General features: G+C 28.4%; 58 protein-coding genes and 1 tRNA gene (2 of these 59 running past the window's edge). 6 read left to right on the top strand and 53 right to left on the bottom strand.

The features are described 5' to 3' along the window. Both SBIUS_RS01110 and SBIUS_RS01105 read right to left on the bottom strand, forming a co-directional pair. On the bottom strand, window positions 1-1,462 hold the 5' portion of the coding sequence (locus SBIUS_RS01110; RefSeq protein WP_162684663.1) for a DNA translocase FtsK. The gene continues 1,469 nt to the left of window position 1, outside the view; only the first 1,462 of its 2,931 coding nucleotides appear in the window; the start codon lies at window positions 1,460-1,462; its stop codon lies off the left edge, out of view. An 88-nt stretch (window positions 1,463-1,550) separates the two neighbouring features. Continuing rightward, window positions 1,551-3,266, bottom strand: a complete 1,716-nt coding sequence (locus tag SBIUS_RS01105; protein ID WP_162684662.1) for a ribonuclease J — start codon at window positions 3,264-3,266, stop codon at window positions 1,551-1,553. A 180-nt stretch (window positions 3,267-3,446) separates the two neighbouring features. Between SBIUS_RS01105 and SBIUS_RS01100 the strand changes: the two genes are divergently transcribed. Then, window positions 3,447-3,749, top strand: coding sequence for a rhodanese-like domain-containing protein (locus tag SBIUS_RS01100; RefSeq protein WP_162684661.1), 303 nt, complete (start codon window positions 3,447-3,449; stop codon window positions 3,747-3,749). A gap of 8 nt (window positions 3,750-3,757) precedes the next feature. On the opposite strand, the gene SBIUS_RS01095 is transcribed toward SBIUS_RS01100, so the two are convergent. Together SBIUS_RS01095 and SBIUS_RS01090 are read right to left on the bottom strand one after the other, a co-directional pair. Then, entirely contained in the window at window positions 3,758-4,117 is a 360-nt protein-coding gene (locus SBIUS_RS01095) for a hypothetical protein (protein WP_162684660.1), read from the bottom strand. Next, window positions 4,117-4,917: an NAD(+)/NADH kinase gene (locus SBIUS_RS01090; protein ID WP_162684659.1), complete on the bottom strand. Its 801-nt coding sequence runs from the start codon at window positions 4,915-4,917 to the stop codon at window positions 4,117-4,119. Before SBIUS_RS01090 ends, SBIUS_RS01095 begins: the two co-directional genes overlap by 1 nt. 97 nt (window positions 4,918-5,014) lie before the next feature. On the opposite strand from SBIUS_RS01090, the gene trpS reads away from it, so the two are divergent. Next, window positions 5,015-6,028, top strand: a complete 1,014-nt coding sequence (trpS, locus tag SBIUS_RS01085) for a tryptophan--tRNA ligase (RefSeq protein ID WP_162684658.1) — start codon at window positions 5,015-5,017, stop codon at window positions 6,026-6,028. 22 nt (window positions 6,029-6,050) lie between these two features. Here the strand turns inward: trpS and SBIUS_RS01080 are convergent, their stop codons facing one another. From SBIUS_RS01080 to SBIUS_RS00905, 36 genes are all read right to left on the bottom strand, one after another. Next, the gene (locus SBIUS_RS01080; RefSeq protein ID WP_162684657.1) at window positions 6,051-6,371 is read right to left on the bottom strand and encodes a hypothetical protein; all 321 of its coding nucleotides are present in this window, start codon (window positions 6,369-6,371) and stop codon (window positions 6,051-6,053) included. Between the two features lie 70 nt (window positions 6,372-6,441). Further along, window positions 6,442-6,807, bottom strand: coding sequence for a 50S ribosomal protein L20 (gene rplT / locus SBIUS_RS01075; protein WP_101780501.1), 366 nt, complete (start codon window positions 6,805-6,807; stop codon window positions 6,442-6,444). 18 nt (window positions 6,808-6,825) lie between these two features. Continuing rightward, window positions 6,826-7,020, bottom strand: a complete 195-nt coding sequence (gene rpmI / locus SBIUS_RS01070) for a 50S ribosomal protein L35 (RefSeq protein ID WP_101780500.1) — start codon at window positions 7,018-7,020, stop codon at window positions 6,826-6,828. A 19-nt stretch (window positions 7,021-7,039) separates the two neighbouring features. Beyond that, complete coding sequence (gene infC, locus SBIUS_RS01065) at window positions 7,040-7,570, bottom strand: translation initiation factor IF-3 (RefSeq protein WP_162684656.1); 531 nt, start codon at window positions 7,568-7,570, stop codon at window positions 7,040-7,042. A gap of 189 nt (window positions 7,571-7,759) precedes the next feature. Beyond that, window positions 7,760-8,437 carry a hypothetical protein gene (locus SBIUS_RS01060; protein ID WP_162684655.1) on the bottom strand — a complete coding sequence of 226 codons (678 nt, stop codon included), beginning with the start codon at window positions 8,435-8,437 and terminating at the stop codon, window positions 7,760-7,762. A gap of 6 nt (window positions 8,438-8,443) precedes the next feature. Continuing rightward, window positions 8,444-8,653: a hypothetical protein gene (locus tag SBIUS_RS01055; protein ID WP_162684654.1), complete on the bottom strand. Its 210-nt coding sequence runs from the start codon at window positions 8,651-8,653 to the stop codon at window positions 8,444-8,446. Between the two features lie 52 nt (window positions 8,654-8,705). Further along, complete coding sequence (locus SBIUS_RS01050; RefSeq protein ID WP_162684653.1) at window positions 8,706-10,559, bottom strand: PTS transporter subunit EIIC; 1,854 nt, start codon at window positions 10,557-10,559, stop codon at window positions 8,706-8,708. A gap of 133 nt (window positions 10,560-10,692) precedes the next feature. Beyond that, the gene (locus SBIUS_RS01045; RefSeq protein WP_162684652.1) at window positions 10,693-10,959 is read right to left on the bottom strand and encodes a hypothetical protein; all 267 of its coding nucleotides are present in this window, start codon (window positions 10,957-10,959) and stop codon (window positions 10,693-10,695) included. Window positions 10,960-10,961: 2 nt separating this feature from the next. Beyond that, window positions 10,962-12,065 (bottom strand): DUF871 domain-containing protein, encoded by a 1,104-nt coding sequence (locus SBIUS_RS01040; protein WP_162684651.1) that lies wholly within the window; start codon window positions 12,063-12,065, stop codon window positions 10,962-10,964. Window positions 12,066-12,124: 59 nt separating this feature from the next. Further along, entirely contained in the window at window positions 12,125-12,424 is a 300-nt protein-coding gene (locus tag SBIUS_RS01035) for a PTS sugar transporter subunit IIB (RefSeq protein WP_162684650.1), read from the bottom strand. Window positions 12,425-12,448: 24 nt separating this feature from the next. Then, a complete protein-coding gene (locus SBIUS_RS01030; RefSeq protein ID WP_162684649.1) occupies window positions 12,449-14,656 on the bottom strand; it encodes a PTS transporter subunit EIIC in 2,208 nt (735 codons plus the stop codon). Then, window positions 14,656-15,732 (bottom strand): hypothetical protein, encoded by a 1,077-nt coding sequence (locus SBIUS_RS01025; protein WP_162684648.1) that lies wholly within the window; start codon window positions 15,730-15,732, stop codon window positions 14,656-14,658. Before SBIUS_RS01025 ends, SBIUS_RS01030 begins: the two co-directional genes overlap by 1 nt. A gap of 75 nt (window positions 15,733-15,807) precedes the next feature. Beyond that, window positions 15,808-16,767, bottom strand: a complete 960-nt coding sequence (locus tag SBIUS_RS01020) for an ROK family protein (protein WP_162684647.1) — start codon at window positions 16,765-16,767, stop codon at window positions 15,808-15,810. Between the two features lie 26 nt (window positions 16,768-16,793). Continuing rightward, entirely contained in the window at window positions 16,794-17,111 is a 318-nt protein-coding gene (locus SBIUS_RS01015) for a PTS lactose/cellobiose transporter subunit IIA (protein WP_162684646.1), read from the bottom strand. 9 nt (window positions 17,112-17,120) lie between these two features. Next, entirely contained in the window at window positions 17,121-18,929 is a 1,809-nt protein-coding gene (locus SBIUS_RS01010; protein ID WP_162684645.1) for an ABC transporter ATP-binding protein, read from the bottom strand. A gap of 49 nt (window positions 18,930-18,978) precedes the next feature. Next, a complete protein-coding gene (locus SBIUS_RS01005) occupies window positions 18,979-20,517 on the bottom strand; it encodes a YfcC family protein (RefSeq protein ID WP_162684644.1) in 1,539 nt (512 codons plus the stop codon). Window positions 20,518-20,774: 257 nt separating this feature from the next. Then, window positions 20,775-21,869: a formate/nitrite transporter family protein gene (locus SBIUS_RS01000; RefSeq protein ID WP_162684643.1), complete on the bottom strand. Its 1,095-nt coding sequence runs from the start codon at window positions 21,867-21,869 to the stop codon at window positions 20,775-20,777. Window positions 21,870-21,888: 19 nt separating this feature from the next. Then, window positions 21,889-23,832, bottom strand: a complete 1,944-nt coding sequence (gene thrS, locus SBIUS_RS00995; protein ID WP_162684642.1) for a threonine--tRNA ligase — start codon at window positions 23,830-23,832, stop codon at window positions 21,889-21,891. A 114-nt stretch (window positions 23,833-23,946) separates the two neighbouring features. Continuing rightward, window positions 23,947-25,383 (bottom strand): pyruvate kinase, encoded by a 1,437-nt coding sequence (pyk, locus tag SBIUS_RS00990; RefSeq protein ID WP_162684641.1) that lies wholly within the window; start codon window positions 25,381-25,383, stop codon window positions 23,947-23,949. A 102-nt stretch (window positions 25,384-25,485) separates the two neighbouring features. Then, the gene (gene pyk / locus SBIUS_RS00985) at window positions 25,486-26,940 is read right to left on the bottom strand and encodes a pyruvate kinase (RefSeq protein WP_162684640.1); all 1,455 of its coding nucleotides are present in this window, start codon (window positions 26,938-26,940) and stop codon (window positions 25,486-25,488) included. A 21-nt stretch (window positions 26,941-26,961) separates the two neighbouring features. After that, on the bottom strand, window positions 26,962-27,930 hold the full coding sequence (gene pfkA, locus SBIUS_RS00980) for a 6-phosphofructokinase (protein ID WP_162684639.1): 969 nt from the start codon (window positions 27,928-27,930) through the stop codon (window positions 26,962-26,964). Window positions 27,931-28,004: 74 nt separating this feature from the next. Next, a complete protein-coding gene (gene hpt / locus SBIUS_RS00975; RefSeq protein ID WP_162684638.1) occupies window positions 28,005-28,574 on the bottom strand; it encodes a hypoxanthine phosphoribosyltransferase in 570 nt (189 codons plus the stop codon). Window positions 28,575-28,609: 35 nt separating this feature from the next. Further along, entirely contained in the window at window positions 28,610-29,032 is a 423-nt protein-coding gene (ruvX, locus tag SBIUS_RS00970; RefSeq protein ID WP_162684637.1) for a Holliday junction resolvase RuvX, read from the bottom strand. Further along, window positions 29,025-29,909 (bottom strand): phosphatase PAP2 family protein, encoded by an 885-nt coding sequence (locus SBIUS_RS00965; RefSeq protein ID WP_162684636.1) that lies wholly within the window; start codon window positions 29,907-29,909, stop codon window positions 29,025-29,027. The genes ruvX and SBIUS_RS00965 overlap by 8 nt, the downstream gene beginning before the upstream one ends. A 69-nt stretch (window positions 29,910-29,978) precedes the next feature. Next, window positions 29,979-31,331: a phosphopyruvate hydratase gene (eno, locus tag SBIUS_RS00960; protein ID WP_162684635.1), complete on the bottom strand. Its 1,353-nt coding sequence runs from the start codon at window positions 31,329-31,331 to the stop codon at window positions 29,979-29,981. A 115-nt stretch (window positions 31,332-31,446) separates the two neighbouring features. Further along, window positions 31,447-33,273, bottom strand: a complete 1,827-nt coding sequence (gene typA, locus SBIUS_RS00955) for a translational GTPase TypA (protein ID WP_162685264.1) — start codon at window positions 33,271-33,273, stop codon at window positions 31,447-31,449. Between the two features lie 114 nt (window positions 33,274-33,387). After that, window positions 33,388-33,837, bottom strand: coding sequence for a hypothetical protein (locus SBIUS_RS00950; protein WP_162684634.1), 450 nt, complete (start codon window positions 33,835-33,837; stop codon window positions 33,388-33,390). A 16-nt stretch (window positions 33,838-33,853) separates the two neighbouring features. Further along, window positions 33,854-34,672, bottom strand: a complete 819-nt coding sequence (locus SBIUS_RS00945) for a hypothetical protein (RefSeq protein WP_162684633.1) — start codon at window positions 34,670-34,672, stop codon at window positions 33,854-33,856. Further along, window positions 34,672-35,367, bottom strand: coding sequence for a hypothetical protein (locus tag SBIUS_RS00940; protein WP_162684632.1), 696 nt, complete (start codon window positions 35,365-35,367; stop codon window positions 34,672-34,674). The genes SBIUS_RS00945 and SBIUS_RS00940 overlap by 1 nt, the downstream gene beginning before the upstream one ends. A 17-nt stretch (window positions 35,368-35,384) precedes the next feature. Further along, window positions 35,385-36,365: a DnaJ domain-containing protein gene (locus tag SBIUS_RS04400; RefSeq protein ID WP_203352886.1), complete on the bottom strand. Its 981-nt coding sequence runs from the start codon at window positions 36,363-36,365 to the stop codon at window positions 35,385-35,387. Between the two features lie 30 nt (window positions 36,366-36,395). After that, window positions 36,396-37,064, bottom strand: a complete 669-nt coding sequence (locus tag SBIUS_RS00930) for a M48 family metallopeptidase (RefSeq protein WP_162684631.1) — start codon at window positions 37,062-37,064, stop codon at window positions 36,396-36,398. Then, window positions 37,065-37,931 (bottom strand): hypothetical protein, encoded by an 867-nt coding sequence (locus SBIUS_RS00925; RefSeq protein ID WP_162684630.1) that lies wholly within the window; start codon window positions 37,929-37,931, stop codon window positions 37,065-37,067. Window positions 37,932-37,994: 63 nt separating this feature from the next. Beyond that, window positions 37,995-38,942, bottom strand: coding sequence for a hypothetical protein (locus SBIUS_RS00920; protein WP_162684629.1), 948 nt, complete (start codon window positions 38,940-38,942; stop codon window positions 37,995-37,997). Window positions 38,943-39,010: 68 nt separating this feature from the next. Beyond that, window positions 39,011-39,436, bottom strand: coding sequence for a GNAT family N-acetyltransferase (locus SBIUS_RS00915; protein WP_162684628.1), 426 nt, complete (start codon window positions 39,434-39,436; stop codon window positions 39,011-39,013). Window position 39,437: 1 nt separating this feature from the next. Then, the gene (gene lepA / locus SBIUS_RS00910; protein WP_162684627.1) at window positions 39,438-41,240 is read right to left on the bottom strand and encodes a translation elongation factor 4; all 1,803 of its coding nucleotides are present in this window, start codon (window positions 41,238-41,240) and stop codon (window positions 39,438-39,440) included. Window positions 41,241-41,324: 84 nt separating this feature from the next. Then, window positions 41,325-41,852, bottom strand: coding sequence for a DUF402 domain-containing protein (locus tag SBIUS_RS00905; RefSeq protein ID WP_162684626.1), 528 nt, complete (start codon window positions 41,850-41,852; stop codon window positions 41,325-41,327). Window positions 41,853-42,073: 221 nt separating this feature from the next. Between SBIUS_RS00905 and SBIUS_RS00900 the strand changes: the two genes are divergently transcribed. After that, the gene (locus SBIUS_RS00900; RefSeq protein ID WP_162684625.1) at window positions 42,074-43,165 is read left to right on the top strand and encodes a Fic family protein; all 1,092 of its coding nucleotides are present in this window, start codon (window positions 42,074-42,076) and stop codon (window positions 43,163-43,165) included. Window positions 43,166-43,191: 26 nt separating this feature from the next. Here SBIUS_RS00900 and proS read toward each other — a convergent pair whose 3' ends face one another. The 8 genes from proS to tsaE all read right to left on the bottom strand — a co-directional run bounded on the left by proS (window position 43,192) and on the right by tsaE (window position 49,409). Next, window positions 43,192-44,616, bottom strand: coding sequence for a proline--tRNA ligase (gene proS / locus SBIUS_RS00895; protein ID WP_162684624.1), 1,425 nt, complete (start codon window positions 44,614-44,616; stop codon window positions 43,192-43,194). A 3-nt stretch (window positions 44,617-44,619) separates the two neighbouring features. Beyond that, window positions 44,620-45,204: a hypothetical protein gene (locus SBIUS_RS00890; protein ID WP_162684623.1), complete on the bottom strand. Its 585-nt coding sequence runs from the start codon at window positions 45,202-45,204 to the stop codon at window positions 44,620-44,622. A gap of 105 nt (window positions 45,205-45,309) precedes the next feature. Then, window positions 45,310-45,400 (bottom strand) — tRNA-Ser (locus SBIUS_RS00885). Between the two features lie 110 nt (window positions 45,401-45,510). Then, entirely contained in the window at window positions 45,511-47,526 is a 2,016-nt protein-coding gene (locus SBIUS_RS00880; protein ID WP_370456489.1) for a PTS transporter subunit EIIC, read from the bottom strand. Window positions 47,527-47,616: 90 nt separating this feature from the next. Further along, complete coding sequence (locus SBIUS_RS00875) at window positions 47,617-47,850, bottom strand: hypothetical protein (RefSeq protein ID WP_162684621.1); 234 nt, start codon at window positions 47,848-47,850, stop codon at window positions 47,617-47,619. Between the two features lie 85 nt (window positions 47,851-47,935). Further along, complete coding sequence (locus SBIUS_RS00870) at window positions 47,936-48,409, bottom strand: hypothetical protein (RefSeq protein ID WP_162684620.1); 474 nt, start codon at window positions 48,407-48,409, stop codon at window positions 47,936-47,938. A gap of 15 nt (window positions 48,410-48,424) precedes the next feature. After that, window positions 48,425-48,991, bottom strand: coding sequence for a tRNA (adenosine(37)-N6)-threonylcarbamoyltransferase complex dimerization subunit type 1 TsaB (tsaB, locus tag SBIUS_RS00865; RefSeq protein WP_162684619.1), 567 nt, complete (start codon window positions 48,989-48,991; stop codon window positions 48,425-48,427). A 1-nt stretch (window position 48,992) separates the two neighbouring features. After that, a complete protein-coding gene (gene tsaE, locus SBIUS_RS00860; RefSeq protein WP_162684618.1) occupies window positions 48,993-49,409 on the bottom strand; it encodes a tRNA (adenosine(37)-N6)-threonylcarbamoyltransferase complex ATPase subunit type 1 TsaE in 417 nt (138 codons plus the stop codon). Between the two features lie 67 nt (window positions 49,410-49,476). Between tsaE and SBIUS_RS00855 the strand changes: the two genes are divergently transcribed. Both SBIUS_RS00855 and SBIUS_RS00850 read left to right on the top strand, forming a co-directional pair. Continuing rightward, window positions 49,477-50,457 carry an NAD(P)/FAD-dependent oxidoreductase gene (locus tag SBIUS_RS00855; protein WP_162684617.1) on the top strand — a complete coding sequence of 327 codons (981 nt, stop codon included), beginning with the start codon at window positions 49,477-49,479 and terminating at the stop codon, window positions 50,455-50,457. 64 nt (window positions 50,458-50,521) lie between these two features. Further along, window positions 50,522-51,727: a hypothetical protein gene (locus tag SBIUS_RS00850; RefSeq protein WP_162684616.1), complete on the top strand. Its 1,206-nt coding sequence runs from the start codon at window positions 50,522-50,524 to the stop codon at window positions 51,725-51,727. A gap of 11 nt (window positions 51,728-51,738) precedes the next feature. Here SBIUS_RS00850 and gpmI read toward each other — a convergent pair whose 3' ends face one another. From gpmI to SBIUS_RS00825, 5 genes are all read right to left on the bottom strand, one after another. Next, on the bottom strand, window positions 51,739-53,325 hold the full coding sequence (gene gpmI, locus SBIUS_RS00845; protein ID WP_162684615.1) for a 2,3-bisphosphoglycerate-independent phosphoglycerate mutase: 1,587 nt from the start codon (window positions 53,323-53,325) through the stop codon (window positions 51,739-51,741). 2 nt (window positions 53,326-53,327) lie between these two features. Then, window positions 53,328-54,146 (bottom strand): Cof-type HAD-IIB family hydrolase, encoded by an 819-nt coding sequence (locus SBIUS_RS00840; RefSeq protein ID WP_162684614.1) that lies wholly within the window; start codon window positions 54,144-54,146, stop codon window positions 53,328-53,330. 10 nt (window positions 54,147-54,156) lie between these two features. Continuing rightward, the gene (gene tpiA / locus SBIUS_RS00835) at window positions 54,157-54,906 is read right to left on the bottom strand and encodes a triose-phosphate isomerase (protein ID WP_162684613.1); all 750 of its coding nucleotides are present in this window, start codon (window positions 54,904-54,906) and stop codon (window positions 54,157-54,159) included. Window positions 54,907-54,996: 90 nt separating this feature from the next. Continuing rightward, entirely contained in the window at window positions 54,997-55,722 is a 726-nt protein-coding gene (gene nagB / locus SBIUS_RS00830; protein ID WP_162684612.1) for a glucosamine-6-phosphate deaminase, read from the bottom strand. Between the two features lie 27 nt (window positions 55,723-55,749). Beyond that, window positions 55,750-56,472, bottom strand: a complete 723-nt coding sequence (locus tag SBIUS_RS00825; RefSeq protein WP_162684611.1) for a hypothetical protein — start codon at window positions 56,470-56,472, stop codon at window positions 55,750-55,752. A gap of 113 nt (window positions 56,473-56,585) precedes the next feature. On the opposite strand from SBIUS_RS00825, the gene SBIUS_RS00820 reads away from it, so the two are divergent. Then, window positions 56,586-57,671 carry the 5' portion of an FAD-dependent oxidoreductase gene (locus SBIUS_RS00820; protein WP_162684610.1) on the top strand. It continues 273 nt past the right edge of the window, so only the first 1,086 of its 1,359 coding nucleotides appear in the window; it begins with the start codon at window positions 56,586-56,588; its stop codon lies off the right edge, out of view.

Here is a 57,671-nt window from a genome sequence, read left to right as displayed (position 1 = left end):
GTTTACCATTATTTCTTGATTGATATCCACTTGAAGAATATAAAATATTTCTTGCAAGATTTTCTTGCATCGGAGAAGTGTAATCATTAAATTCTTCAAACTGTTTTTTAACTTGTTCTTTTTCTTTTTTAGTTTCATTAATGAAGTAATCCAAAGTGATTTGACCTTCTGGTGTTTCTTCGACTTTTTCTTTTTTTGTTTTTGATTTAACTAGTTCTTGAGTTTTACCATTAGCACCGAAAGGAGTTATATTTGTTTCTTTTGCCAATTGTTCCCTTGCTTGTTCTGTAGAAACTTGACCATATTTTGATTCAATAGGCATTGGGAAATCAAAGTCATAATCTTTTTCTCTTCTAGAAGTATAAACAGGTTCTTCTCTGACAAAAGATTCAGCTCTATATTTTGCCTCTTCCCTTACTTTATCTAAATTAAAATCTGTTATTTTCTTTAGTCCTTGTTCTTGATGATTCATGAACTCATTTTTGTAGTCTTGATTTGGATTATAGTTTTCTAGATTTATGTTTGAGAAGTCATCATTATAAAAATCAGTATTAACTTCTTCATAAATATTTCTATCACTGTTTCTGTTATAACTTGGCAATTCAATAGTGATATCAGATTCTTTCATAGATGCTAAAATATTTCTTTCCTCGAAACCGTCATCATCATCTAAATTAATAAGACTAAATATTCCTCTGTTATTTCTTTGCTTTTTAACTTTTGGGCTATAACTTGAATTTTTATTATTTTTTAAAGAAAGTATTCTTAGTCTTTTACCTGTTCTTTTTGATTTGGGTTTTAAAAAGAAGAAGGCATCTCCTGTAAATATTCATATCATATCTAAAACGAAAAAGAATAAAGCTATTACTAACCCAAAGTATATTGATGTATATGCAGAAAAACCGGCTAAAATTGTTCCAATTAATCCACCACCAGCTCATAAATTAAAGTATGTTTCTGGATTTGCAACTCATATTGTTCCACTATTTTCTCCTCAAAGAGATTTTTGAGTTCAATTTTCAAAATAAGAAGATATTGAATCTTTTAGTATTGTAGATGATCAAATAGCATTAACTTTAAAATCTTCTGTTTTAACATTATAAGCAACTATAAAAAGAATTGAAGATATTATTCAACACATTGAAATTCATGTAATAATTACCATTGCTAAAAATCTTTTTTTAGGTTTAAATTTTATTCCAAAATAAATAGCAAAATCCACCATAAAAAATAATAGATATAAAAAGTACTTAAATCACCCAAAAGGCAAATTAAAAAATACGTCATCAATAAATTGACCAACGATTGTAATTCTTCCTAATGACATTAAGTTTATAAAGAATAGAAGTAAAGCTCCAACTATTCATGAAACTGAATCTGCTCTTCTTTCTTTTTTTTGAAGAGTAAATGCTCTTGTACGGTCATTGTCATCTTGATTATTTAGCCCATTAAAATTATTCATGATTCCACCTTTGTATATTGCCCTTACCATATGATTTTAATATATTTTAAAGATTTTTTTTAATCAATTAAAAAAAACTCAAAATTTATTATGAGTTTCTTGATCTATTATTTTTCGGTTCAAAGAATGTACCGTCAATTTCATTAATTATTACCAATACAATTGGTTGTTTTCCTGTTTCTTGTTTTAGAGTAGTTCTAATTCTTGAAACAATTTCTTTCTTAATTGCATTTAAGTCGTAAGCGTTAGGATTTGTTTTTGCTTCATTTTTATATTTTTCTAAAATATCAATGATTTGTTTTTGCATTAATTTAAAAATAGGATTTTCTTCAGTAATGTAAATAACTCCACGCATTTGAATATCTATTAATGAAATTAAATCTTTTGTTTTATTGTTAACATTGGCACCAATTATTACAGCACCATCAGTTGCAAGTTGTTTTCTTTCATTTAAAACAACCGCCCCAATATCACCAACACCAATACCATCTACATAAACATCAGCTGTTTTTATAGAATCTGATGCAATTATTAATTTACCTTCTTCAGATATTTTTAATATCTGACCATTATTAATTAATTGAATATTTTTCTTTTCTACACCAGCTTCAATTGCTGCTCTTTCAGCATTTAAGAAGTCTTTATATAGACCTTTTATAGGTATGAATGATTTGGGTTTCATTATTATTGTCATTAATTTAATATCTTCATAACTCGCTCTCATTGATCAAATGTTTTTATCACTCAATGAAACTAATTTAGCATTAGTTCTTGCAAGTTCATCCAATATTTCAGCATGTCTTTTTTCAACTCCAGCTGCTGGTGGAGTTGCAAGAATTATTGTATCGTTTTCTGTAAATTCAACTTTATCATCATTTCCTGCAGCTATTTTAGCAAGTCTTGTGTATAAAAGATCCCCTGCTCCAGTTAACAATAATATTCCATCTTCTGATTTCATGAAATCTTCAATTGAAATAACATCTTTTTCAGAAATTTGTAAACTTTCTTGTATAACTTTTGATTCAACAACTTTAGTGATTGTTTTTCCATAAACAGCTATTTTCCTATCATTTGCTTTGGCTTGCTTGATTATTTCAAATAACTTAAATACATCTTCTTCGAACATCCCTAAAATTAAACGTCTTTTTTTATCTTTCATTGGAGCTGCTATGAATTTTTCAATTCTATGATTTGGAACAGTATATCCAATTCTTGAAGCATATTCTGCATCACTTATAAATGCAAGAACTCCTTTTTTAGCAATTTCATTTAAGTGGTTCATATCTGTTGAAAAATATGATTGTTCATTTCCATCAATTATGTAATCTCCAGCATAAACAATTACACCATCTTCTGTATGCATTGCAAAACCAAATGATTCTGGAAATGCAGCAGTTGTTCTAAAAGCTTCAATTTTTACATCACCAAATGAAACTATATCTTTATCATTTATTATTTTGAAGTTATTTTCTCTATTTTTTATTCTATATTTCATGTTTCTGTATTTTAAGATTGTTGTTGTTAATTCATTACAATAAACTGGAACATCAATTTCTCTTAAAATATAACTAATTGCCCCTGAGTTGTTTGAACTTGGGTTTGAAAGGAAAATACCTTTAATTTTTTTAGCATTAGCTTTTAAGTATTCAAAGTTAGGAATAATAACATCAATTCCTAAAACACTTCTTTCAGGAAATTTAATTCCTGCATCAAAAATATATAAGTCATCATTTACACTAATAACAAAAATATTTTTTCCTCTTTCGTCTTGACCACCTAGGGCCATAAATTTAATATCTGCCATATTTTTTCTCCATTTCTTTAGTTTTTATTATTTGTTTAGTTTTTAAAATAAAACGTCAACCAGATTTAAATACTCTCTAATTATAAGTTATTTATGTTTAAAGTAAAGTTTTTGAATAAAAAAAGATTGTTTTATTCACAAATAAGAGATTAAAATATTTGTGAAAGAAGGTGTGATGTGATGTTTATTTCAGTTGAAGAATATGCTTTGGACAAGGATAAGTATTTTACTTTGGATGTTAGAACAAGAACAGAGTTTAAAACTTTACCCCATTTTAGTTGAGCTGTAAATATTCATATAGATCAATTTTTAGATGACTTCAAAAAATACCTAGAGGAATATAACCCAAGCAACAAACCAATAGTAACAGTATGCAATGCTGGTAATCGAAGCGGACAAGTAGCTAGTTTTTTAAGACAACTTGGTTATGATGCAAGAACTCTTCAGGGAGGAATTTATAACTATAATAAAAAAATAAGATAATCATTATCTTATTTTTTTAAATCATTTTCTAACCTTTTCATAAATAACTTTATGGAGAATTCTTTAGAAGTTAAACCAACTTCATTTCCTTCTATTTCAGCTTTTATTTTTAAGTTTTTCAAATTTTCTATATTAACAAGTTGTGAAGAAAGAACTAAAATTCTATTTTCCTTTATAGAGTCAACATTTTCTATTGTTCCAATTTCTATCAATATTTTGTTATAAATTGTCGAACTTCTTTCAATACTGTCAATTCCATATTTATCTTTTTTATTTTTTATAATTTTTGTTATAGAAAAATATGCAAACAGAGAGATAAAACAAACCGTAAAAGCTATTGCCAAAAGAATATAAACTATTGTATTCACTATTTTATAACTTCCTTGTCTTTAACAAAAATATCTCTCAATATTTCAATTTTACTTGCAGCTTTATGATCGGTTACAACCTTTATTTTGTTTTTTGAAGATTTTATCTCTATTTCTAAGTCTTCAACAGGATACTCAACTGTATCTATTATCATTATTTCATTTGACTTTTTTTCAAACTTTAATTTTAATACATGATTTTCATCTAATATTAAAGGAGCATTTAAAGTTCTAAATTTGTTTGTACTTACAGGAACAAGTTCTTGGAGTTGGAATATTCTACTGTCTTTAGACAATATGATAGCTCCTCCAGCTGATTTCATATAACCACTACTTCCATTAGAAGTAGAAACAACTAGTCCTGTTCCGTGAAATTTTTCTAAAAATTCATCATTTATATAAATTTCTACATATAGTGGATTTTTTTCATTTAATATTTTTACTTCATTTGTAACTATTAAGTTTTTTTGACTACTTTTTATTTCTAATAACTCAAAATCATTTAACTTATAGCTTTTATTTTCAATTGATTCAATAGTATCATCAATGTTTTCTACCCTATTTTTGTTTGTGTAAAAACCAATTCCTCCAGATTTAAATGGGACAAACTCAATATTTGTTATATTTTCTTTATATGTTGATACTGCCTTTAAAAAAGTTCCATCTCCACCAAAAATAAATACATAACTAGGGTTAATTTCATCATACTTTCAACCCCTGACTTCAAGTTTTTCTTTTAAACTAGAAACTACTTCTTGTGTTGTTTCATAATCATTTTTAATTATGCTAAATGAAAACATTTATTCCACCTCTAAACTATAATTAATTTTACTTATTTTTAAAAGAAAAATATATAAAGATTGTATAATATTAAATGTAAATCAAGGAGTAATAAGTATGGATAAAAAAAGAATGTTATCAGCAATAACAACAACAGGTCAAATGACATTAGGTAACTATATTGGAGCTATGAAAAACTTTGTAGAACTTCAAGAAGAGTTTGATATGTATGTTTTTGTTGCAAACCTTCACGGAATAACAACACCAATTGAAAAAGAAACACTTAGAAAAAATATTAAAAATATGGTAACTCTATATTTTGCTTGTGGAATGGACCCTGAAAAATCAACAGTTTTTGTACAAAGTGATGTTTTAGAGCACGCTCAACTAGCTTGAATACTTACTTGTAATACAACTATTGGGGAATTACAAAGAATGACTCAATTTAAGGATAAATCAACAAAAGTCAAATCAGAAAATGGAACAGAATTTATTCCAACAGGTTTATTAACTTATCCTGTTTTAATGGCTGCAGATATTTTGTTATATGATCCAGAATTTGTTCCTGTTGGAAAAGATCAAAAACAACATATTGAATTAGCTAGAAATATTGCAGAAAGAATGAACAATAAATTTGGAGAAATGTTTACAATACCTGGAGATTACACTCCAAAAGTTGGTTCAAAAATAATGGACTTACAAGATCCATCTAAGAAAATGTCTAAATCAGCTGCTAACCCAAAAAGTTTTATAGCTCTTTTAGATGATATTGAAGATGTTAAAAAGAAAATAAAAGCTGCTGTTACCGATTCAGAGAACTTAATAAAATATGATCCAGAAAATAAACCTGGTGTAAGTAATCTATTAACAATATATTCAGCACTTAAAAATATTACTATTGAAGAAACAGAAAAATTCTTTGAAGGTAAGGATTATGGATTCTTAAAAGAAAATGTAAGTGAAGTGGTTGTTGAATTATTAGAAAAAATTCAAACTAAATTTAAAGAACTAAGTAATTCTGATTTAGTAGATGAGTGATTAGAAAAAGGAGCCGAAAAAGCTCGTAAAATAGCTAGAAAAAAACTTACAAAAGTACAAAATTTAACTGGAGTTAACTATAAAAGAAAATAAAAGAGGTTTTAAACCTCTTTTTTTATTCTGAAGCACTTCACTGTGATGATTTTATCTTTTTTACAATTTTAGAGCAGTCATCTTTGTGTCTCAATTCTCTACAACCAGGATGTATAGCTATCATATTTGAAGAATCTAAATTAAAATGTTTTAGATCAATAAATTCACAAATTCAAGCTAAATCTCCCTTTTCAAAATTCTCTTTAATCATATAGAATTTGCAAATGAAACACATTCTAAATGATTCTGGTTCTTTGTTAATTAATATTGGCGAATTTTCTCAAGCAGCCAATAAGTCATCTTTTGAGAATTCTATTTCGTTATTATCTAAAATTTTAGCCATGTTTTATACCTCATATAAATATAGAAAGATTTTAACATAAATAAAAAAATGAGCTTGTCGCTCATTTGTATTATTTTTTAGAATCTAAAGCTTTTTTAGATGAAGCTACTATTGCTTCAAATTGTTTTGGTTCGTGAATTGCTAATTCAGATAACATTTTTCTGTTAATATCAATTCCTGCAATTTTTAAACCATTCATGAATTTAGAATAACTTAATCCTAATGGTCTAACTGCTGCGTTTATACGAATAATTCATAATTTTCTAAAGTCACGTTTTTTAAGTTTACGTCCAACAAAAGCATAAGCCATAGAACGTACAACTTGTTCATGAGCCTTTTTATAGTTTGCTTTTTTTGTTCCGTAGTAACCTTTTGCTCTTTTAATTCAACGTTTTCTTCTTGCTCTAGTTACTTTACCAAATTTTACTCTTGCCATATTGTTCTACCTCCTATTTTAGTTTTGTAATAATCCTTTTAGACGTTTCATATCTCCAGCTGAGACGAAAGTTGCTTTTTTAAGATGTCTTTTTTGTTTTGTTGATTTATTTTGTGCTAAGTGAGATCTATAAGCTTTACCTCTTTTTAACTTACCTGCACCATTTTTCTTAACTCTTTTTGCTAAAGAGCTTTTTGTCTTCATTTTTGGCATAAATTCTCTCCTCCTATAATTAACCTTTTTTTGGCACTACATACATATCTAAGAATCTTGTATTTAGTTTGGCTTCTTTTTCGATTTTTGCAACATCTTCAATTTTTGTAAAAAATCTATCTAATGTTTCTTTTCCAAATTCTTGGAAAGTTATTTCTCTACCCTTGAATTTTAATGATACTTTAACTCTATCTCCAGCTTCTAAGAATTCTCTTGCTTTTCTAGCTTTAGTGTCCATATCATGTTCACCAATACCGACAGTTAAACGAATTTCTTTGTTTTCTACTTTAACTTGATTTTTCTTATTTTCTTTTTGTTTACGTTTTTGTTCATATTTAAACTTACCGTAGTCCAAGATTTTAGCAATAGCTGTAGCATTATCTTGCATACCCACTTGAAGTAGATCTAAACCTGCTTCTTCTGCTAATTTTAAAGCTTCAAATTTGTTAAGTGGTCCATTTTTAGTACCATCATCATTGATAATTAAAACTTGTTTAGCTCTAATTTCTCTGTTTACAAAATCTGTTTTTATATTTTTATTGTCTGCCATTTTTCCTCCAAAATAAAAAGTGTGCCGTTAAAAGATCAGGAGCACACTTAAAATTTATTTATTTTATATACGAATAATAAATAAGTTTTTACCGTTTCTTTACAAATTACGGTGAGCTGTGCGCTTCTTTCTTTAAACCTTAATTATTATATTATATATTTTTTAAAAAAATCACTTTTTTTTAATTAATTATCTAAACTTTTTCAAATCAGATATGTTAGGATTTTCTCTTTCAACGTTCCTTTGCAATTTGTTTTTTAAACAGTAATCTATGATCTCAAATTCTTTTTCAATTATTTTTTTATTTAAAGAATCTGAAGATTTTACATTATCAAATTCATATTTTAAATTTCTTATATCATTTTCTAATTTATACAGAGACAACACCTGTTTGTGTTTTTTGACTTGCTCTTCTGAACTGATTTTTTTCTCTGGTATTTTTGTAGTGCCTGGAAAATAGTCAATATCAATATGCTTACAACCAATATGATGATAGCCTTTTGATATAGCTTCACTCATGGTTATATACTGATTGTCATATTGTTCTAAAGATAAAATTTGATTTTCGAAAGGGATACAAAGATCACAACTATCTTCTTCAGGTTGTACATAAACTATTGTTTTTAATCTCAAAGCTTCTTTTTTACCAAATCAATTATAAATACCAAGCATTGGTTTATTATTTGGGTTTTCTACAGCTTTTGTTATTTTTTTGTCGATTTCAGAATCAATATATTCTTTAGGTTCATTTATTAAATCCGATTTTTCTTTAAACTTTGATCTTATTTTGTTTCAAGGAATGACAAAATAAAGGATAAGAAGAACAAAAATTATTATCAGGATTACTCATCAAGGAAATTTGTCCATAACCAATTAATTATTATGATCATTTAAATGATCATAATAATCTCTAGCCTCCTTTAAATTTATTCTTTGCTCTTTTTTACATTCAACACATATACCTTTGTAAGAATCTTTTGTCTCAAAATTTATACTTTTTGAAAAAACAAACTTTTTAAAATCTCAACAGCTCTTACAAAAAGTAAATATTCAATCTGTATCTTTTTCAAAATTAAAAGCCATATTTACCTCCAAAAAAAAAGAAATGTAAACATTTCTTTTTTTAATATTTACTTTATTTATTTAATAATTTTTTAAGTGCATTAGCAGCATGTTCAACATCAGGTCCTACAACTATTTGCAAACTTTCAGTTCCTAAACGTTTTATACCATAAGTTCCTGATGATTTAATTAGTGCATCATCTATAATGGCATTATCTTTAAGCACAAGTCTTAATCTAGTTGCGCAATTATCAATACTTACAAAGTTATCTTTACCAATAGCTTCTACTATTTTTGAAGCCATCTCATCATATCTGTCTCCTTTTTGTGAAGATTCTTTTTTTGTAGATGATTTACTTGCTGTTGATAATGTTGTTCCGTCAACATTTCTTCCTGGTGTTGCTAGATTCATTTTTTTAATTGTGAAGTAGAATACGAAGAAGTATGTTGCTCCTGCAGCTGCAGACAATACTAATATTCATAACGGATTTGCAATTGCTGTTTGAAATCCACTATTACTTGCTTGATTTGCTAATCCTCATGATTGTGCAAATGATATTGCATAGTCAATAAATCCAGCACTAAATCCGAATCCTATTTGAATTCTCATAGAAGTTGTTATTGCCATAAATAAACCTGTTAATCCTGCGTGAATACCTAATAAAACAGGTGCAATAAATACAAATGAGAATTCTAAAGGTTCAGTAATTCCTGACAAGAATGAAACACCAGCAACTCCCCCAAGGAATCCTGCCATTTCTTTTCTATTTTCTCTATCTGCTGTCATAATCATAGCTACAGCAGCCATTGGTAATCCACCCATCATAATTGGGAAGAAACCTGATTGGAATAAACCAGCTGTATTTAATCCCTTAGTAAATGCATTAATATCACCATTTACAATTATTTCTCCTGAGCCGATTGGCGCTCCAGTTATCACTTCTATTGGAGTACCTGTCACAGGCATTTGGAATCAGAAGAATGTATTCATAATTTGGTGTAAACCAAATGGTAATAATAGTCTGTTTAATATTGCATATACAGTAGTTCCTGGAATAGCAACTGCAGGATTTGTTGGATCAGCAACTGCTGTTCCGAATTTAATTAATCCTAATTGTATTCAAGGTCATACTATTGCAAATGCAAAAGCCGTTGGTATAGCTGCAGCTAAGGCAACCATAGGGACAAATCTTCTACCCCCAAAAAATGATAATGCAGGAGGCAATTTAATATCTTTTAATCTATTGTAGAAGTATGCTGACATACATCCTGCAACTATTCCTCCTAAAACCCCTATATTTAAAACATAAGTAGCTCCAGTAATATATGTAGCTCCATCTACCAACCCTGGAACAGCAGAAGCTCCTTGTTTATACTGTGATTTTGTAACAACATAAAGTAACTGGGACCATAATCCACTTCCGCCTTGACTTCAGTGAGTTGTGTTATTTATTGGGTCAACCCAAGATACCGCTTCTTGTTTTTGAGTCAAAACATTCCCATAAATCATACTTGGAAGAGTTCCTTCACTTGTTAATGCAGCAAGCGATAAATAAAATATCACAGCTACCAAGGCGACTTCTCCTCGATGATCTTTCGCTAAACCAAAAGCACAACCTATCGCAAATAATAAGGCAAGATTATCAAATGGTATAGCACCGGGTTTTTGAATTATTAAAGATATTCAATATCCTACTTGATTTGTAATTTCACCAGCAGAATCTGTTGAAAATTGAATACCCAGAGCTCCAAACCTATTTAAAATAGCAGCAAACGGTAACACAGCGATTGGAAACTGTAGAGTTTTTCCAAGCTCTTGAAGCATTGTTAAAAATTTACTTCAACTACTGCTACCATTGTCCGAACTTTTCATTCTTTTTGTCTTTAACTTTTTTTCATTAGTTAAATGTACGCTTTTATCGTTCATTTTGTTTTCCTTTTCTTTCCTCTCATTTGTATTTTAATATAAAAAAAAAAAAAAAAAAAAAAAAAAGCATTTTTTTTCCATAAATTTTTTTATTTTTTGGAAAAAAATTACAATTTATAATGATTAAAAATATTTATCCTATGATTTCACCAAGACAAATTCCTAAAAAAATCAAAGCCATTAAATAGCCCACCATAGCTAATGTGAAAATTCCGTAATACTGTCAAAACCTGAAAATTTTAAACTTTGTTGTTGTAACTTTAAAAGAATCCTTTTCAAGTTTCTTTCTTCTTTTAAAATTAATAAAAAATATTGTAGAGCATACCCCTAAAATAAGTCCTAAAATACCAAATGAAAATAAAGTTCAAAAAGTTCCATTACTCAATCCTGTCAATAACATAATTATTCCTCGATTCCGAATCTAAAGTGACTTCAAGGACCAATAAATTCTATTAGTCTTTTTTCACTTTCTTTTATAGTACCAATTCAATTATATTTTTGTTGTTTGTCTTCAAAATTATCTTTCATAATAATGTGGCATTCACCTTTATATTTAATATCATTATTATTTATTATTACAACATCACCCTTATTATAAGTTTTCTTTGTATTTTTTGGCTCTATTGATGAGTTTTTAAATTCTACTCTTGAGAATGTAGATCTAACAAAATATTCTGTAATATCCCCTCTTCTGAAGTGATCAAATTTTAAAATACCCTTTTCATCTTCACTTAATTCATACATTGGTTTAACATTTAAAGTTATTTCATATCTATCAATACTTGCTAATTCTTCTAATTCTTCTTTTGTTGCATAAGCATTTCCAATCAAAACTAAATTAATCTCATTTGTGTAGAAAAGAATTTTTGCTTGTTCTGAAATAGAAAGATTTCTTTGTTCTTCAAGTGTTGGCAATTCCTTTCAACCAGTAGCTGTTGTCATTTCACCAAAATGGCTTCCAACAAAAGCAGCAGTTGATAAGTTATGCTTTAAATATTTTTTATTTGCTTCTTTGAAGTAATCAAACGGAAGCGCTGTATATTCTAATGGATAAAAATTATGACATCCACTAAGTCTTTCTTTGATTGGTTTAAAATCCATAACATTATCAATTAAACTGTCATTATTTGACATGTTAAGTTGAATATCTACTCCATATTTATTATGTGTAATAGAAGATATTTCAAATGGTAAACTTGGAGAATCTAATCTCAAACAATCTATTCCATAATCATTACATTTTGAAACATCATTAACACTTATTCCAATTAATTCCATTGATTTATATTCAACATCTAAAATTGTGTAGAAACCGATTTGTTTTGCATATTTAATAGTTTTTAAAACCATTTCTGCTTTTTGTTTTTCGTTTTCTGATCCTACAAAATGTAAAACACTTGTAAAAACTACTTCATACCCTAATTTTTTTGCTAAATCCAAATATTCTTTGTCTTTTTCAAAAGTTGATTGTTCAGGATATATTGATATACCTAATTGTCTTTTCATAAAGTTACCTCACTAATATAATTTTAACAATAAAAAAATCACTTTTTAAAGTGATTTTTTTATTTACAGTTTGCCAATGCAAATTCTAAAACTTTTTCTCCACTTGCTTTTGCATAATCTTCTTTATCTATTACAAAAACAGGTGTATCAAAGTAAGTTTTAATTTCATCTAACTCATATGCAACTTGCGGCCCTAGAAGAACTATGTCTCATGTTTTACCATTTAGTTTTGCTTCATTTACAGAAACAGCTTTTATTTCAACATTGATATCTTCTTCAAAAGCATAGTTTTGCATATTTTTAACAAGTATTGATGTGCTCATTCCAGCATTGCAAGCTAAAAGTACTTTCTTGTTCATTGTTTTTTCCCCTCCCAAAGCGAATTAAACGTTATTTAAATTTACACTATTTAAATTACTTTCTAATTTTACAATATTTTCTTCATTTTGATTTTTATTTTTAGCAAATTTGTTTAATAAATCACGTTGTTCTAATTTATTTGCTAACATTACGAATGGTGAGTATACTGATATTAATAAAACTAAGTTTACCCCAGCTATTACACCACCCATTAAACTTTTTGTCGTTAATATACCCCCAATAATCGGTGGTGTTGTTCAAGGAACAACAACACTAGAGTGAGGCATTATTCCAGTAGTTGTTGCTAGATAAGCAACAACACCTGCCAATATTGGTCCAAACACAAATGGTATGAACAATATTGGATTTAGAACAATTGGTAAACCAAATAGTAATGGTTCATTAATACAGAATATTGCCGGTATTAATGTTATTTTAGCCATTGATCTATAATCTCCACGTTTAGAGAATAAAAGAATCGCTATAATAAGTCCAATTGTTCCTCCAGTTCCACCCATAAATAAGAAGTTATTCATAAATGGATTTGTAAATACATATTGTGGTTGTATACCTTCAGCTAATGCTTGCTGATTTTGAGTTAAACCATCAAGTTGAATTGGCTCAACAATAGGTGATAATATACCACTTGCATGAATTCCCATGAATCATAAAATTTGTCAGATAAATACTATACTTATCATTCCACCAAATCCAGAAACCGCGTTAACAAGTGGTTTTTGAATCGCTACAGTAATTAGACCATTTATATCCATAAATGTGACTGTGTTTTCTCCGATTGTTATTTCTCCCACAGCAGAACCTATTCAAGAAATTCCAAAAGCAGTAACCCCGAAAACAACAGCAGTTATTGTATAAGGTATTAGAACGTTAAAAGACTTTGCAACCCCATCAGGTACTGAGTCAGGCATTTTTATTTTTAATTTTTCATTTTTTGAAAGTCTTCCAAATAAAGCTGTTGATAAAATACCTATAATCATTGCAGTAAACATTCCAGAAGTACCAAATACTCCTAAATTTCCTCAAAATGATGGATTCATTATAAGGAATGAAACAAACCCTACAACAGCAGCAGCTCATTGGTTAACTTTATAGTATGGCGCCAAGTGATAAGCAATAGCTCCAGCTAAAAGCAACCCAAAGAATGCATATGTACCATTTCAGATGTAAGAACCAATTAATTTTACTTTATCCAAAACTGCCAATTGATCGGCAGATAAGTAAAATAAGTTGAATAATCCACCATTTCCTGCTCCAAGGATAATGTTGTTAACCAATATAAACATTGCTCCAACAATTACTAGAGGCATTAATGAAAAGAACCCATTTTTTATAGCAACCATGTATTTTCAGTTTGATAATTTACCTGATGCTCAAGTTATTTTATCAACAGTTGTTTTGATGGTTACCGGGTCTGATTTCCCAGAGTTATATCTGATTTCTAATTTTTTATCATTTAACTTTTTCTTTTCAATATCTATTTTATTTTTATAAATAATCTTAAGTTCATTAACTTTAAGAGATAATTCATAAATTGTTTCATCTAACTCGTGTTCAAAAGGTTTTAATCTTCTTTTACGTTTTAGTTTTCTAAGAATATAGCCAACATTAACTAATGAGTGGTTTTCTTCTTTTCAATTAGAAATTAATTCTACATACTTTTCTCTGTATTCTTTATTAAAGTGATAAATATTTGATTTAACTTCAAGTTTTAATTCAATTAACTCAGATTTTAATCTATCAGATTCATTTTGAATATCCTCTTGTTTGATTATTCAAAGCTCTTTAACTTCTAATTTGATTTCTTTATTTCTTATTCCGATATCTTTATATTGTTGCTTAGAAGATTCTATTTTTGACTTTAAATCCTCTATTTCCATTCGCATTTTTTCAGATCTTTTAATTTTTTTTGCTTCATATTCTTCTTTTAAAGAAGAAATTGTGTCATTATAAACATCATAAATTTTGTTTATATCAGCTTTTTTATATTTAGCATTCGCTAAATCAACATCCAAAGAAGCAGTTAATTCCTTTTCTTTTTCTCTTCTAATTTTATTAAAAGTTGAAGAAATATCTTTTGCCTTTAATTTTTTAGTGTGAAGCTCATTGTTAAGATCAAATATTTCAGTTTTTAACTTCTTTCTTCTTTCTTTGTTTGCTTTAATATTATTAGAAAGCTCAAATATATCAGGGTATTTTTCAAATTTTTGCATTATCTATGACCCCCCAATTCAGTAAATCCATAATTATATAATCTAGAAACTTCATAATCATTTATTCTTGCAGCTATATGAGGTTTAGAACCGTAAATTACATCTTTTTCTGGACTTTTTCCATCAGCTAAAATAATACCTTTTATTCAATCATCATTGTTTGAAGAAGGTGTGAATCAATATCCTTCGTATTTTTTAAGGTACTCACTTGATTTTGAACCTACGTCGAAATAACTTACAACATGTTTGTCGAATTTCATTTTAGTCATCGAGTTACCCTGACTGATTACTTTTTCTTGTCTTATTATTTTAAACATAGGAACAAATCAACCATCAGTTAAATAATTGTTCATGTATTCAACTTCACTTATATATTCCTTAGTATATTTTTCACTTGGATTTTTAAGGAAAGTATCTTCAAAGTATTGTGTAAATGCTAAGTTTTTTCTTAAAACCGCAAACTGAACTGCTGTTTTTTGAAATAAAGGATTTATTATTGCATCACCGTAAAAATCTAAAATATTTTTTTGAGATTCATAATTCATAAGTTTTGATGAATTACCATAGGCATTTTTATCATCTAAAACATAGTAATAATAGTCGTTTCCATCTTCATCTTTTGGATCAAAATCAGGGACAATTGAATCAAAATAGGTACTTGCTTCTTTGAAAAGTTCTAATGAATTATCAGTAATTTTTTTTAATTCAACTTCGTTTTTTTTATTATTTATTAATTCAGAAGGTTTTAACTCTAATACATTTACATCCCTGTGTTTCACTTCAACACAAGCAGGCAATTCTGGGTTTTCAGGTTCTGGGTTTTCAGGTTCTGGGTTTGTTTCGTCAGAGTAAAATGAACCCGGTTTACAAGGATCAACTTTGTTTGGTGTTATTTGTTTATCCTTTTCTTCTTTTATATCAAAATAATCTTTTCCAGTTATTTTTTCAACATCTTTGTCAATTATTGATTGAAATTCACCAGATCAAGTTGCATTACATGAGACTACTTGTGTTGAAATCGCTATACTTGTTGTTGAAAGTGTTAATGTTCCGAATAAAGATAATAGTTTTTTCATACAGAAAGTCTCCTTATACATATTTTATAATATTTATATAAATATTTTCAAACAAAAAAAATAAATCTTTAAGATTTATTTTTTGTTTATAATGTGATCTACTCCATATTTGTAAACCCCTCAAGCTCCAACTAAGTCTTTTAATCCTGAGCTTGTTATTTTTATCTTGTCATAAAATTGTGGTAATACATATTTTTTTAAATCTTCTTTAATAATATCTAAGAAAGGTTCTCCTAAATTTGAAGGCCCTCCACCAATAACTATCATTGAAAGATCAAAGAAATGTATTAAAACAGAGATACATTTAGCTAGCGGTTCTAAATTTTCTTTGAAAACATCAACAACTTCCTTGTCTCCATTTTTAAACAAGTCCGCTACATCAATAATGTGTAGATCTTCTTTTAATCTTGAATAAACTTCACCTAAAGGTCCACTTGATTTAGAAGCAACCTCTATAAGTCTTCTTTCAATACCTGTTGCTGAAGAAACTGGGTCTAAACAACCAAGTAATCCACAACTACATTGAAATACATTTTGGAATCCTCCACCATGTCCTGGTTCACTTGGTAATCCTGTGTTATCTCCAAAAACTAATTTTCTATTGAAAATAGCTCCTCCTCCAACTCCAGTTCCAATTGTGAATAAAGCCATTGATTCTGGTTCTTTATTTAAAGAAGCACTTCATTCTCCATAAGTTGCTGCTTTTGCATCATTTAAAACTACAATGTTTTTGTTGTTAAATAATTTTTGTAATTCAATTCTTGTTGGATAGTTTGTTCAACCTAAGTTAGTTGAATAAAGAACTGTTCCTGTTTCATTATCAACAATTCCACAAACAGCTATTCCAACAAAATCTAATGCTTCCATATCGATATTGTTTTCAGCTGCAACTTTAAAAGTTTCTTTTGAAATGTTTTCTAATAAGTTTGTTTTATTTGTCGTATCAAAAACAAATGTTTTGATAACCTTTTCATGATCAAAGAATGCACACTTTGCAGAAGTTGCTCCTAAGTCAATAGTAAACGCTTTTGGCATAAATTATACCCTCCCAATTTTTTTATTTATTTATTAATAATTTTATACATTTCAATCATTTCTTTTGCTAAATCCATCATTGCTTGAGTTGTTAGCATTTGATCTTCTGCATGAATAAAAATTAATTTAATTTCCAATTTTTCTCCACCAGCTTCTCTAGAAACTATATCAAAATGTAAGTTGTGAGCTTTTGTCATTTCTGTTTCAGCTTCTTTTAATAAATCCTTTGCTTTATCAAAATCACTTTCTTTGGCAGCTCTTATCGCCATTATTGTATTTGACTTTGCAGTACCTATGCAAGAGATCATTTCCATTGATATTTCATTTCATTTAATATCGTTCATATAATACCTCTATTTCATCAAACCAATAGTGTATAGCTTTTTGAATCTTCCTTCTTTTTCTTTCAACTCATCAAAACTACCTTTTTGAGAAACTCCATCTTTGTCTAAAACAATTATTTCATCGACGTTTTTGATTGTACTTAATCTGTGTGCGATAACAACAGTGGTTCTACCCACCATTAATTTGTCTAGCTCTGATTGAATTTCTCTCTCAACGACATTATCCAACGCACTTGTTGCTTCGTCGAGAATTAGCAATTGTGGGTCTTTCAAGAAAAGACGCGCAATTACTAGACGCTGTTTTTGCCCTCCACTAAACATAAAACCACGTTCTCCTAAAATTGTATCATAACCTTTTGGTAACTTTTCTATGTAATTGTGAATTTTTGCTTTTTTTGCAGCTGCAATTGCTTCTTCATCTGTTTTATCAAAACATGGATATTTTAAGTTTTCCATAACAGTTCCATATAGTATTTGTGGCTCTTGTTCTACATAACCTACTTTATTTAGATAATCTACATGATCAATTTTTTTAATATTTTTACCATTTATAAGCAGTTCTCCTGATGTTACATCATAAAATCTTAACAATAGTTTAGCTATTGTAGATTTTCCAACCCCAGTTTCTCCGACAAATGCATAACTTTTGTTTTTTTCAAAAGTAAAGCTAACTTCTGGCAAGATTTTTTTTGTTGGAGACTCTGGATAGTTAAATGTAACTTTATCAAAAGTAATTGTTTCAATATCTCCAACTTTTTGTGGGTTATCAATAAACTCTAATAATGATTTTGAGTCATATATGTGATTTAGCCTCATAATACAGTTTGATAGCTTTGTAAGACCTCTCATCCATACAGGAAGAGTCATTAATGAATAAAGTATATTATTTGTAGCTGAAGCAAATGCAACAATTAAGTTTGTTAATTCAGCTCCATCCATAGAATTACCATATAATCCCATTGCTGAAATTATTGCAACAATGGGCAATGATCAAGCAAATGTATAAGAAAAGAATGTTAGAGAAGATTGTAATCATATTACTCTACTTAATTTCTCATCATACTTTCTATGCAGTTCTTTATTTCTCATTGTTTCTCTATCTTCTGCCGCATTTGCTTTAATAGCTCTAATATTTATTAATCTATCAGTGATGTCTGCATCAATTGATTGTTTAACATCAATTGAGATAATTATAGCTCTTCTGTAGTATACAAATAAAACTCAAACTATAACAACAAGTGTTAAAAATATTGCAAATATTATTGAAGCCATTAACGGATCTATCATATACATAAAAACCATCATTGTTGTAAAACTAACACTTGTGAAAAGAAGGTTTAATAGAAAATCATTGAATGAATCTCCAGATCCTTGACTATCATTTATAACTCTAGACATTATTAAACCAAGTTGGTTTTTTGAATAATAACTTATATCAATTTCAACAAGTTTTTTTAAAGCTTTTATACGAAGATAAATTTCAACTTTCTTTGAAAAAAGTGCTGTAAAAACATTAGTTAGATAATCAAAAACAACAATAAGCATTAAAATAGCTAGTCCAATAAATGCTCAACTGTATCATTGCATTGAAAGACCTAAAAAATTATTTCCTTTCTGTCCATCAGTTGTTAAAGATTTTGTCATTTGACTAACAACAATTGTTATTGAAGAGTACAAAATAGAGTCAATTACAGTAAATATTAAATAACCCACGAATGTTCATGGGTTATGTTTTATGGTTTCGCCAATCATTTTAAATGAATCAGAAAATTTCTTTACAGAAAAAGCCTTATCACTTTGAAATTTTTTCACTTTCATAAATTACCTCGTAAAAATAAACCCTTGTAAAGGGTTTTAATAAAATAGATTAAAAGATGTGTGCACCAGTATAATTTAAACCAGTACCAATTAAAAGTAATGAAATATTTATAAAGAATAAACATAAATGAAATTTTCATGTACCTTTAATTATTGTACCATAACTTGTTCTTCCAATTTGTGCTGCTCCAACAACAATTCCAGAAGCCGGAGAAATCATATTTGCTGTACCATTTGCATATGCAAATGCAGTAATACTACCAGAAACCATATTTGTTGCAGTAGAACCAACAGTTATTTGTTCTGCTAGAGGTCCTCAAACAGGAAATACAGCACTTGAGAATCCAGAAGTTGATGGTAATGCAAATGACATCGGAATAAATAATAAGAATGTCATTATAATAAATAAAAATGGATTCATATTATTTACATTTGATTTTTCAATACCGTCAAGCATTAATGATTGCATACCTGTTTCTTTTAGTAAAAAAGTTATTGCCCCTGCTATAGAGATAATAAATGCTACTCCCAACATATCTTTGGCACCAACCATTAAGTCTTCTATAAAAGACTCTTCGCTTTCTCAATTTAAAATTGTAACGATTAATGATCCTATCAAGAAAAATCCAGCAACCACAAACATATCACCATGACCCATACCAGGAACAAGACCTGTTAGGAAAGGGATATATTTGTTAACTCATAACCCTGCATTTTGCATTGCGTTTGTTCCAAATAAAGTATCTCAAGGAAAAAGATAAGCTATCATAATTAAAAACATTGATAAGAAGATAACACTAATTGCTATTCTTTTTTTTGTTAATGGCACTTCATTAATTTGTTCTTTTAGGAAAAATTTTTTATCTTCTTCCAAAGTTGAAAATGTATAAGAAAGTTGTGGATTTTTTTTAACACTTCTTGCATAAAACATTATTCACCCAGAAGTGAAACTTGTAACTAAAACTCATGCAACCAATCTAAATATTAATCCATCCATTGGTGGAGCATTATTTGCTGCATTTGCTGCAGTAAAAATTAAGAACGGATCAAATGTTGCTAACATTGGTCCGATTCCCCCACCAAGAAGAACAGTTATTAGAGCTGTAAATACATCAAAACCAGCAACCAACATCAAAGGAATAACAATCATATGAAACCCTAAAGCTTCTTCAGCCATTCCGTATGCTGATCCACAAAAACTTAAAAATACAACAATAATAGGTATGGCTCAAATTGTTTTATCTTTAAATTTTCAAGCTATTTTTTGAGTCAAAGCATCTAATGATTTTGACTTCATAACAATATAAATAAATGCCCCGATGGATAGTACAAATACAATTACTTCAACTTTATCTTCAAAACCTCTAAATATAGATACAAATAAATCAACGATACCAATTGCAGTTATAGCAACTCCGGGAGTCGGTTGACCCTCTTCTTTTTCTGGTGGTTTTGTATAAGTGACCCCAGCATAATGCATTATTCAAGATGCTATCATTATCATTGCCAATACAGCAAAAAGTATTGTAAATGATGTAGGAATTTTAAACTTAAACTTCCTTTTTACTTTTAAATTATTATTTTTCATTTTTCTATTCTCACATTCTAATTATTATTTTTTAATTTATATTTGTTTTTAATTATATTTTTTATTATTTGTATTATATTATTTCGTTTTAAAGATAAGTATTAATGTATTTGTTAATCAAAAAAATCAATAGGTTTTAAACTACTTACGTTTGCCCTTGCTGATTTGCTTGATAATTAATCTCATAAAATACTCCTGTACATTTATCTTTACTAATTATATATAAAAAAATAAAAAAACCATAGTAAATGGTTTTTTTATTTATCTTTTGATTGTTTTTCTTGAGCTTTTATATCAGCTTCTTTTTCTTTAATTTTATTCTTTAAATTAGCTGCTTGTGTTTCTGCTTTTTGTTTAAAACTGTAAACTTTGTTTTCAAGATATTCTAATTTTATTTTTTTAAATAAAACAGTAGCGTATTCTTTATTTATTAAATATAAAATACCTGGTAATAATAAAGCCCCACCAATTCAGTTACCAATTAATGTTGGTAAAGTACTTAAAACTATAAATAGTAAGAAATATTGGATTTCTGGGTGTAAATTTCCAGAAACTACAGTTGAATGATTAAATATTGATTCAAACAATAACATTCACATAAAGAATGAGTTTGCAGGTCCATGTTGGAATCCACCAATTGCAAAATAAGCAATCGGGAAGATCATAAGAAGTATTACTGCTGCTGTATTTTTTGTCGTACTTGCCAATGGTAGTGTTGCACAAACCATCATGTTACATAAAATACCAGAAGCAATACCAATTCCAATTGTTCCTAAAACACTTAAAATATTTGTTGTTCCACTTGCATTTAAATCGTGATTTACTAAATACATTTTATGCATAGCCATTGAAAAAACTTTGTCTAAAAAAGGTCCGTTATCTCAAAGTCCACCAGCTGCAGAAAATAATGCTACAAATATAAATGTACCTGCGAAGTTACCTAAAAGAACTCCAAAGATTCCCTTTAAGTAAAGTCTTCTACTTCCACAACCTTTAAACACAGGAATTGTACTAAATACGTGACTTGTAAATAATCCCCCACCCAAAAATGTAATCATAATGATACATCCCGGGAAAATGAATCCTAAAAGAATTGTTCCGAATTTTTCAAAATCAGTTCCACTTATAGATACCATAGCAATAATACATGCTACATATCCAAAACCAATAATAACACCACTCATAATTCCTAGTAAAATTTGTTTTACAAATGTGTAGTGAAGCTTATGAATAGCTGCTTTAAAACCACCTAAAACTCCATCAACCATGAATGAATGTTGAGCATCTAAAACGCCATAATCTTGTTCTTTAAGAAGTTTAATTTCATCTTCAATTTTGTTAGTTTTGTTCATAATTTTCTCCTAATTAAAATTAATTATATGATTTTTCTATAACTTTTTTATTAATCATTTCACAAAATTCTTTTATTGTTACAGTGATTTGTTCTTCACTACCATATTTTCTATAAGTAACTGTTTCATTTTCAGCTTCTTTTTCACCAAGAACTAATTGGTATGGAATTTTTCTTACTTGTGCATCACGAATCTTGTAACTTAATCTTTCATCTCTTAAGTCAATTTTTGACCTAATTAAGTTTGATTTAAGTTCATTTCTAATTTTTTCAGCATATTCTTTATTAGCTATATTTACAGGTATTATTTCAACTTGTTGAGGTGTACATCAAAGTGGTAAAACCCCTTTTGTTTGCTCTAAAAGAACTGAAATAAATCTTTCATATGTTCCCACAAGACCTCTGTGGATCATTATAGGTCTTTCTAAGTTTCCTTCTGCATTTATATAGTTAATATCAAATTTTTGAGGTAATAAGAAGTCTAATTGAATTGTTGAAACTGTAATTTCATGACCTAAAGCAGTTCTTGCTTGAATATCTAATTTAGGACCATAAAAGGCTGCTTCACCAATCATTTTTTCATAATTAATACCTAAGTCATCTAAAACTGACTCTAATTGTTTTTCTGCATTATTTCACATTTTGTCATCATTAAAGTATTTTTCTTTATCATGAGGATCTCTCAAAGATAATGAAAGATAATCAATTTTAATACCAAATGTATTTAAAACTTCTGTTATTAAGTTAAAACATCTTACAAATTCATCTTTAACCTGATCTGGTCTAACAAAGATATGTGAATCTGTTAACTCCATAGCCCTAACTCTTTCAAGCCCTGTTAAACTTCCGCTTGACTCATATCTATGTTGTAATGCATGTTCTGCAAATCTTAAAGGCAGATCTCTATAACTTCTTTGTTTATATTTATAAACTGAAATGTGGTGAGGACAACTCATTGGTTTTAGAACCATTTCTTCTTTTGGAAGAATCATAGGTGCAAACATATCATCACGATAATGATCTCAATGTCCTGATGTTTTATAAAGTTCACTTGTACCAATAACTGGTGTTTCAATTTGAATAAAATCATATTCAAATTCTTTTTGCATTAGATATTTTTTAATTTCTTGTTTCAAGACTGTACCATTTGGTAATCAAATCGGTAAACCTTGACCAATTAAAGGATCTAAATGATATATTTCTAAGTTTTTAGCAATATATTTATGATCACTTTCTTTAATTTCTTCAAGTTTTTTCTTTTTATCTTCTAAATCTTTTTCACTAACTCCTGTAAGTCCATGAATTTTATATACAAATTGACCTTCTTCCACTTGGAAAGCGGTGATTTCATTTAATTCAATTTTAAATAAATCTTTTGTACTATTTAAAGTTGCAAATCTTGAATAGAAAGCTATTCCATCAAGAGAAGCCATTGGGTATTTTATATATCTTTGTTTATTATTTTCTATCATTGTTTCAATATAACTTTTTTTAACTTTTAAAGAAACCATTAAATCAATGTATTCTTTTTCAGTTAGTCCTTCTTTTTCAAATCCGAAAGATAATTGTTTTTGAACTCATTCATTTGCTATTTTTTCAACTTTTTTAATATCTTCTAAAGTTAATTTTTCATCTAAATCAAAATAAACAAAAAACTCAGTTTTATCATAACCTTCACTTTCAGGATAAACACACCCTTCAGGGAAAACTTTTTTCAAAGCAAATGAAGTAAGAATTTTTGCAGTATAGTTAACAACAGAATTATAAAGACTATGTCTTTCTGTTATTAATTCCAACTTACAATCTCTATCAATTAAAGCTTTTGAAGGCAGTATTTCTTTACCATTGACTACGGCTCCAACACATTTTTTACCTAAAGAAATAGAAATTTCTTGGGCAATTTCAACTACAGTTTTTGGTCCATCAAAACTCATTGAATTTCCATCTAATAATGTTATTTTCATCTGTATTTCCACCTTTTTTATATAAATTATAAATATACCAATTAATATTATACATAAATTTATTAGTGTAAAACAAAAAAACTAAACATAAGTATGTTTAGTTTTTTTGTTTTTTTAAGCAACAGTGATTTCTTTGATATCTTCGTTTCTTACGAATAAAATTCTTTCACCTGATTTTGCTCCTCATGATTTAGCAACTTCTGAAATTGCTTTTTCATCTGTCATGAATGAATCTAAGTTATCAACTTTGTTCATGAAGATTGAGTGCATTGCTCCAAATCCAGTTCATAATTTTTCATTGTCACAAACTCCAAGAATTGTAACGTTTGGTCTGAATTTTGAAATTGTTCTTAATAATTCACCAGTTCTTGAAACAACAACTGCATATTCATAGTTTCCTGGTAAAGTTGTGTTTGCTAATTGGTTTGCTATTTCAGCTCTTTTACCTGAACTTGATTTTTTAGCTTTTTCTAATTGTTTTGTGTAGTAGTTTTTTTCATAGAATTCAACTTCTGCACGTTTGTTAATTGTTGACATTGTTTCAACAGTTATGAATGGGAAGTCCCCGTTTGCTGATTCACCACTTAACATAGTTGCATCAGCTCCTAATTCAGTTGCATAGTAAACGTCAGTTACTTCTGCTCTTGTTGGTTGTGGGTTGTCAGTCATTGATTCTAACATTTGTGTTGCAACAATAACTAATTTTCCTTGTTCTCTACATTTTCTAATTATTTGTTTTTCTCAGTATGGTACATCATAGTAAGGGATTTCTAATCCTAGATCTCCACGAGCTACCATGATTCCATCTGAAGCTGCAATAATTGAATCGATGTTGTCACATCCTACTTGTGATTCAATTTTTGAAATAATTTGAATGTGTTCTGCATTTTTTTCTTTTAAGATTGCTCTAATTTCATTTACATTATCAGCTGAGTTAACAAATGATGCTGCAATATAGTCGATATCATTTTCAATTCCAAAGTGAATATCGTTGTAATCTTTTTCTGCTAAGAATGGTAATGTAAATTCAATACCTGGTAAGTTAACTCTTTTGTTAGTTTTAACTAAGTGAGTATTGAAAGCTTTACACATAACTTTGAATTTTTCAACACTTGTTACGTGCATTGTTAGTTTTCCATCATCAACTAAAACAACATCTCCAGGTTTAACATCTTGAGACATGTCGTATGACATTTGCATTTCAGTTGCAGTACATTCTCTTGATGAGAAGTCTTCTGGGTTTGTATAAACAGTAACTTCTGTTCCTGCTTTTACTTCTTGTTTACCATCTTTCATTTTTCCGATTCTAATTTCTGGACCTTTAGTATCTAATAAAATTGAGATTGGTTTATTAATTTCTTTTCTTAATGTTTTTACTCATTCAAATCTTTCACCATGCTCTTGAAAGTCAGCATGTGAAAAGTTTAAACGAATTGTTGTCATTCCTTTATCAAATAATTCTTTGATAGCTTCTTTTGAATGAACACTTGGACCAATAGTTGTTATAACTTTGGTTCTTTTCATTTTTTCATTTGGGTTAAATTTGTTCATAGTATTCTCCTTGTTATTAACAAAAAAATTATAACATTTTATAATTAATTTTGTTTATTTCCTAGCTTTAAAATAAAATAACCACTATTATAGTGGTTATTTTTAAACAGTGAATGTTTTTATATCTTCATTTTTAACAATTAAGATCTCTTCACCTTTTTTAGCTCCTCATGATCTTGCTATTTCTGATAAAACTTCTTTATTATCAATTGTTTTATCAATATTATCAACTTTATTCATGAAGATTGAGTGCATTGCTCCAAATCCAGTTCATAATTCTTCTTTTTCACAAACACCAAGAATTGTAACGTTTGGTCTGAATTTTGAAATTGTTCTTAATAATTCACCAGTTCTTGATAAAACTATTGCAAATTCATATTTACCATTTCTTGTTATGTTTGCTAATTCATCAGCTATTTCAGCTCTTTTACCTGTACTTGAATTTCTAGCTACTTCTAAAGCTCTATCATAATATATTTTTCCATAGAAACCTAATTCAGCACGTTTATTAATTGTAGCCATAGTTTCTGTAGTTATAAATGGATAGATTCCAGCTGCTGATTCACCACTTAACATAGTTGCATCAGCTCCTAATTCAGTTGCATAGTAAACGTCAGTTACTTCTGCTCTTGTTGGTTGTGGGTTGTCAGTCATTGATTCTAACATTTGTGTTGCAACAACAACAACTTTACCAGCTTTTCTACATTTTCTTATCATTTGTTTTTCTCAGTATGGAACTTCATAGTAAGGGATTTCTAATCCTAGATCTCCACGAGCTACCATGATTCCATCTGAAGCTTCAATGATTGAATCAATATTGAAAATACCAATTTTTGATTCTATTTTTGAAATAATTTGAACATGTTCTGCATTACATTCTTTTAAAATTTGTCTAATTTCATTTACATTATCAGCTGAGTTAACAAATGATGCTGCAATATAGTCAACTTTCATTTTTGCTCCAAATTTGATATCTTCAATATCTTTTTGTGCTAAGAATGGCAATGAGAAATCTACACCAGGTAAATTAACTCTCTTGTTTGTTTTAACTGTATGTGTGTTAAATGCTTTACAGTTTACTAATCCTGGTTCAACATTTATAACATTTAATGTAAGTTTTCCATCATCCACTAAAACAGTGTCTCCAGGTTTTAAATCAATACTCATGTCATAAGAAACTGTCATTTCAGTTGCTTTACATTCACGATTTAAATATTCTTCTTGAGTAGTGTAAACTCTTACATCAGTACCTGCTTTAATTTCTTGAGCACCATCTAGAACTTTACCAATTCTAATTTCTGGTCCTTTTGTATCAAGCATAATTGAAATTGGTTTTTCTAACTCTTCTCTCAATTCTATTACTGATTTAATTTTTTCTGATTGTTCTTCTTGTTTTCCGTGTGAGAAGTTTAATCTTACAACATTCATTCCTGATTCAAATAATTTTCTAATATCATCTTTTGAATGAGTACTTGGTCCTATTGTTGTTACTATTTTAGTTCTTTTAATTTTTTTCGCTATCTTACTTGGTTCGTAAAATTCTATTTCTTTGTTCATAATTTTTTCTCCTTATTGTTACTAAACTGCTTTATTAATGTTTCTTAGTTTTTCATATTCATCAGTTTTATCTGTCTTTGGCATATTTAAAGTTGAATCAATATCTCTTGCAACTAATTGGTTGTTGCTCATTCCAATATACAATCCACCTTTACCTGCAATTAATTGTTCAACTGCAAACATACCAGCTTTAACTGCTAAATATCTATCCATACCTGTTGGTTTTCCACCTCTTTGTATGTGTCCAAGAATTGTGGCTCTTGTTTCATAACCAGATTCTTTTTCTATTTTTTTTGCTAACTCATTCACATCATAATTTTTTTCAGCTACAGCAACAATAACGCTTCGTTTGTTTTTGCTACGTAATTCTTTTACTTGATTAATAATTTGTTCTTCTGTTAAAAAACTTTCTTTTGTAGAAAATACTTCTGCACCACTTCCTGTTGCTCCGTATAATGTTAAATCACCACAACCATTCCCCATTATTTCAACTACCATACATCTATTGTGAGATTGTATTGTGTCTCTTATTTGATCTAGTGATTCTATTACAGTGTTTAGTGCTGTGTCAAAACCAATAGTATAGTCTGAAGAAACAATATCATTATCTATTGTTCCTGGAAGACCTATACAATTAATTCCCATTTTTGTAAGCTTTTCAGCTCCTTGGTAACTTCCATCTCCACCAATTACAACTAAAGCTTCTATTTCCATATTTTTTAAGTTATCTACAGCTTTTTGTCTAACTGATTCTTCTTTAAATTCTGGCAATCTTGCAGAACCAATTACTGTTCCACCTTTAGAAATAATATCTGATGCAAAATTTATATCTACTTTTTCAATTCAATTATTTATTAAACCTTTATAACCATCTCTTACGATGTAAGGTTCAATTCCTTTTGAAATAGCAGTTTTTATAACCGATGCAACAGCTGCGTTCATACCAGGAGCATCACCACCTGATGTTAAAACACCTATTTTTTTAATCATAAAACTTCCTCCATATGTATAGATTATATAACTTTTTTAAAAATCTAATTAATTAATAAAAAAATGATTTCAAATTATCATTTTCAATCATCTAATTTATCTACGTCACAAACAGCAACGTATGGAAGATTTCTTAGTCTTTCATCATAATCAAGTCCATAACCAATTACAAACTCATTTTTGATTGTAAATCCACTTCAATCTGCTTCCATGTTTACAGTTCTTCCTTGTGGTTTATCTAAAAGAGTAACTATTTTTACTTCTTTAGCACCTTTAAAAGAAAGGTAGTTTTTAACATAATCTAAAGTTATTCCAGAATCAATAATATCTTCTATTATTAATATATGTTTATCTTTAATTGATATGTTTAGATCCAAATTAATTTTTGGTTCTCCTGTGGTTTTTGTTCCACCCAGATATGATGAAACCACCATATATTCTGTTTGACACTCATGTTTAAAATACTTAATAAAATTAGCCATAAAAGGAACACACCCCTTTAAAAGACCCACCAATATAACTGTGTTGTCTTTAACTTCTTGACTTTCGTAGTACTTATCAATTTCAGCTGCAAGTTCTGCAGTTCTGGTGTCTATATCTTCTTTAGAAAATAGAATTTCTTTTACTAAAGGATGTTTTTCCATTGATACCTCCACTTATATACAAAATAATTATATACTTACTTAATTGAGTTAAGATAGGTTTCTAAAATTAATTTAGCAGCAACTTGATCTTTGTTTTCTTTTTGTTTTTTTCTACTTAAATCAGCTGATATCATAACTTGTTTCGCCATTCTTGTAGTCAATCTTTCATCAACTCTTTCAATAGATTCTTGTGAAACTACATTTTGATCTATCATAACTTTTATGAAATCTTCTACCATTTCAACTCTGTGGCCAGTTGATCCATCCATATTTCTTGGATAACCTATTATTATTTTTTCAAATCCTTCTTTTTTAAGGAAGGCATTTAGTTTGTTTACTCCATCTTCAAAATTATTTTCTTGAAATCTTATTGTTTCTTTAGGATTTGAAAAATAACCTTCACTTGTAGCTATCCCTATTGTTTTACTTCCTAAATCTAAACCTATATATTTAGCCATTATTAATTCTCCTATTTATCTTATTTACTATAATTGGTGCTAAAAAATAATAACCAGCTATTATCACCACCGAAAAAGAAACATCTGTTAAAAAATGCTTTTGCATGAGTATTCTAGAAATTGCTGTTGCTATTATTAAAAAACCAATAGTTACTAATAGTATACTTTTTAATATTCTTTCTTTTTTAGTTTTTTTAAAATCTAAAAAATAGCAAAATACAATCAGTTGTCCAGCAGACATTGTGTGACCAGAAGGAAAACTCGTGCTAGTTTTAGTTCTATTAAAATTTATTTGAAAAATATACTGAAATGAAGCATTATTTTCTATTACATCTTCTGGTCTATTTCTACCAAAAATATATTTAAATAGAATGACGTTTAATCAACTAAGAACAAGGAAAATAACAACTATATTTGATTTATAAACTAATTGATTTATCTCAACTTCATCATTTTTTAAAATAACTTTTAAGACGTAAATATTTAATATAGACAAACTAATAAAGATAGTGAAAAATGTAATCAATTTTATAGAAAGCGAATAATCAACTATTTTATCCTTTTTAATTAAAAATAAATAGACAATTAAAAATCCTGTAAATAAAAAAATAATAATAGTTTGAATTAGTATTTTAATATTAATTTTAAACTTTAGAAAAGAAGTAAATTTTAGAGAATATATAGAAAAGATTAAGAATAAGGGAGAAAATATTAAGACTTGAGCAAATGTATCGAAAAATAGTGTAAAAAATCCATTTTTAAATTTACCACTAACAGTTACTGCAATATCATAATCAAAAAGAGAGGCTAAAACAAAATAAGCCAAAATAATTGAAGCCAAAAAAATAAAAATGTAAGTTTTTCTATTTCTAAACATTTAATCACCTTTCTTGATTATAAATAAAAAACGAACCACTAATTGGTTCGATTAAAAATTATATTTTTATTATTTTGTTAAGTTGTAGAATGATTTTAGACCATCGTAAATTGCAGCTTCACCTAATTCAGCTTCAATTTCTAATAATCTGTTGTATTTTGCAATTCTATCAGATCTTGACATTGATCCAGTTTTAATTTGTCCTGTGTTTAATGCAACTGCTAAGTCAGCAATTGTTGCGTCTTCAGTTTCACCTGAACGGTGTGAAGTAACAGCTGTTCAACCAGCTTTTTGAGCCATTTGAATAGTTTCGATTGTTTCTGTTAATGTTCCGATTTGGTTTAATTTAATTAATACTGAGTTTGCAGCTTTTTTCTCAATTCCTTCTGCAGTAATTTTTGGATTTGTAACAAATAAGTCATCTCCAACGATTTGGATTTTGTGTCCCATTGTTTTAACTTGTTTTTGGAATCCATCTCAGTCTGATTCAGCTAATCCATCTTCAATTGAAATAATTGGGTATGTATCAACTAATTTATCTAAGAATGCAACCATTTCATCTGTTGTTAATGATCAATCTTTTCCTGTTAATTTTTCAATTTTTTTGAAGTGGTATTTTCCATCGATGTATAATTCTGAGTTAGCACAATCCATTGCGATCATGATTCCGTCTTTACCAGTTTTGTAACCAGCTTTTTCGATAGCTTCTACCAATAAATCTAAAGCAACTTCTACTGGAGTTTTTGCTTTAAATGCTTCAATAGTTTCTTCTGGGTATGCTCATGCAAAGTTTGGAGCAAATCCACCTTCATCACCAACAGCTGTAATATCTTTTTTATCATGTAATAAAGATTTTAAAGCTTGGAAAGTTTCTGAAGCTCATCTTAATGATTCGCTAAATGTTGGTGCTCCAACAGGCATAATCATAAATTCTTGGAAGTCGATTGCAGAATCTGCATGTTCTCCACCGTTAATTACGTTTAACATTGGAACAGGTAATCTTCTTGCGTTTGTTCCTCCGATGTATCTGTATAATGGAATTTCTAATTCACTTGCAGCAGCTTTAGCAACAGCTAAAGAAACACCTAAAATAGCGTTAGCTCCTAAGTTTTTTTTGAAATCATCACCATCTAATTTACACATAGCTGTATCGATAGCAACTTGATCAGTTACTTCCATACCAATTACTAAATCAGCGATTTTATCATTTACGTTTGAAACGGCTTTTAAAACACCTTTTCCATTGAAACGGCTTTTGTCTCCATCTCTTAATTCTAATGCTTCTCTTGATCCAGTTGAAGCTCCTGAAGGAACTTTTGCAGTTCCAAATCCACCAAATTCAGTTGTAACATCAACTTGAACTGTTGGGAATCCACGTGAGTCTAATACTTCACGCGCAACAATGTTAGTTATTTTTGACATATTAAAATTCTCCTTACCCTTCTATAATAAACCTATTTTTACTATATTAGAATCATTTTTTAATAGATATTGGTGGAACTTTTTTTAAAAAAAAATTCCCTTACGGAAATTTTTTTTAATGTGGATCGTTTCTGTGTTGTTTTCTTTCATTTTCTGAAAGTCATTTTTTTCTTAATCTAATGTCTTCTGGTGTTACTTCAACAAGTTCGTCTCACTCAATAAACTCTAAAGCTTCTTCTAAAGTGAATTTTCTTGGTGGAGTTAACTTAACTGAATCATCATTACCTGAAGATCTTGTGTTAGTTAATTTTTTACCAGTTGTTGGGTTAACATTTAAGTCATTGTCTCTTGAGTGTAATCCAACAATCATACCATCATAAACTTCAGTTTGAGGACCAACAAATAAGATTCCTCTTTCTTCTAAGTTATTTAAAGCATAAGGAAGTGTTACACCATTTGCCATAGAAACAAGTGTTCCGTTTTGTCTTCCTTCAATTTTACCTTTGTATTCTTCGTAACCAATACTTGATTTAACCATAACCCCTTCACCACGTGTATCGTTAGTGAATTCTGATTTGAATCCGATTAAACCTCTAGTTGGAATGTGGTAAGTAACTTTATCTCTTACACCATCTGAATCCATGTCTGCCATCATACCTTTTCTTAGGTTTAATTTATTAATAACTGTTCCTGAAAATTCTGTTGGAACGTCAATGATAACTTTTTCCATAGGTTCAAATTTGTTACCTTTTTCATCAACTCTAACAACAACTTCAGGTCTTGAGATTCCTAATTCAAATCCTTCTCTTCTCATTGTTTCAATTAGAACAGATAAGTGAAGTTCACCTCTACCTAAAACTTTGAAACCATCTGCAGATGAATCTGAAAGAGGTTCTACTCTAAGTCCTACGTTTACTTCTAATTCTTTATCTAGTCTTTCTTTGATGTTTCTTGTTGTAACATATTTTCCAACTCTACCAGCAAATGGTGAAGTGTTTACTAAGAAGTTCATACTCATAGTTGGTTCTTCAATAACAATTGGTGGCAATGCATCAATTTTATCTGGTTCACAAACAGTATCTCCAATTGTTAAGTCACTTATTCCTGAAATAACAACAATTTCTCCAGCTTGAGCTTCTTTTACAGCTACTCTTTTTAAACCTTCATAAATGAATAATCCAGATATTTTTCCTTTAGCAACCGATCCATCGTTTTTAGATATAGCAACTTGTTGACCTTCTTTTAAAACACCTTTGAAAAGTCTTCCGATTCCTAATCTTCCAATAAATGAATCATAAGCTAAAGAAGAAATTTGTAATTGAACTGGTTCTTGTGCTAATTCAATTGGGTAGTTTCCAACTTGTTTGATGATTGTTTCAAACAATGGAACTAAGTTATCACTTTTTTCTTCCATTGAGTATTGAACAATACCATCACGAGCTGTACCAAATAATGATGGGAATTCTATTTGTTCATCATTTGCATCAAGTTCCATAAATAATTCTAAAACTTCATCCACCACTTCTAGTGCTCTTTGGTCTTTTTTATCTATTTTATTAACTAAAAGAATTGGTCTTAAACCTAATTCTAAAGCCTTTGAAAGAACGAATCTTGTTTGTGGCATTGGTCCTTCAGCTGAGTCAACTAATAAGATAACTGTATCAACAGTTTTCATAATACGTTCAACTTCACTTGAAAAGTCAGCATGGCCTGGTGTATCAACAATGTTGATTTTGTATCCATTATATTCAATTGCACAGTTTTTTGAATAGATTGTAATTCCACGTTCTCTTTCTTGATCATTGCTGTCCATAACTTGTTCTTTAACTTCTTCATTTGCTCTAAAAACGTTTGACTGACTTAAAAAAGCATCAACTAAAGTTGATTTACCTGCGTCAACGTGAGCAATAACAGCTATATTTATTATTTTTTTATCCATGATTTTCTCCTACTTAATAATTTAATAACTTATTGATAATACCAAATATTTAATTGTTATACCAACAAATAAGTTAATTAGTTTAAATTGTTCTTTTAATTATCCTTTATAGACATTTTAAAAAATATCTATATTTTTTGCTCTTTTTATATCATCTAATATTTGAAAAATTAGTTCAAAAGCAGTTTTAATTTCTTCTGTCCCTACTGAATTATGTAAATTAATACTTTGATCTTTCAAGAACTCAAAGTTATCATTTATTTCTTTATCTAAAACTATTTCAAAAACATTAAAAACATAATATATAAACATTATGCTTGATATACTTCATAATTTTTTTTCTAAATCAACTATTAAGTTATCATTTCATTTACTAATACTCTTTTTTTGACTTTCAAATATTAGTTTCAAGTTTGTTTTTGTCAGTTCTTTATAAAGTGAAAAATCATTATTAATGATGACAATTCCCTCTTGTTTTTTTCTCAGCTTTATATAGTTTTCAAAAAGCGTAGAGAAAAAAGTTGAGTGCTCTTTACAACAAAATGGATATTTAATATGTTGTTCCATGACACTCAACTCCTTTTTAGTTTTTTAAAGTTTTGTAAAAAATCTCTTTGCTTTGATCAGAAATCATTTTTGTCTCTGACATTCTAAGTTCTTCTTCATCTATTAATGGCTTGAACTCATCTATTGTTGTATCATTAATTCTTTCTTCTTCTAAAATTATGTATTCTCTTAATAAAAGCGAAAAATACATCTTAGTTGAATGATATATTGAAAAATTATAAAGAATAACTTCTTCATCTGAACCAAACTCAAAAGAATTGTCATCATCATCTTCTAATATGTCTAATAAATCACTCATCAAATCATTTACTTTATAACTTTCTCTTAACTTAAGTCTATATTCATCAATTTCAGAAATTCTGTTGATAGTTGTTTTTATATCTTTAACTATTTGAGCATACTTTGGAGAAATTCTTAATGTATCTAATTCTTCTAAAAACGCTTTGTGATTTAAATCAAAAAACTCATTGAAAGCGTATTCGTATGTTTTTAAGTTACTTATAGTTTCTCTTTTAGATTCAATAAATAATTCTTTTGTAGATTCATATAAAAACTCATACTCATAAAAACAATCACAAATAGACATCATTCTTAATAGGCAACTAAGACTGTCTCTATCAACTTGAGGCTTTTGTTTAACTTCTATTTCATCAAATTTAAACTCGATGTACTCTCTAAATTTTTCTACATCTTTATTTTCAAATCATTGGTTTTGAATAGACTTTAAAAATTTACTATCCTCTCCAAAAATAGAGTATAAAATAAACATTTCCTTACTTATTAAATCATTTTGTATAAAACTGTACTCTTCATATTCTTTTATGTTGATACCCATTAATTTTCACCCACAATATCATTTAAAAATTCTAAATAACTAATATTTATAGCCAAAATAGCTCATAAATTTATTACCATATCATCTGCTAAATGATCAGATTTTTGAAGTAACTCTTTAAAGTATTCAAAATCTCCATCAGGTTTATTTAATATTTTCTCTTCTAATAATTTAATTTCATTTCACAATTCTTTATTCATGCAATTTTTGAAAAAATCATTTTCTTTTATTCTATTTTTTTCTAAAGTTTTTAAAATATATCCCGAAACTTCTTGTTCATCTTCAAATCTAGCTTCGTTTGAAATTCCAATTACCATTTTGATAAACTTGGCATCTTTCACTTTTTCAGCAACCCTTAATCAATAATCACTTGTAAGTGCATCAAGAGTTACAAGCAATTGTCTAAATAGGTTTATTAAAATTAAATAATCATTTACCCCTTCATTTAATTGCATAATGACAGAAACTGAGTCTGCATTTGATACTATAGATGTTGCTTGCATATAAAAGTTACTGTACTTGCTTTTTAAAAATTTAAAGAATTCTTCTCTATCTGAAAAATAAACTTCAGAAAAAGCAACTAACTTTTCACTAAACTCCTTAACAGAAGTTAATAATTTGTCTGAATCCTCAGAAAAATTTGTTATTAAATTTTGTGACGCTTCGAATAAATTATTTCAAACTTGTTTTTGCATAAATAATTTCCCCATTTCTAAACTATGTCATATTTGTCATAATATTGTTCGACAATTTCTTTAAACATATTAATTTTTTTCATTTCAATAGCAGCCGAAGGATCTGGATTTAAATCTGGATGGAACTGTTTTGCCATTTTTCTATATATTTTTTTGAACTCATCTGGTTTTGCCATTTTTGAAATACCAAAGTATGCGAAAGCATCATTAACTTCATCATTGAAAACCATAGTTTTTGTTTTCTCAAAGAAATCATCGATATCTTCGTCATCTCCTCCAAAAAAATCTGAGTATGTTGAAGAATATGTTGAAGAATTTCCTTGTCCATATTCATTTTGGAAAACAAAAGTTTCAACTGTTAAATCAACCACTTGGTCTAACATTCTTGATCAGTGATAAGTGAAATCATCTCCTAAATCAATTATTTCTTCTATCAATAAGTGATGTTTATAAGGGTCTAACTCTTTTCTATCAATCAATAGAAAAGCTTTTTCAATTATCCCATTAACAGAATCCATTGAAGTTCTTTGCATAACTTCAAAAACCCTTAATAAAGGTTTTTCATTTATATCTTTATTTGCAAAGGTATAATTAAAAACTTTTCAAAATTTTTCTGTTGTATAGTATGCGAATTTTGTTAAAGCAGCCACAATTAAAGCAGCTTCATAATTACCTAATCTTTCAGAAATGCTATTGTATGTTTCTTTAAAATAACTTGTCATTGGATAAGAATAAAAATTTTCCACAGTAGAAATAGAGTCTATTTTTCAAGTATAAGTCTCTAATTCTTCTGGAAGTTCTTGGATACTCAAAACTTCTTTTATGTCTTTATTAAAACTTGAAATTTCAGAAAGTAAAGTTTCAATGACTCAGTGATTTGCTGAGTTCATTGACCTATTTCATATAATGTTGCTTGAAATACCATCAGAGTAATCAAAAATGCTTGATTTCTTTTGGGTTTCTTTTTTCATTTTTTTAAATTCGCGTCTTCATCCCATGATTTTATTTCTCCATAGATTTATTATACTTTATAAAACATTTACTTTTAAAATTTCACTTATGTTTTTATAATTTGGCATATATTTCTCTACATGTCTTCAAAAATCCTTAGAATGGTTTTTGTGAACAAGGTGACTAAGTTCATGTATAACAACATAATCCAAAGCTTCCTTTGGAAAATGCAATAAGCGTGTATTTAATACAATTTTTGATTTTTCAGGATAACAAACCCCTCATTTACCCTTCATAGATTTGATAGTCAAATTTTTAAAGTCTAAATCCATAATTTGTTTATTTCTGTCAACAGATTCTTGAAAATAGTCTTTGTAAATGATTGCAAGTTTTTTGTACATCGCTTTGACTGTATCTTCTTCACTCTCATATAATTTAAAACTCGTTTTATTTTTAATATCGATTTCTTTTTCAAACTTAGCTGGGATTTTTTCGTTGTTTATTTTTATGAAACCATCTTTTTCAATAGAGAAAAATTTATGCTTTTCTCTATAATCTATTATTTTTTGTATTTTATGAATATTTTTGTAAATTAGTTGCTCTATTTCAAAGTCAAAAACTTGAAAAGGTGCTGAAACATATATATTTGTATCTTCCAACTTTAATCTTATAAACTTTTGATCTCTCAAAGTTAAAAAATATTCAATTTTTTGACCTTTATAGCTGAGAGTCTTTTTTTGTTTCATTTACTTCTTTCCCTTTTTTCTTTTTTGTTTTTTTGCTTCTTTGCGTTCTTTTCTTTCTTCTTCTGCTTTTTGCATAGCTTCAAATTTTAATCTTTTTTCTTCTGCTATTGTTTCATTTCTAACTCTTTTAATTTCTTTATCAACTTCATCTGGATTAAATTCTCCAAACTCTATTTTTCCTTCAATTACTTGATTTACCAAACTTCTTTGATTTGTTTCTCTAACAACAAAATCACTATAGTCTAACTTCATTTTTTTAACCATTATTGCTTCAAATATTGAAAAAATACCAAAAATTATGAAAACTATAAACACACATTGTATAGCTATCATTCAACCACTAAAAGGTCTAAATGTTAATTGCAATGAATTTCAAGCTTGTCATATAGGATCTTGATTTGGATCTGTTGGACTTGTTGCTAAACCTGATTCATAAAAAGGAATAGTAAAGTAAATTCCATAAATTATACTTATAAAAAGAACTGGTCAAAAGATATAGTTAAATGCTAAATAAGCTCTTTGAGATCAAGTTCTTTTATTAAAGAATGGTTTTACACTTGCAACCAACATTATTATTAGAGATAAAAATCACATCAACGGAGCTGCAACATTGATTGTGATATCTGTTGCTTTATGTACATTACCATCCAATAAAATAAGAGTTCAAATATAGTTGATAAGATTTCTTATCCCATCATCAAAAGCTAGGTTGAATGCTAATACAACTGGAGCTATAAGTCAAAATACAATCATAGCTATCCTAAAAATACTTAATAAAATCATAAAAAGAACAGATCCTGTTTTGAAATTTCTGAAGTTTATTTTCTTAAGTTTTTTCTTCTCAGATTTATTTTCTGTTTTTTTCATGTTTTCACCTTTCTTTCAAATAATATACAAAAAAGAATTTAAACAAAAATATGCTTAAATTCTCTAATGTTTATTTTCATCTATATCATTTCTTCTTGAAGTATATTTATAGTCTTTTCTAGATAAACTTGAAGAATGGATGCTTTCATAATCACTAGAAGAATTTGCTAGTGGATCTTGAACATTTGAACCGTATTCTCTTCTTGGAGTATAGTGTTTTGGTTCATAAGGTTCTTGTTGTACTGGTTGTTGTGGTTGTTGTGGTTGTTGATATTGTTGTGGTTGTTGAACTTGTACTGGTTGTTGTGGTTGTTGATAATGCATTTGGTCTTCAACAGAATAAGGAATTATTTTATTTTTATCTGCTTGTTCATCTTCTTTTAAAAGTTCAGACATATCCAAACCACTTAAAGCACCTGTTCTTTCAATTTCATCAATTGCTTCTTCATATGATTTGCTCAAACCACTTTTCATATTAAGAATTTTGTTTTTTAGTTCTGTAACATCTTGTGTTTGAGGAGTACTTATATTTACATTTGAATTTGAGTCTTCATTTGTTGCAAATTGGTGTCCTTGAACAGCTTGAGCTTGTTGTACATTTTGGTTTTGTTGTGCTCCTGGCTTAATTGAAATATGAATTATTGCTAAAACCAAATCAACTGTAAGAAGAGAAAATAAAGGCATAAAATATGTCATTTTGAACGCTATGTTTACACCACCAATAAATGTGTGGATTGATAAAAGTACAATAATACCAAATCCCATAACAGCGTTAACAACACCAAATACTTTTCCTGGTTTATTTTTTAAACCATTTGCTAAAAATCCTGCTCCCAAATATGCAATACCACTTATTAAAATTAACATTGCTGTTGTAGTAAACGCACTTGCTGAAAAACCGATTTTATAACCATTTACATCATTTGTAACAGTAAGTCATGGTATGACAAAAATTAGACAAATAGATATTATTGACATTATTATAAATCTTCAAACTCTTACTCTTCTCATCCCAAAACCCACCTTTATATTTAATTATATAATTTTCTAAGACAAAATTATATAAAAAATGATTAGAATTATCTAACCATTTTAAAATGTTTTATTGCACCATCATAAAAAGGTTCTGATGATATTTTAAATCCTGCTTTTTCATATAAACCAACTGCAGTTTCTTGTGCATTTAAATATATGTGCTTTGCTTCTAATTTTGAATTTGCAAATTCAACCAAATAATTTACCAACTCTAAACCCAAACCTTTATTCCTAAATTCTTTTAAAACAGCGATTCTACCTAAATATCAATCATCTTGTTTTTTTAGAATTCTTCCACAAGCAACGGGTTGATCGTTGTAAAAACCAATTACATGAAAACTAGATGAATCATATTCATCAAACTCTTCTTCTTTTGGATATTTTTGTTCTTCACAAAAAACAACTTCTCTTATTATTGATGTTTGTTCAAATACTGGGTTGTCATTTGAAAAATCTATTAAAAATTGCATATTAATCATCCAACTTAAGAACGGCAATAAATGCTTCTTGTGGAACTTCCACAGAACCAATTGCTTTCATTCTTTTCTTTCCTTCTTTTTGTTTTTCTAAAAGTTTTTTCTTACGAGAAATATCTCCCCCATAACATTTAGCCAAAACATTTTTTCTCATAGCTTTTATAGTTTCACGAGCAATAATTTTTCCACCAATTGCAGCTTGAATTGGTACTTCAAAGTTTTGTCTCGGTATTATTTCTTTTAATTTTTCAGTTAAAACTCTACCTCTACCTTGTGCAAAGTCTTTATGAACAATTATTGATAGAGCATCAACAATATCTCCATTTAATAAAATATCCATTTTTACTAATTTTGATGTTTTATAACCAATTAATTCATAGTCAAATGAAGCATATCCTTTTGACATTGATTTTAATTTATTAAAGAAATCAAAAACTATTTCATTTAAAGGCATTTCATACACAAGAGTTCTTCTAGTATCATCGATATATTCAATATCAATGTAATTACCTCTTTTATCCTGACATAAAGCCATTAAATCACCTAAATATTGATCTGGTGTCATTATTGTAACTTTTACAAAAGGTTCTTCAATAGTTTTTATTTTTTGAGGATCTGGTAAAAATGCTGGGTTATCAATTTCAATAATCTCATCGTTTGTTTGAGTAACTTTGTAAACTACTGATGGAGCTGTTGCAATTAGAGTTAAATCATATTCTCTCTCAAGTCTTTCTTGAATAACATCCATATGTAATAATCCTAAAAATCCACATCTAAATCCAAACCCAAGTGATTGAGAGCTCTCTGGTTCATAAACTAAACTTGCATCACTTAAAGATATTTTTTCTAGAGCTTCTTTTAAATCTTTGTATCTTGCAGTATCTACTGGATAAATCCCACAATAAACCATAGGGTTTAATTTTTTATATCCAGGAAGAGCTTCAGTTGCACTGTTTTCTTTTGTTGTGATTGTATCTCCAACATGAACATCTCTTACGGTTTTGATTGAAGCTGCGATTCAACCAACTTCTCCTGCTTCTAAACTATTTTTCTTAATTTCAAATGGTGTTTTAACTCCAAGTTCTGTTACCTCGTAAGTTGCACCAGATTGCATCATTTTGATAGTTTGACCAACTTTTATAGTTCCATCCATAACCCTCACTGAAACCATAACACCTCTATACTTGTCATAATAAGAGTCAAAAATTAAAGCTTTAAAAGGTTTTGAATCATCTGCTTCTAACGGACTTGGTATGAAGTTTACAATTGCTTCTAAAACATCTTCTACATTTAATCCAGTTTTTGCACTTATCATTGGTGCATTTGAACAATCAATTCCAATTACTTTTTCTATTTCTTCTTTAACTCTATCTGGTTCTGCTGCAGGTAGATCAACTTTATTGATTACTGGCACTATTTCCAAATCATTATCTAAAGCTAAATAAACGTTAGCTAAAGTTTGAGCTTCAATTCCTTGACTTGCATCAACAACAAGAAGTGCTCCTTCACAAGCAGCCAAACTTCTTGAAACTTCATATGTAAAGTCAACGTGTCCAGGAGTATCTATTAAATGAAAAATATATTCTTCTCCATCTTTTGCTTTATATTTTAATTGGACTGAGTTTAATTTAATTGTAATTCCACGTTCTCTCTCAATATCCATTGAGTCCAAAAGTTGAGCTTGCATATCTCTTTTTTCAACACTTCCAGTTAATTCTAAAATTCTGTCAGCCAAAGTAGATTTACCATGATCAATATGTGCGATTATACTAAAATTTCTAATTTTTGATTTATCCATATACAATCGTCTCCATAATTCCTTTAAATATTATAACCAATAATCTTTTGTTATTAGTAAATAAAAACTAGCTAATGCTAGTTTTTATTTTTTAGTTTTTTCATATTCTTCTCATATATTAGTTACATAATCATGATCAAAGGGTTTAACCTTATTTTTAATCATTGACTTTATTTCATCAACACTTTCTCAAACTTTATCTACAATTTCTGCAGAGTAATTTCAAGACATTCTGTTTCTGTTGAACTCTTTTAAATCTAAGATTTTGTAACTGTTATCATTAAATACTTTAAAATCTAAATCGTAATCGATATATTTTACTGTATCTTCTTCAAAAATATACGGTGAAGCCAAGTTACAATAATAATTAATTCCTCGCTCTTTAAACATACATATTATGTTATATCAGCTATTCTTAAAAAAGAATCATATAGCTGGTTCATTTGTTTTTCATTTTCTTCCATTAACTTCAGTAATTAATACTTCTTCGTTAATTAAAATTAAATAATCATCTGTTTCTTCAAAAACACTGACTTTTTCTCATGATCTATATAGTTTTCCACTATGTTTATATGCATGAACAAGAACTAAATCTCCAGTTTTTGATTTCATTCAAAAACCTCCCTTCAGCTGTCCACTAAATAATTGATACAAATAACGTTAATAGCACAAATGAATTGTGAATCCGTATACAAAATTATTATAACTTTAAAAATATAATAATTCCAAGCAATGATAAATTTAAAAACCACTTTTCATAAGGTTCATAAAAGTTTTTAGATTTTTGAGATATGATATAATCTATTATAACTACTAAGTTTATGGAGGATATTATGGCAAAAGAACTTTACAAAATCTCTGAAATAAAATTTGATCCTCATGCTTTTAAAGAAGAAGCAAATATAATTTTAGAAAAGTTTAAAGTGTATAATCAGTTTCTAAATAACTCACCTTTTGATACTCAATTTTTGAGTATGCAACTTCTAAAATATGAAGCAAGACACTCAAATATGATCGAAGGAATCGATACAAATGATATTGAGTTATTAGCTGCAAACACACCATTAAGTAAAAAAATTTCAAACTATGTTAATGCTTTAAAGTTTGCAAATGATGAATTAATTAAAAACAAAGTCTTTACAAAGGAAATGATTTTAAATATTCATAGAAATTTATTTTTAAATATGATGTCAATTGATGCAATTAATGCCAATCCTGGTGTTTGAAGAGTGAAGCAAGTGCAAATTGCCAATCATATGCCACCTCCACCAAGCAGAGTTGAAGAGTACATGGTAGAATTTATCGACTGAATTAATGACTCTAAACAATTTGAAGGTTGCTCTAATTTATTAGAATCAATTGTAAAAGCAGCAATTACACATGCTTATTTTGAAAAAATACACCCATTTACAGATGGAAATGGTAGAACAGGAAGAATACTTTTTAATATTGTATTAAATAGATATAACTTAACTACAAAACCATATTTTTATATATCAAAAGCAATTTTGCATGAGCAATTTTTATACTATCAAGCTCTAGCAAAATTAGATGATAGCAACGATTATCAAAAATGAATAAAATTCTTCTTAGATCTTTTGATTTATCAATTAGATGCAAACATTAAGACTTTTGAAAGTGCCAATGATTTATTTGTAGAAATCAAAAGAGAAATGATTTTAGATGAAGAAAGTTCTCACAGAGAAGTTAAAAGAGCGATGATGGATTATATGGTTCGTTATCCCATTTTCACTTTCTCAAGAGTTTACTTTAAAATAAAACCACAGTTTGAAAAAATAGATGATGCCACTTTTGTATCATTATTTGATGAATTAATAGCAACTTACAAAATGAGAAAAATACCAGAGTCTAAAAACTATGAATTTAGTAGAGTTGTTGATTTAATTGTTGGAAAAGATTGATAAAAAAATAGATGCTTATGCATCTATTTTTAATATGCTCTGGCAAAATATACCATTAATTCAGAGTCTTTATTACAGTTAAAACATTTTGATTTTGTTTGCTCAACACCTTCTGGAATACATCTTGAGTTAGTTGATGTTTTTTGTTTTACATCATTTTCACATTCGATTTCACCACAAAACGGAACAAGAACAAATCCTGGTGTTTTTTCAATAATAGTTTTATATTCTTCTAATGTATTTGCTTTGAAAGTCTTATTTTTTCTATTTTCTAAAGCTTTTTCATAAAGATTTTTGTCGTGTTCTACTATTTGGTTTTTTATATAAGTTTCTACTTCATCTAGTTTAACTTGTACTTTATTTCTTAAGTCTCTTCTAGAAATAGTAACAACACCTTCTTTTAGATCTCTAGGCCCAACTTCAATTCTAATTGGAACACCTTTAATTTCTGCTTCTGAAATTTTAAATCCAAATGATTTATCAGTTTTATCCAACTCTACTCTATAGTCGCTTGCCAATTTTGATTTTAAGTCATTTGAAACATTCATAACTTCATCTGAATCGTTAATTGCAATTATAGACACTTGAATTGGAGCTACTTTACTTGGTAAAACTAAACCAAAATCATCAGAGTGAGTCATAATTATTGCTCCAATCAATCTTGTTGAAATCCCTCAACTTGATGAATAGGCATTTTCTTCTTTTTGTTCTTTATTTTGGAATTTGATATTAAATGCTTTTGCAAAATTATCTCCAAAATAGTGACTTGTCCCTGATTGCAATGACTGACCATCATACATAAGAGATTCAATAGTGTATGTTTCTTGTGCTCCTGCAAACTTTTCTTTTTCTGTTTTTCTTCCGGCAATAACAGGTAGTAATAAAACTTCGTTTGCTATTCTTTTATAAACTTCCAAGATATCTAAAGTCATTTCTTTAGCTTCTTGTTTGCTTGAATGGAAAGTATGACCTTCTTGTCATAAGAATTCACTACTTCTTAAAAATGGTCTAGTAGTTTTTTCTCATCTCATTACATTAGCTCATTGATTATATTTAACAGGAAGATCTCTATAAGATTTTATTTCTCTTGATAGAAAGTCTGCAATTATAACTTCACTTGTAGGTCTAATAAATAAGTTTTCACCTAAATCTTTATTACCAACTTTTGTAACAGTTGCCAATTCTGGAGCAAATCCTTCAACATGTTCTTTTTCAGCTAAAAATAATTTTTCAGGAATTAAAAGAGGAAAATAAACATTTTGTACTTCCAATTTTTTAAATTCACTATCTGCAAACTTTTGGATTTGTTCTCATATTGCATAACCGTGAGGTTTAAAAATCATTGTTCCTTTTACTGGACCATAATCCATTAAACCAGCATTTTTAACAACATCAGTATATCATTGACTAAAATCAATATCTCTTGATGTTATTTTTTCCATTTTATTTGCCATTATTTACTTTCTCTCTTTCTTTGTATCAACATTTCCTGTTTCACCATAAAATACATCAATATCTATGTCGTTTGCTTCAACATATGTTTGAATTCTTTTTAAGTTTGACTTGTCTTTAATCATTATAAAATCAATTGCCTCTAAAGGAATTGTTTCATAAATATAAACTATATTTTTTACTTCATCAATTGCTCAATCTTCTTTAGATAATTTTGCAAGTTTTTCTGGATCTATTCCAATAACTGTAATTTTTTCAATATTAACTTTTGATTCACTAGCTCATTTTCAAAAATGTGCTCTTGTTGAACTGTCAAATTCTAATCCCACTGAATTTTCATTTTCTAAATATGTTCAAACAACATATTCTTCATCTTTTCTAAGTTTTTGGTCTTTTAAAAGTCTGATACCATGTTCTAAAATTAACAAAACATTATTAACATCAGTGTAAAAATATAAGTTACTTATTTTTTTTGATTTAATAATTCCAAGAACTTTCTTTTGACCTTCTTTATTACTGAATATCTTTTTCAAAAGTCCTTTTTTTGGTTTATTTTCACTTAAATCATTTATCATTTTGTCTTTTTTCATTGTTATCACCTCTTAGTAACTCTTATATCTATTATTTTATAGGTATTATTTTCATAATCAAATAAAAAACCAAGATTTTATAATCTTGGTTTAATTTCTTATAAATGGCGGATTGAGAGAGACTCGAACTCTCGCGCCAGTTACCCGGCCTAACACCTTAGCAGGGTGCCCTCTTCACCAACTTGAGTACCAATCCATTTACATAAATCATTATAGCAAAAAAATAGTATTTATTACTACTACATTTAGTTTTATAAATAAAATTGGCAAAATAAAAAAACATCCTAAGATGTTTTAAAAATATAATTATTTTTTAGCTTTTCTTTGCTCTCCTAAGATTTTTATCATACGAGGTTTTAAGGCTTCTTGTTCTCCACCATAAACTACTTGTACGTTGTTTCCTCTTATTAAAGCTCCGTTTGCTCCACCAAGCGATAAGATTCCTTCTTTATCAACTATCGATGAGTCTTTAACTGTTAATCTTAAACGACTGGCACAAGCGTCGATATCTTCAATGTTTGACTCACCACCTAAGAATTCAATTATTTTTCTAGCTTTTTCCATTCTAGCATCTTCTGCAACTGATTTAGAATTTTCCATTTTTGAACCATCTAAATTTTGTCCTTTTGATGCTTTATAGTCAGCTTTTGTTTTTAATTGTGCTTCACTTGATCCATCACGACCAGGAACCATTACATTTCCATATTTTACTGCAAAGTAGAATGAGAAGAAGTAGGCTGGCGCCATTACTGCTGCTACACCTAATACTGCAAAACATGATTTAGCACTCATAGCATTACTTCCAAAGAATGGAATAACTCCAAATACTATATAGTCAATAAATCCTCCTGAAACAGTCATTGAAACGTGAGTTTGGAATAAACCTGTTAACAAGAATGAAATTGATGCTAAAGGCATATGAACTCCATAGAATAATCATGGTGCTAAGAATAAGAATGTATATTCGATTGGTTCAGTAATACCTGTTAAGAAACAAGTAAATGCAGCTGAGAAATAAATTCCCATAACTGATTTTCTATTTTCTTTAGGAACATTTAACCACATGGCAAGTCCTGCCATTGGTAAACCAATTAACATAAATCCAAATTTTCCTGATTGGAATCTACCAATATTTAAACCTAAAGCTTCTAAATCTGTAAAGTTTAGAACTCCAGTGTTTGCAATAACTTTATAAGCCATTGTTTGGTCTCCCATTGCTTGTCATAAGTCTTTATAATCTGTACTTATCAAAGTTTGAATTTGTTCAAAAGTTTTAAATACACCACCTGTGTTGTGGTTAATATTTCAAATATTTTCAAACGCTTCTTTCTGAGCTTCAGTTGCACCAGCAAAAGCTTCAGCAATTGAACCTCCTGCATTAGTTCATCATAAAGGTGCATAGAAAACGTGGTGTAGTCCGAAAGGAACTAGAGAACGTTCTGCAATTTCATATATAAATGAGTCAACACCAAATGGTAATTCTCCTGAAACTCTACCAAATGCAGCTAGACCCATTCCTAAATATGGTCATAAGAACATAAACAAGAATGATAAAGGAATAACTGCAACAAAAGTAATAATTGGAACTAGTTTAGTTCCTGAAAAGAAACTTATTGCTGAAGGCAATTGTGTATCATGGAACTTGTTATAACATTTTGCAGCAATTGCTCCAACAAAGATACCTGCAAAAACTCCTGTATTCAATGAATTAACACCAATATTTGATGTTATCAAACCATTTGGTATTTTATTAATTCATAACAATGAATAATAAACTGATCCTGCAGCATCAATCAATTCTAAATTTGAATTAATTAAAACTCCATTTCCAGCTTCAGCTATACCTTTATCAGAAGCACTTACATATTTAACAATATCTTGTAAATTGAAACCATCCCAATTTATAGAACCATTAGCATTATATAATTGCTTTCAAACTTGGTTTGAAGAATCCCCTCCCAGGTTAACTAGAACTCAAACACTATCTTTATCAACAGTTTGAGTATGTAATAAGGCCGCTTGAGCACCATTCATAACCAAGAAACCAACAACAGCAGTTAAAGCAGCTATCCCAGAATCTTTAGTATATGCTAAAGCGACAGATATACAAAATAATACAGGTAAGTTTCCAAAACAAACGTCACCCATTTTATTTAAAACAGAACCAAAGTAAAAACCAAAACTTGCATCGGGTGAATTGGTAGCTATAGCTGAACCAACACCCAAGAATACACCGGCTATCGGAAGTAAAGCAATCGGTAATAAGAATGCTTTACTTAGTTTTGAAAGAGTTGGCATTATTCCATGCCCCATTCTCTTCATGTAGTTTACAAATTGATTGTTTGTCTTTTCTCCATTTTTTGAAGAAATATTTTTCATAAACTCTATTCTCTCTTTCTAGTTGAAGCAAAGTTAGAAGAGCATTGTCAGTCCAGTTATAGACATTATCAATCCAAACAAAGCCAAAAAAACAGGAAAATTTTTTTTAGTGAATTCTCAGATTGTTTGGCTTTCTTTATTTTTTGAATTTAGTATTGAATTTTCTTTTGGTGAGTTTTTTGAACGATAAATTAATCAACCAAAAATAGCCATTATTAATAACCCTAATATAATTAATGACAATCCAATTATTTGTTTTTCTTCCATAAACTTACTCCACACTTTAATTATGCTGCTTTTTTTTTTTTTTTTTGATTAAAGTGGGTGCACATATGTAAAGTTAAAATTATTTTTATTGATTGAAAATAATTTTATTACTTTTAATTTTTTTTAGTCATTGTTCATAAAGTTTTGATTGATTTTCTTTTTCTAATTGAACAAATTTTATTTGTTCAATTTTTAAGTTATTTTCTTTAATGTAATTTTTTATTATTTGTTTTTTATTATTTTTAATATCTTCAAATATATTATTTATTTCAAGATCAAAATTTTCAGTTGCAAATATATATATTGGCAAAAAGAAAGCTTTCTCATTTGAAATCTCAAAAAATAAAGCAAAAATTCCTTCTTTATTTTCAAAGGTTTCACCATAATTTATTATTTTTTTATTTTTAAAAAAACTTAACTCTTGCTTATTTAAACTTTTCTTTAATCCGAAAGCTGAACCAGCTCCCCAAAAAGCAACCGCTAATCCTAATAAAAATAAAATTATAAGTAAAACTAAAGCTCATGTTGGCAGATTACCAACTTGGTTATGATCTTTCAAAGTTTATTCTCCTTTTTAGATAAAGTGTTTTATATACAAAGGTTTAATATCTTCAACATTTTTAATTTCTTGAAAACTGTCTTTTGTTAATAAAAAACATTCTTTAAAATCAATATCTTTATAATCTTTTACTACATTAAAATCTTTAAACTGTTTTTCAAATTCTTCTAAGTAGTCTAAAGGTATTATTTGATCTTCAATTATATTTTTAGCTTCTTGATAAATACCTATATATATTTTAGATCCTTTTGCATCTAAAATACTAATTGTTTTTTTATTTGATGCTTGATAAGCAAGAGAAGATAGTAAAAATACTTTGAATTTTTCATTTACTGTTTTCAAAGTTTTAATGATTGTTATAGCCACTCTAACTCCAGTATAACTTCCAGGTCCTTTTGTTGCATATAGACTTTTAATGTCATGAATGGTTAAGTTATTTTTATTTAAAAATTTTTGAAGTTCTTCTAAAGCAATATCGCTTATTCTAATTTGGTTATCCAAAAAAAATGAATCGATTATTTTATTATCTTTTTCTAAAATAAAAATTAACTTATTATTGCTAGTATCTATAAAAAGATTCATATTAATTTATCTCCTCTACTTCAAAAACTCTTTTTGTTTCATCTATTACATCTATTGTTACTTTAATAACTTTAAAATAACTTTCATAATTTATATCTAAATTTTGACTTCACTCCACAATATTTATAGAATCAATCATTTCTTCTAAATACATTTGTGGATCTTCTTGCAAAGTTAATCTATATGCGTCTATATGATTTATTTTAAAATTTTCAAAACCATACTGATTCATTATAGTAAAAGTTGGAGAAGTGACAATTTCTTTTACTCCAAATTCTTTTAAAAGTTCTTTTGTGAATGTAGTTTTTCCAGCACCCATTTGACCAATCAATAAAATACAAACATTCTTAGTTAACTTATCTTTTAAGTAAATAGCTACTTTATTTAATTCTTGTAAATTATTAATTTCAAATCTCATTGCGCCAACCTCTTTTCACATATGTATATATGATATAATGATTTTGCAATATTTTGGAGGCAATTATATGGTTAAAGACATTTTAATAATTGGATGTGGGTCTGCTGGTATGTATGCATGAAAAATGGCTGCAGATTTAAAACTTACAGGAGATGTAGTAGAAGCCAAAGAAACTTATGGTGGACAAGTTACAACTTATTATCCAGAAAAGTTTATATACAATTTCCCTGCCATTCCAAAAATACAAGCTCAAGAAGCTATGGATAAAATGTTCGAATCAATTAACAAAGAAGATGAGAACTTTAATTTAATTTTTAATACATATGTAACAGGAATTAAAATAATAAAACCCGAAGAAGAAAAAGATATTAACTGATTTGAAGTTAATTTTTCAAATAAACAAGTCGGACAATATAAGAGAATATTATTTACAGATGGAATGGGAGTTTTCAAACCAATTCAATTAGTAGATAAATTATATGACAACATATTTTATTCAGTTACAAATATGCAAAGTTTCAAAGATCATAATGTTTTAATTTTTGGTGGAGGAGATTCTTCATTAGATTGAGCAAACGAACTTACAGGTATTGCTAAGTCAGTTACTATAATTCACAGAAGAGAAGAATTCAGAGCTAAACCAGCAAGTATTGAACAAGCTAAAACAAATAATGTTAAGTTTTTAACTTCTTATAACTTCGTTGAAATATGTGATGAAGAAAATGATTGTGCTAAAAAATTAAAAATAGTTGGTATTGATTCAAAAGAGGAATTAGAACTTGAATTTGATTCAGCAATTGTTCAATTTGGTTCAACCATTGATAAAGAAAAGTTTGAAAATTTAGATTTAAAAATAAATAAACTAAATAGATTCGAAGTTGACTATACAATGGAAACTTCAGTTAAAGGAATATTTGCAGCAGGAGATTGTTGTGTTTATGAAACTAAAATTAGAAACTTAGTTTCAGGAGTGTACGAATCAATGCAAGCTGTTGTTAATATTGAAAAAATAATAAAAGATAGAAAAGCAGTTAATAACGGTTGATAAACCTATTAATTGCTTTTTTTATTCAAATAAAAGATAATAGAATAGAAATAAAAACGAGGATATTATGAATAAAAAATTAAAAATAACACTGTGATCTTTATTTTTCACTTACTTCTCAGCTTTTCTAGTTTTATCTGCAACTATGGCTCAAATAGATCCTGCACCAAGATATCATGTTTTTGGAGAGGTAAATAAAATGTTTGCAGATATGTCTTTTTGAACAACCCAAACAAATTGAATGTTTTTTATATTCTTTATTTTTGTTGCTCTTGATGGTAAATGAGGTATTTGAAAACCGGGAAAGGTTGCTTGAATTAATTTTTTGGCTTACTTTACACTTACAATGGCATTATTCTGATCCGCACTTTCTGCAACACTATCAAATCAAAATATAGATTCAAATCCTTTAGTAGCATATGCTAATGTTTATAATTCATTTCTTAAATGATTTATAACTGTTACAACACACTTAGTTACATATATAATTGCAATAACTTATTATATTGTTGTTGTTAAAAAGGAAAAAATTGATATAAAAAGTTGATATAAAAAAGACTTATTAGTCGGTTGAATTTATCCAATATTCTACTTATTGTTTGTATCAATAAGAATGTTGATAATGTTTAAAATAGGATTGGGACATTATGTGGATGGTATTTCTGAAAAAGATAAAACTTTTTTAGAAAATAATTATGAGTGAGTCTTAAACGACAAATATGTGGATATCGGAGTTTTAGCAACGCCTTATTTCTTCTTTAATCCTTTGGTTGCAAAAAACGGTTTAGAGTTATTTGTTCTTGGAACAATTGGTTGTTTACTTTTAATTACAGCTTGTCAATACTTAATGATTGTTGTTAACAATGCTTTGTTAAAAGAAAAAAAAGTTAAAGAGGTTAACAAAAATTTTGAAATAAATAGAGCTGAAAAGATTTTTAGTTATATTAAGTTATCTATTAGTACAGTGATTTTAGGATTAGCAATTTATAAATTAACAATAATTGAAAATTATAATTTTAAAGGAGATATACAATCACTTTACTATCTTGTATATCCTTTAATTTATATATTTGCTATTATTGCAAATATTGCAACAATTATTCTCACATCTTTAAGACTAAAAAATAAATATAACAATCCCACACTAGAATTTTTAACCTCCACATTCTCTGGGTTATTTATGATTCAAGTTTATGGTATATCAATTTTAATTTTCATTCCTATAGTTTTAGAAAGAATATATAAAAATAAAAAAATACCTTCTTTAAAATAGAAGGTATTTTTTTATTTTTCAATTAATGAAGGTTGTGTCATTTCTTCAGGAATTTCTACTCCCAAGATTTCACAAATTGTTGGTGCCACATCGGCGATGGCAGCATCTTTTGTTCTCATTTTAATTGATTTATCAGTAATAATAATTGGTACTGGTTGACTTGTATGTTTCTTGTTTGGTCCACCTTCTGCATCAATCATAACTTCAGCATTTCCGTGATCCGCTGTAATAATCATTGTAGCTCCGTGTTCTTCACAAGCTTCGTAAACTCTTTTTAATTGTTCATCTAAAGTTTTTACACCTTTAATTGCAGCTTCTAAAACACCTGTGTGTCCTACCATGTCACAGTTAGCGTAGTTTAAAACAATTAAATCAAATTCTTCTGATGCAATTCTTTCAACTAATTTATCTGTAATTTCAACAGCTGACATTTCAGGTTTTAAATCATAAGTTGCCACTTTTGGAGATGATATAAGATCTATTGCAGCTCCATCAAGTTTAATTTCTTCTTGAGTTGCAAGTCCATTTTTGAAGTAATCTTTTCCTCCATCAAAGAAGAAAGTTACGTGAGCAATTTTTTCAGTTTCAGCAATTCTTAATTGTTTATAACCTTTTTTGCTTAATCATTCTCCTAAACCATTAACAACTTCTATTGCTTTAAATGCAATATGGTTTGATTTAACAGAATCAGAGTATTCCATCATACATAAGAAGTAAATTTTATCTCCTAAGAAAGTTAAATCATTAAATGATTCATCACTTCAAGCAGCATATCCATTGTTTGTAAATGTACTTGCCATTTGAATAGCTCTATCTGGTCTAAAGTTTGCAAATACTACTGTATCGTTTTCTTTAACATAACCATTTTCACAACTTGAGTTGTATGCAGGAAGGATTCCTTCATCATCTTTACCTAAGTCGTATTGTGATTGAATATAAGCTGCAGGATCTGTAAATGAATTTTCACAGTTTCTGTTAACCATTGATTTATATCCTTCAGCTACTCTTTCCATTCTTTTATCTCTATCCATTGAATAGAATCTACCAGAAATTGAACCAACTTGCCCAACACCGTATTTTTCAAATAGCTCATTTAGTTCTTTTAAGTAATTTAAAGCTACAGTTGGTTTTGTATCTCTTCCATCAGTGAATAAGTGTAAGTAAATTTCTTTTAAACCAGCTTTAGCTGCTGCTTCAAAAGTTGCAAACATGTGTTTCATGTGTGAGTGAACTCCACCATCTGAGAATAATCCCATAATGTGGAAAGCACTATTATTATCTAAAGAGTTTTTTATTGCTTTTTGAATTTCTTCATTTGAATCAAATTTATTATCATTGATAGCTTTGTTAATTAATGATAATGATTCATATTTAATTCTTCCAGCTCCTAAATGAATATGTCCAACTTCTGAGTTACCCATTTGTCCTTCAGGTAAACCCACTCATTCACCACTTGCGTGTGATGAAGCTCATGGATATTCTTTTTTAAGACTTTCTACAAATTCCATATTAGCTTCAAGAACTGCATTCCCTTTACCAGGTTCAGCAAGTCCTCAACCATCTAATATAGCTAATACTACTGGTTTTTTATTTTTCATATTTATTCTCCTAATATATATTTGTTAATTGCTTTTGCAACAGCACCTTCTAAATTAGTATATTCAGAAACTTCAGTTGCTTTTTCTTTTATTTCATCATGGGCGTTAGCGGGAGCTATTGAAAGTCCAGCATATTCAAACATAGGTACATCATTTGCACCATCTCCCATTGCTAAAATTTCTTCTTTATCAATTGAGAATTTTTTTGATAAAAATTCTAAAGCATATTTTTTATTAATTCCTTTTTTAGTAACTTCTCCTGCAGGAGAACCTTCTGTTCAAGAAACTTCTAAACCAAGTTCTTTAAGTTTATTTACAAATTTGGTATTTGTGTTCATTGTCAATATTTTATGACAATCCAACATTTCCATACCTTGTTCAAAAATAACTGGTTCATAATCAAAGAAATTAGTTTCATGTTTTAGAACTTTTGCTTTTTCAATTGGCATACTTACATAACTTAAAGTATCATCGACTGTATATGCTCAAAGTTCAACTTCACTAAAATCTTTATCACTTTTTAAAAGTTCAAACGCTTTTAAAGCAGTTTCTTTGTCTATAGGATTTGCATCAATTGCTTTCTTATCTTTTAAATCATAAATAAGAGCTCCATTGAACGCTGCAAAGATTGCCCCATCACTTGAAAAATCAAACAACTCAAGTCTATTAAGCTTTGTGTGAATTGGTCTTCCAGTAACAAATACAACTTTTGTTCCTTTTTTAATTGCTTTATTGATAGGTTCGACATTTTCCATTACTATATCATCCAACGATTTGAAAGTAGTTCCATCCATATCCAGAGCTAAAATTTTATAACTCACTTTTTAAAAATTATCCTTTGTAGTTTACTAATCCTAAGTATGAATCTTCTATTAATGAAGCTCCACCAACTAGTGCACCATCTATATCAGCTTGATCTAAGATGTCTTTGATATTTTCTGGTTTAACACTTCCACCATATTGGATTAATATTTCATTTGCAACTTGTTCGTTGTAAATTCCTTTAATAATATCTCTAATTTCTTTACATACATTTTGTGCAATTTCAGGAGTTGCAACTTTACCTGTACCAATTGCTCAAATTGGTTCATAAGCTATAACAACTTTTTTTGCATCATCTGCAGAAATTCCTGCAAAGTCTTTTGTGATTTGTGATTTAACTCATTCGATTGTTTTTCCAGCTTCATAAGTTTCTAAACTTTCTCCACAACATAAAATTGGTGTTATGTTTGCAGCTAATAAAGCTTTAGCTTTATTGTTTATCATTTCATCTGTTTCTCCAAAGATATCTCTTCTTTCTGAGTGACCGATAACTGCGTATTTAACATTTAGGTCTTGTAGCATTGGAACTGATATTTCACCAGTGAATGCTCCTTCTTTTTCGAAATATACGTTTTGTGCTGAAATAACTATGTTTTTAGCAACTTTTTGAACGTCACTTAACATAATTGAAGGTACAGCAATACCTGCAATAATATTTTCATCATTTTTAACTTTTGAATCTACTGATTTAATGAATTCAATAGCTTCTGAATTTGTTTTGAACATTTTTCAGTTCCCTACAATAATTTGTTTTCTCATGTTTATATGCTCCTTTAGTATTTACTCTATGATTTTACACCATATGTAATGTTGATAATTTATAAAATAAAAAATCCCTTATGGGATTCTCTATTTTAAAAGTTTTCCAGCTTCTTGATCAATAACTATAGTTACATTTGGGTGATTCAGAAGAGCTGAACAAGGTCATTCTTTAGAAATTGGCCCTTCAACTAAATTTTTAACAGCTAGAGCTTTAGATTCTCCTGTTGCTATTAAAACTATTTTTTTTGCATTCATAATTGATTTTAAACCCATAGAAATTGCTTGTGTGGGAACATCACTTTCTTTTTCAAAAAATCTTGAATTTGCTTCTATTGTTGATTTTGTTAAATCTACTATAGAAGTTAATCCTTCAAAATCACTTCCAGGTTCATTAAAACCAACATGTCCATTTATCCCTAGGCCAAGTAGTTGTAAATCAATTCCATTATGGTCAGAAATTAATTGATCATACTTTACAGCCTCTTCATTTGAATCAATCATTCCACTAGGAACGAATGTATTTACTTTTTTAATATTTATATGATTAAACAATTTGTCGTTCATAAAATATCTGTATGATTGTTCATGATCAGATTCTAAACCTTTATACTCATCTAAATTAAAAGTAGTAACTTCACTTCAATCAATAGATTGATCTTTTGTCTTTTTGATAATGTTTTCATAAGTTGTTATTGGTGAACTTCCTGTTGCTAATCCCAATACAGCTTTTGAATTGTTTTTTATCTCATCAAGTATTAAATCACTCACTACTTTTCCAGCTTCGCCGTTATTCATCACTTTTATTATTTTCATATCTTTCTCTCCTATTACATCTATATATTAACTAATTTTTGAAATTAATTTGTTTCAAAAATCAAAATAATTATAAAGTTCTTCTGTTTCTTCAATTCTTAAGTTTAATCTTGGTATCATTCTTTGTAGCAATACATAGGTTAGCAATCTGTTTTTAGCTCTGAATAGATATTTCTTTTTAGAAGTTGATATAACGACCCCAAATGTTTCAATATGTGCTTCTATTATTGAGTCATTTTTTATGACTTTTTTAACCCTTTGATTATTATCGGTTAAATATATGTTGTAGTTTGAAAAGTAACAGTCATACTTACCTATTAAACTTATTTTCTTTTCTTTTTCAGGAGTAAAGTTATGAACATTTACATTAGTTTGAATTAAATTTATTTTTTCTTTTTTTTCTAATTCAAATTTAACCGGAAGTTGTTTTAAAGGTCTTCAAGAGTTGAAAACCAACTCTTCTAAATCTCTAATAAACCTTTCTTCTTTTGAGTTTAAAGATAGGTTTAGTTTTTTAATATTTTTATTAAGCTTAATAATAAAGTTCTCAGATAATTTAAAGTTTAAATTAATTCATCTTCATAGAATTCAGTACTTGAAATAAGTAAATGTGTTTTTATCGTTAACCTTTTTTTCAACTTTTTTTATGTATAGTTTTGATTTTCTAGAAAGATTGTGTTCATCAAAGTATTTTACAAAGCTTGATCTTTTTAAGTAATAGTTTACATCTCCATTTACTCTTAAAAACATTTATATACCACCTTTATCTAGAAAACGAATTATGAAAATTTTTTTCAATAATTTATTCATAACACTTTAATTCATATATTATTATAATGTAAAAAGATTAAGGAGCAAGAGAAATGAAAACTATAGTTATAGGGACAAACCATGCTGGAACAACAGCTGTAAGAACCCTAAGAAGATTAGATCCAAATATGGAAATAACAACTTACGATCAAAATGATAACATATCATTTTTAGGATGTGGGATAGCACTTTGAGTGGCTGGTGAAGTAAAAGATCCTAACGGTTTATTTTATGCAAACCCAGAAATTTTAGCTGGAGAAAACATCAATGTTAAAATGGAACACCAATGAATTGGTATTGATGCAGAGAAAAAAACAGTTAGAGTAAAAAATATGAAAACTGGAGAAGAATTTGATGATAACTTTGATAAATTAGTTATTGCATCAGGTACTTGACCAATATTCCCTCCAATTGAAGGGATTGATTTAGAAGGTGTTCAAATTTGTAAAAACTTCCACCATGCTAAATTAATTAAAGCAGCAAATGAAAACAAAGATATTAAAAAAATCGCTGTTGTTGGTGCTGGATACATTGGTGTTGAATTAGTAGATGCTTTTGTAAGAAATGGTAAAGAAGTTTCATTAGTTGATATTGCTGACAGAATCATGCCAGTTTACTATGATAACGAATTTACAGGATTAGTTGAAGAAACCATGAAAGAAAAAGGAGTTAACTTAGCTCTTGGACAAAAAGTAGTTAAATTCGAAGGAAAAGATGGAAAAGTAACAAAAGTTGTTACTGACAAAGGTGAAATCGAAGTTGATTACGTAGTGTTCTCAGTTGGAGTTATTCCTCAAACAAGTCTTTTAAAAGGAATAATTGATCTTGATGAAAGAGGAGCAATTAAAACAAATGAATTTATGCAAACTTCAAACAAAGACATTTATGCTGTTGGAGATTGTGCACAAGTTTATAACTGTTCACTTAAAAAAGATACACAAATCGCTTTAGCAACAACAGCTGTTAGAACTGGTATTTTAGCAGCAGCTAACATTGTAAAAGGACATGAATTACCAAGCCCAGGATTTACAGGAGCAAATGGTATTGAAGTGTTTGGTTGAAAAATGGCTTCAGTTGGTATATCAATGGAAGCATGTAAACGTTTTGGAATTGATGCTGAAGAAGTTATGTTTAAAGAT

It is taken from the genome of Spiroplasma sp. BIUS-1 (assembly GCF_010365805.1).
Classification (GTDB): Bacteria; Bacillota_I; Bacilli_A; order Mycoplasmatales; family Mycoplasmataceae; genus Spiroplasma_A.
Note: the sequence above shows the minus strand (reverse complement) of the source record. Positions and strands in the feature narration are given on the sequence as shown.